Source organism: Brevibacillus sp. 7WMA2, assembly GCF_010748895.1.
GTDB classification, from domain to species: domain Bacteria; phylum Bacillota; class Bacilli; order Brevibacillales; family Brevibacillaceae; genus Brevibacillus_B; species Brevibacillus_B halotolerans.
Window position 1 is genome coordinate 4,840,858 of sequence record NZ_CP048799.1, and the last position, 57,671, is coordinate 4,898,528.

The window sequence follows — 57,671 nt, forward strand, 5'->3', positions numbered from 1 at the left end:
CCTGCCTATTTGTTCGATTAATTTACAGTGTGTGTTTCCAGAACGATCGGGATTTGGAAAAAGCGGTGCTGAAATGAAAGGCTGTCGGCGGGGGACTATCGGCAGCCTTTTCGTGCTTCAGGACATTCCGTTAGCGCGCATGTATTACCCCAAAAATCCTGCTGAATTATAACTAGTGAATCGTGATCAATTCTAAACTTCAATTCATAGGAATGGAATCTATCAGGTAAAAATCTTTTGAGCATAATAAAATACTATTAATCAATCCATTATTTTTTATTGTTATTTACAGAAATATACAGAAGGGTTAAAATTAATAAAAAATGCTACGTTCTATTAATATAGGAAGGGGATTCATATGGTCGACAGTAAAACTACCCAAACAATCGGGGAGCTGATAAGAGCAAAAAGAACAGAGCTAGGCATCAGTTTATCAGAGGTATCCAGAGTGACTGGGGTTAGTAAGGGGGTTATTTCCAAAATAGAAAGTGGTGAGACGAAGCGTCCAGAGTTACGAACCTTAAAACCAATCGCAGATGTTTTAGAAATCCCTTGCGAGGAGATCATTGAATGTTGTATTGAAATGGAACAACGAGTGAGTGTGCTGGATGTATTTTTATCAGAATCCATTGAAATTTCCAACCTTTCCTTACTCACAAAAGTGGCGAATAAATTTCTTGAGTCTCCTCAGGAGGATACATATACACTATTAGAACATTTATACCAGCTTGCGAATAAGAACATGAATACAGACATTCGGTTAACCCTCTATAATATCATTATTACCTATGCCAGAGGCCATGGAGTACCCATGTATATTGCAAAAGGATTATATCAAAAATACTTAATTGAGAGAGAAGATTTGAAACGTTTGGAAGAATCGTTTAGAGTAGGAGAAGAATCATTATATTATGTGGATTTTTTATCTGATGAAGAGAAAATAACTTTTTATTTTAGAATGACATTGCATGCTCATAACACGAAGAAATTTGCCGAGTGCATCGAGTTATGTAAGTTGGGCCTGAAAGAAGGAACCCCGGGAACAGAATTAAAGGCGAGAGCCCACTTAGCTATGATTAACTCTCTGTTATTTTTAGAAAATTATGATGAAGTAGAGCATCATTTGGATGTTTTCGAGCAATACCCGTATCATTTTGTCCCGGATGCTACGAAAATTACTCGTGCTATTGTGAAAGCAAAAACGAAGCAATTTGATATAGCGATTCCCATGTTAAAGGATTGTCTAGCTGAGGTTAGCAAGGACCTTAAAATACATGTGGCGAATGAATTATTTGATGTATATTTTCAAACGAGCGACATGAATTCTATTGCAGAATTGCTGACCAAAGAAGAGGAATGTATGCTTCATCATCCTCAAACTCCCTATCAGCATATTTCGATCGGAACATTCTACCAATTCAAAGGGAATTTTATGATGGAAAGCGGATTTCCTGAGCAAGGAAAAGAAAGCTATTTGTTGAGTTTAGGTACATTTAAAAAAGTGAATGCCTATCAGGAATTAACAGAGTGTATGAAACATATTTTTGAATATTTTGCAAAAAATTTAATGTCAGTAGATATTGAATATGTAAAAAGATTAAATGAAGTGTATAATGGGGCTGTAAGAAAAAAATGGTAACTAGAGGAGGAAAATGGAGTGAAAAAGACGGTTGCTGCAACGGTATTATCCTTAACTTTATTAGTCGCGATGAATGTGGTTCCTTTACACAAAACAACGGGTTCAAACATAACTGCTTTTAAAGTTATTCCAACTGTAGTTGATCCTGGCCATTAATATTATGAATTTTCGATAAGAGCGCTATCGTAATGAGGCGCTCTTTTTTATTGGCCAAAAAATCATGTCATCACGCAGTATTTCTCGTCCTCTCGAAAGTAAGGTCTTTGCTTGCGGAGATGGTATAATGCGAAGAAGAGATAAGAAACGGGTGAAAATATGGAAGAGATTCGGGTGCTTATTGTCGATGATGAAAAAGAAATTAGAGATTTACTACGCAAATATTTGGAAAGAGAGTTATATCAGGTTGATGTGGCAGTAAATGGAGAAGAAGCTCTTCAGATGTTTGAAAAAAAGAAATATAACCTCCTGATCTTAGATGTAATGATGCCCAAGATTGATGGGATCGAGGTATGCAGAAGGCTTCGAAATAAAACGAACATTCCGATTCTAATGCTCACTGCTAAGGATCATGAGATTGATAAAATTTTGGGTCTGAGTATGGGGGCAGATGATTATATTACCAAGCCCTTTAGTATAAATGAAGTGGTGGCTAGAGTTAAGGCTATTATGAGAAGATTTCTAATACTAGGGAGCGATGATCGTTCTCATGAAAACACATTACTAATGTTTAAAGGCATTACAATTGATCTTATAAAATATACCGTACATTTAGCTGGAGAAATGATAAGCTTAACAGCCAAGGAATTTGAACTACTGAAATTTTTTGCTTCCCATCCTGAACAGGTTTTTACGAAGACACAGCTCTTTCGTCAGGTTTGGAATAGTGAATACGTAGAAGATGACAATACGGTTATGGTACATATTCGAAAACTGAGAATGAAAATAGAAGCGAATCCATCCGAACCAAAGTATATTCAGACCGTTTGGGGAATTGGCTATAAGTTTGTAGGTGAAAAAAATGAGATATGACAAAATAACCTTCCTTCTTCTCCTTCAGCTCATCATCATGACATGCTTCCTATTTATAGATGTAAAGGGACTGACTGAAGGCTTCCTGAGAGGAGGGTTATTTACTGTTTTATTTGTGATAACAGGACTTCTTATTGTCATAAGGCTCGAATTCCTGGCGAAAGTAAAGAGGATGATTGAGGAGCTAAGACGTGCGACTCATGGAAATTTCCAGACAAGATTATTGGCTAATGAGGATTACTTATTTAATGAAATGATCTTTTGCATGAACGAATTAATTGACCAGCTAGAAAAAGTTCAAGTTCAGGCGATAAAATCAAAAGCAGCCAGAAGAAGTCTTTTATCTAGTATTTCGCATGATATTCGTACTCCTCTTACTTCTATGATTGGATATGTTGATGCTCTAAAGGATAATGTGGCAACTTCAGACAAGGAGAGACGAGAATATCTGGAGATCATTTCAAAAAAATCGAGCGGTTTGAAACATGTAATTGATGAAATGTTCCATATGGCGAAATTAGATGCGGATGAAATCCCTTTACAGCTAGAATTGCTCGACTTTGCTGAAATGGTTAGGGAATCATTAATTGAATTTTTGTCTGAGCTAAAAACATATCAGATGGAGCTGAAGGTCTGCATTCCTGAAGAGAAATGCCTGATCGTAGCTGATCGTCTGAGTCTGTTCCGAATTATGAATAATATGATCAAAAATGCTGTGCAGTATGGGAAAAAGGGGAAAGTGCTAGGCATTGAATTGACTGAGACCGACAAAGAGTACCAATTGTCTATATGGGACAAGGGTCCGGGGATTTCTAGGGAAGACGTACCTCATGTATTTGAGAGGATGTATCGTACAGATCGCGCGAGAAACTCATTACATGGGGGTAGTGGACTAGGTTTGGCTATAGCTAAGAGCCTTGTAGAAAAGCATTCAGGAAAGATATGGGTCGAGAGTGAGCCGGAAATAAAAACGACCTTTGGCTTTTCTATTCCCAAGCAAAAGCAGCATGGAATGGAATTTAAGAATTAATTAAGAACGAATTAAGAGGCAATTAAATTCGTCTGCTTATCATGAAACTATGAACGCTAGTGATAATCGTTTAATAGCAGGGGGACAACATGAGTGTAATCATTAAAACCACAGATGTAACAAAGGCATATGGTACGCAGATCGTTGTAAATAACCTTGAGATGAATGTAGGGCAGGGACAGATTTATGGTTTTCTCGGTCAGAATGGTGCAGGAAAGACGACTACCATTCGTATGCTGTTAGGATTAATAAAACCCACACGGGGGACGATTGAAATATTCGGAGAGAATTTACTGAAAAAAAAGAAAGAGATTTTAAGAAGAATAGGTTCTATTGTGGAGTCATCAGGATTCTATGAAAACTTAACAGCTAGAGAAAATCTGTTTATTAATGCAAAGCTCATGGGTGTTCATAAGAAAGATGCAATAGAGGAAGCCTTAGAGATCGTTGGACTTCAACATGAGACGAAAAAGCTGGTCGGTAAATATTCATTGGGAATGAAGCAACGTTTAGGGATTGCTAGAGCCATTCTGCATCATCCTGAGCTGTTACTATTAGACGAACCAACCAATGGTTTAGACCCGATTGGCATTAAAGAGATACGAAGACTGATTAAATCTCTAGCCCAAGAAAGAAATATAACGATTTTGATTTCTAGTCATATTTTATCAGAAGTAGAACAACTGGCAGATCAGATTGGAATTATTCATGAGGGGAGGCTGCTTGAGGAAATCTCCTTTGAAGAGCTTAGAGTTAGAAATCGAAAATACCTTGAGTTCCAGGTATCTAACGATAATAAAGCAGCTATGCTGATGGAGGATCAGCTTCAAATATCTGATTACCGGGTGCACGAAGACGGAATTATCAGGGTGTATTCACACTTTGGCCAACAGGGGAAGATGAACAGATTGTTTGTAGAGAATGGTATTGAAGTAAGTAAGATAACGATGAGCGAAGATAAGCTAGAGGATTACTTCACGAAGTTAATTGGAGGTGGGACTATTGGGTAATTTGCTTTATGTTGAACTTCTAAAGCTTAAGAGAGCGAAAATGTTTTTTGTCAGCATGATAGGAGCGGCTTCAGCTCCGATTATGGTATTTATCGGATTTTTAAATATGAAAATGAAAAATCCTCATGCATCTGTTGAGTTTCAAGAATCCTTTTACAATACGAATTTGTATACACTTCTACTCATAGGAACACTTCTGTATGGAGTGATTACTGCTTACCTTATTAATCGGGAGTATGTGGAAGATACATTAAAAAACCTGCTAACCATCCCCGTATCGAGAACTAGCTTTATTCTAAGCAAATTAGTTTTACTGTTGATTTGGATTTTACTATTAACAATAATGACTTGGGGACTGACTTTGATTTTAGGATGTATTGGACAGTTTGAAGGTTTAAGTACCGCTTTATTAATACAATCCTTTTCCCAATATATCATGGGTGGATTTCTACTGTTTCTGTTGTCAACGCCAACTATGCTTGTAACCTTTCTGTTTAAAAATTATGTTCCTACCATTATATTTACTGCCGTTATCACGATGGCAAACGTCGCACTTGCAAATTCAGAATATCGGGTATTGTTTCCTTATTCAGCGGTACATGCAGTGGCTATTAATCGGTTTGTTGCTGAATATGCTCCCGTATACTCCTATTTATCTATTTTGCTTACATCGATTCTTGGATTCATTATAACCACGGTGTATGTTAACAAGGTGGATGTTCATTGATTATCGTCTCTCTTGTTGTGCTATTATTGCTATTTTAAATAGGGGGAATGCGAAAAATGAGCGTTTCTGAGTTAAACATTGATGTTTTTCGAGCCATTAATGATGTAGGGAAACAGTATGCTGTTTTAAATCCAGGTGTGGTTTTTATTGCAGAATATATGGTGTATTTTTTAGGATTGGGTTTACTCGTCTATTGGTTTACTCGTAACCACAGAAATCGAATGATGGTCATTCAAGCGATGATTACCTTCGTCTTTGCCGAAATACTTGGAAAATTAGCGGGACTGTTCTATTCGCATTATCAGCCATTTGCGGTACTTCAGGATGTCAATCAGCTCGTTGAACATGCGATCGATAATTCGTTTCCAAGTGATCATTCGATTTTGTTCTTTTCCATCTGTGCTTCTTTTTGGCTTATGCGTAAAAAAGAAGGCTGGCTATGGCTTGTCCTCGCTGTAATTGTAGGACTCTCTCGTGTTTGGGTAGGTGTTCATTATCCAGTTGATGTCATAACAGGGGCATTATTAGGCATCGTCTCGGCCTTGTTTGTGTATTGGGCTGTACCAAGGCTTGCTTTTATACAACGGCTACTTGCACTTTATGAAAAGATAGAACAACAATTCTTGTCGGCCAAAAACAAATCCAAGAATTTTTAAGCAAAAAACCGCGGAGCTAATCCTGCGGTTTTTTTATGGGAATGGAGACAGTTTACTGAAAATTATGTCGCTTTGTCGAATAATGGCACAATTTGTCATACGTTTCAACATTTTCAATTGATATATTCTTGGCGGAACATTCTTTAGAATAAAAAGATAAAATAGAAAATATCTTATTTATCACAGGAAGTATTGTGTAGCATGTATGTAAAAATTAACGGAATGCGAAACTCACAAGACAGAATGGAGGATTTCAAGATGGCACTCGTATGGGCAGATGAACCTACAGATGGGAATAAAACTTCCCAGAAATCAAAAGAGCATGAAAAAAGAGAGGTCCCTTCCGCCGACCAAAGCCAAGGAACATCTCTTCGTTTTAAACAAAAAACGCTCTCTTATCTTAGTGTAAGGGACAGACAAGCTCCAAAGCAACAGAGTAGCACGGAATTTCCTAAAAAAGGTAAAGATGTTGTGGGAAGTATGTGGGCATATTTTTAAACAAATAAAGAGCATGAGGTAAGTCTACATCTAAATGCTACATGGTGATCCTAGTTGCTACAAGGCAAGACAAGCCTGAAAAGATAAAACACGAAAATTCATACAATGATGTATGTGATAAAACAGGTACAGGTCAGGTTGTTGTCCGAAAGCAACGGTAACAATTTAATAGGGAGTAGTGGCCGCCTAGCATTGTCTGGACAAAACGGACATCTACTAAAAACCATTGTGCCAGTTCCCGCAAATTTGTTCATTGTTTCCTAATCAATCTTTATTTACAAAACCATCACGAATGATCCCCTCTTCATTGGGGTCATTTTTTTTATGGAAGGATGATTCGATTGTCTTCGAATCATCCTGTTGCTGTCATTAGAGAATATATCTTTCAGATTCAAAGGGGGTTTTTGGAGGTAAATCAAATAAATGGAATCGGAAACCCAGAAAACTAGAAAATGCTTTATTACATAATCAGGAAGGCAGTTTTTGGATGGTTACACATTACAGGCTAATAATGTTAAAATAGAAGGCATGTTTCATTCAGCAGCTTTCTTTATAGAAGTTGCAGTCCAAAGAAAGGTGATGAGGAAGATGAAAAAAATGAAGGGGACCCTGCTTGTCCTACTAGCATGTGCTATGCTTACAGCTTGCTCCAATAACTCAGGAGAAAAAGCTCAACCTACTAAAGTAAACCCAGAAGGGGCACCAGCACCGGCACCAGCGGAAACAAAAGCTAATAATGATTTTAAAGGGGAGCCAATAAAGGACAGTAAAGGCTTACCTGAACCTAGTCAAATTAACGTATATAAATACGGTAACAAAAAGACTTTAAAATCTACAGATGCGGATTTCAAAAAAATTGTTGAATTGACAAACAAACGTGTAGGTATCGTGGGAGAAATCGTTCCTACCCAGGAAACAGAGCTAAGCATTGAGAAAGCAACCAAATTAGGTCTAGCGATTGAATATGTATATGATAAGCCAGTAGAGCATGAAATTGTGGCCAAAGAAAAACAAGGCGACAAGAAAGTAAATACTACGGTTAAGGTTACTTCTAAGAGCGATATCTTTGTCTTCTCTGGAAACGATAGTGACAGAATGTACTATAGCGAAGATGGTAAAACCTATACCGACAAACCTATTCGTCTAACGGAGACAACAGAATTAACCAAACTAATTTCTAAATAATAGATACGTTTTGACGAATAAAACAACTTGCAAGAACCCGTTTACATGATAAATGGGTTCTTTTTTTGCTATGCAATTATGCTAAACACGTTTCGATGTATGAAAATATAGAAGGTAACACACACAATAGGTGATAAATGGATTCTCTACATGCTACAATGAAACTGTTGCTGTTACATACAGCACTTTTAAAAAGCTGAGGAGGGGAACAGCAGTGATAAAACATCTCGCAGATTGTACAGTACTCCAAAATGGAGTGAAAATGCCTTGGATTGGTCTTGGTGTATGGAGAGTAGATGATGGAGCTCAGGTTGTTCACGCAGTGAAAACAGCAATTCAGCACGGATATAGAAGTATTGATACTGCTATGATCTACAAGAATGAAGAAGGGGTTGGCCAAGCAATTGCTGAAGCTGGAGTTCCCCGTGAAGAATTATTTATAACTACTAAGGTATGGAATAGCGATCAGGGCTACGATACGACGCTAGCTGCTTTTGATGAAAGCTTGAAAAAGCTTGGCCTGGACTATCTTGACTTGTATTTAATCCATTGGCCGGGTACAGACAAATATGCAGATACATGGAAGGCATTGGAGAAGCTATACAAGGATGGAAAGGTACGGGCAATAGGTGTCTGCAATTTCCACAAGCATCATTTGGAAGAATTGATGAAAACGGCAGAAGTGAAGCCGATGGTCAACCAAATCGAATTGCATCCGCTCCTGAGCCAGAAGGAACTGCTTACATATTGCAAACAGAACAACATTCAGGTCGAAGCTTGGAGCCCATTGATGCAAGGAAATTTAGATCATCCTGTTTTGGCTAAATTGACACAAAAATACGAAAAAACACCAGCTCAGATCGTGCTTCGCTGGCATTTGCAAAATGGTGTTGTTATTATTCCAAAGTCGGTTAAAGAGCATCGTATTATGGAGAATGCAGCTTTGTTTGACTTTGCATTGTCAGATGAAGATATGGGCAGAATCAATGATCTGAATCAAAATCAACGTTTTGGTCCCAACCCAGATGAATTCTTTTTAGTCTGATGGAATTAATATCAAGTAAGTAAAAAACGCCTCTTATGATGAGCATGTCTCATCAAAAAGAGGCGTTTTTTTTGTATGCGTCTAATGAAAACTAGATTGTAAAAACGCAGCGGATATTATTGTAAGTTCAAGACCGTAACTTTATCACGTGTCATGGATTGCAGGCTTTTTGGGACACCCTGTACACCTACACCGGAACCTTTTACTCCAATGAATGGGAAGTGGTCTGGACCGCGTTCTGTACGTCCATTAATTTGCACGGAGCCTGTTTCTAGCTTTTTCGCCAGATGGAATGCTTTGTTAATATCATTCGTAAAGACACTTGCTTGAAGTCCAAACTCGGATTTGTTTGCAATCTCAATCGCTTCTTCTGCGTCTTTAATTCGGATGATTGGCAGAACAGGACCGAATGGCTCTTCCCAGGCTACACGCATATCAAGCGTTACGTCTGCTAGCAGGGTTGGATGAATCAAATTGCCCTCACGCTTGTTGCCAGTCAAAACTTTAGCACCTTTTTCGATCGCGTCATCAATGAGACCTTGAATGTAATCAGCAGATTTCGTGTCGATTACAGGCACGACAGTTGCTTTGTCTTCCGGAGAACCGATCGATAGCTTTGCTACTTCTGCTGCTAGCATATCCGTTAGCTGATCAGCTACTTCATCCTGAACTAGCACGCGTTTGATGGCGGTGCAGCGTTGACCGGAATAAGAGTAGGCGCCCGAGATGATTTGACCCGTTGCTAATTTTAAATCAGCGTCTGGAAGCACGATAGCAGGATCTTTACCGCCAAGCTCCATCACAAGTGGTACCATTTTTGCTTTGCTTGCGATGTGATAACCAGTAGCTGTTCCGCCTGTAAAGGTAATCATGTTGATTCCTTTATGCTCAACCAAATAATCACCAATCACAGAGCCGCGTCCGGTTACTACGTTTACAATGTTTTTCGGAATTCCTGCTTTGTGTAGGGCTTCAATCATTTTGATACCACTCAAAGCTCCTTGTGTTGCAGGCTTGAAGATTACTGCGTTACCCATCATCAATGCTGGTGCAATTTTAGCTGAAGACAGGTTAACCGGGTAGTTGAATGGCGAAATAGCCAAAACGACACCAAGTGGAACACGTTCAACAATAGCGATTTTTTGTTTTGAACCACCAGGAAAGTTTTCACCACTCATGCTTTCGTTGTACATATGAATAGCTTCTTCAATGTTGTAGCGAATGAGATCCGCAGAGCGTTCCACTTCCTTCTGGGCATCAGCAAAAGTTTTACCCACCTCTTGCATCATGATATCAGCAATTTCGTCCTTCATAGCCAAAAGCTCGTCAATCCATCTATAGAGATAGGTAGCACGTTCACGAATGCTTAATTCAGCCCAAGCTTTTTGTGCTTCAGCCGCTAACTTGATGGCTTCGTCTACTTCTTCGCGAGTGATAGCTTGTACCTCGCCAACGACTCCGTCTTTATACGGGGAATATATTTTAACAGTTTCGTTAGAGGAGCTTTTTCTCCACTCACCGTTGATATAGTAAGGTAATTGCATATGTGCAGGTGCTGCTTTTGTAGTCATAGTCTGTACCCTCCATGATGTATTGAATATTTTGGTACGTTGATACCAAAAATGTGTTAATGTACAAATTGAACCACTTTAGTAACGCGGTCAATTGTCTGTTAATGAATTGACACGTTCATTATATTTGACATAAGATTAATTTGTCAAAAACTAAATTGTGTACAATTGAATTGGAAGTGTAAAAAGAGGGGAGACAAATCATGAATAACAAGAAAATGCTAGCGCTAGATCAACAGCTATGTTTTTCGATTTATGCCTGTTCTCGTGAGATTTGTCGGTTGTATCGCCCGCATTTAGAAGAAATGGGACTTACCTATCCACAATATTTAGTGCTTTTAATTTTATGGGACGAGCATTCCTGTACGGTGAAGCAGCTAGGGCAGCTCCTTTATTTGGATTCAGGTACGTTGACACCGATGCTAAAAAGACTGGAAGCTATGGAGCTAGTGAAAAGGGAGCGCTCTACCACTGATGAGCGAACCGTCAATATTACAATTACAGAGAAGGGGAAACAGCTTCAAAGCAGAGCGAATGGGATAAAAAATGCCTTAGTGGAAAGTACGGCGATCTCTATGGAGGAATTTGGACCGTTACTAGAGCAGATGCAAGCGATGCTAGAACGTATCCATGAATTAAATAAAAACAAAACCTACTGCTGTATTGAGGCTGACAAAGAGTAAGCGGCAGGAAAACAAGATTGCCAAAAAAGCTAGATGACCTTTAAAAAGATGTAAGCGGTCTAAAAGTAACCCGTGAATAAATAAAAGAATCCCGATTTACATGTATATTTGTTTTTTTGTTACCTATGGACATACACAAAAACCGCTCAAACGACTGCTGAGCGGTTTTTCTTTGTAGCTTTTCCTATATATTCCATTGATGCAATTCCAGACGGCGTACACCTTCTACTACATAAGGATCAGATTCAGCTATTTGTGTAGCCTCCTCTAACGTATCAGCAATATAGATTACCATCCCGCCTGAACCATCGGCAAAAGGCCCTTTCGCGAAGATTTTGCCTTCTGCTTTTAGCTTTTCGAGATATTCAAGATGATGAGGGCGAAATTCTTGATTTTTCTCTGGATTTTTCATATGTAAAATTGCAGCGAAGTGAGCCATTTTGAAATCTCCTTTAGCTAACAGGTTTTCTTTTTATTGTATCAAAATTCAGCAAGGTTTGCGATGTTAATGGCTTCATTTTTATATTTACAAAGAAAGCTTTGAAACAGGTTTGATGTATCAAAAAAGGTAGCAAAACCATGTAAAATATTGTAAAATTAAGGCTAGGTTAGTAGATTTATGTTGGAGGAAAAGAGAGCTGGGGGGGATGAACAGTGTTTCGTTCCGAACTGGAATGGACGCGTGAGGAATTACGCGATACGATCCGCAAGCATATGAAACAAAAAAGATTGACGCAAGCGGAAACAGCCCAGCTGATTTCCATTGAAAGAAGCGGATTTACCAAGGCCATTAATGGTAACCATTCGTTTACGCTGGAGAGCTTAGATAAATTGACCGTAGTGTTTGAATTGGAAGAAGGGGCTTTTTATCATCTGTTTTTTGGAGAGTGCATCGAACAGCGGCTCAAAAGTGTCCATCTGGTATTTATTAAGGACAAATACGAAAAGTTTCTAAGGCGTTGCCTAGAGGTTGGGAAGTATGATATAGCGTTTCAGCTATTGGAAATGCTGTTGGAGCAGGATAATAAAAAGCTCGATGTGATTTATACGATTGCGGATTCTATTTTTGAACAAGCAGAGTTAAAATATCCTGGAGTTCCCACTTATAAGGAATCAGAGTATCAGCAAGCTCTTTTTCTCTATAATTATTATGTAAACAATGAGGCTGACTATCATTCGGAGCAATTAGCCATTTGCTATTTTCGAATCTTTTATATTATGCGCTTTGATGTAAAAGAATCTTATGAAAAATTAGTAATGCTACTATCTGTCATTAATCGATTGCCGCTACAGGAAAAAATCAAAGCCTATGATCGAGTAATGATGTATTTTTATATTGCTAGCGATTGGGAAAAGGTATTGCATTATGCCGATATCTTAGAGAAGCTGGCAAAGGGTCAGAATATTGACATTTATAATCACTGTCTGATGATTAAAAGCTTTGCGCTAAAGGAAACAGAGGACTATCAGGAGGCTATGCGTCTAACCGATCTGTATTCTAAGTATAAACCGTTTCAGAATGTCGGATACGGGAATCGCATGATGATCGAAATTACCTCAGGTGATTTGGACAACCTTCTGACCTATGTAAGCTGGCTATCTCAGCAGGATCAGCGAGAATCAGGTCTGTCGATTGTCATCAGGAAGCTATTAGATGCTAATCGAGCACTGTTAGCCCGTCATATTTTTGAGATGTTTGCCAAGCGTTTAGCCCCTGAGGAAAATATATTAATTAATAAATATCGTTTTAATCTTTTTCAGGTTGCCTCTCAAATGTATTTCGAACTAGCTTTGTATAAAGAGGGTATCGATCAATTGTTAAAAGCAATAAATAAAGCACTCTCTCTTCAGAAGCAACAAGAACTAGGGGAGTTGCTTTATATGTTTGAAACACATAGAATTCATGCAACTCAAGAACAACAGCGTCTCTATTGGAATTTGTTAAAAGAGTGGAAGGAGGGTGAATTCGCATGAAAAAAGTGTTAATCGTTATTGGATTAGTAATGGCGTTTACAGCCCCAACAGCGGCACTAGCAGACAATGGCGCTAAACCGATTGATTACAGCAGCGGTACAGGACTTGGAAGCAACGATAAAGAGAAAGATAACAACTGTACTGAGAATAGCACTGAAAAAGATAATCATGGCACAGATCAGGGTAGAATTTGTGATAACGGAGCTAGACCAAAATAGAAAAATGGAAAGTAGGTGTTGCTGTCGCTCATGACATTGGGTGGCAGCTCTTTTTCTTCTATTTTAAGAAAAAGTGATAAAAAAATGGAAAACACCTGTAACTTATCACGTTACTTTATCATTATATAAAATTTTAAATTGCTGGAGAAAGGTTTGTGAGATAAGGTGAGCGGAATATTGAAGCATGCCCCTCCCATCAAAGACATGGTCATCACATTGCAACAACAACTGGTTGTTCTAGTTCAAGAGAAAGGTAGTTTTTCTCATCCAACGGTTGTGGCTTTAAGCAAGGAACTGGATGAATACGTGCTCCAACTACAAAGTCAACGCTTTCAGCAGTATAAGAAGAGTAGACAAATGGAAGAGAGAGAGCACTGTTGATCCTGTCCATGAAAAAATCAAAGCTGACATATCGTATATTTTTGCTGATAATTCCACATTCCTAACTAAGAACCCAGATGATGGGATTGTTTTAAAGACCATTACTGATTCTTAGAGAGGATGTTTTTGTTTATGCTATATAAAGCTTCCTGGGGTTTGATATTTACTGCTACTGCGTTCCTTTTTAGCACAAGCTCTGCTGATGCAACGCAAGAAATGCTACCATCTAGTACGATTTATTCTATAGCTGCCCCTGTCCCCCTTCCTACTGAGATCATGCATCGAAATCACTTCATAGATAACTCTGCACTGCAATCCCTATTACACCTATCTAGAGAGCAATTGCTTACTGAATTAAACAAAGGAAAAAGTTTGGCTGACATAGCTAATAGTCGCGGTGTCGATAAAGCAAAGGTGATCCAACTACTTAAAATGCAACACATGGCCAAGCTCGATGAAGCAGTAAAGAATGGCCGCATGACGAAGGAACGTGCTGAGAAAGTAAAAGAACATGCTACGAAAAGAGCGACTCGCCTTGTAGAAGGTACCTTTCGTGATGAGAAGAGAAAGCATATCAGGAGAGGAAAGCTAGCACCGTGGGAGAATCAGGAGCTTCTTACGTTGCTAAAAATGGATAGGGAGCAATTGAAATTAACTTGGATAAGCGGAAAATCTCTAAATGAGATTGCCCAAAGCCAAGGAGTTTCTACGCAGGCAGTGGCAGCTCTTTTACAAAAAGCATATATGGAGCGTATTGAGAAAGCTGTAGAGGATGGGCATCTTTCTCAGGAAAAGGCAGATGAAATAAAGCTCAAGGTTAGCGGCAAGATCGAAAAGATACTAAATAAAAAATGGAAAGATAAGAATGGACTTCAGCATGAGGGAACAAAGTAACATCAAAAAGAGAGGACAATTGTCTCTCTCTTTTTCTGCTTTATAGACAAGGCTAATGATAAGTAGAGTAGGATTTGGTTATAAGAGATGCACAGCGACAGTTGCGACATAGCGGGGGATAAGGATGCATTTTTCTTGCTGCTAGGGAGTCTAATAAGTGGTATCTACGACAATGAAGGCAGGGCTTTACACCTTTGGTAACCGTTTGTTCCCCCCAGGCTAACACTTGTGATGAAAAGGGGAGAAAATGTAATGATTGATAATGAAAAGCAGGCCCTGACGGATCGATCCAACGAACGATTTGTCCGTTTTCCCACAATGATAAATAGGAGTGATCCTCGTAAGGCTCGATAGTAATTTGGTAGCGATTTCCCTGCCAGATTTGTGGATGGGTCTTCACAAGCGGATCATCCCAGACAAATTGAAAATGTGCCATGGCGGAGTGCTCCTTTTTCATCGTTTTGCTTTTCAGTATGGTCAAAATATTAGCCGATCATAACAGCTTATTGCCTTCACCTTATTTAATTTCGCTTACCTTAAAAACCTGATACACTAATTGGAGTGAGGCAGATACAGGAAGGAAGATCAGTTATGAGATCAAGGACCTTTACCTTTACGGATAAACAGGGCTTTACTCTTTTCGTTTATCATTGGTCTCCTGACAATCAGGAAGAAGTGAAGGGAGTCGTGCAAATTGCTCATGGCATGACAGAAACAGCCAAACGATATGAACGTTTTGCTAGATTTTTAACAGATGCAGGCTATGTGGTGTATGCAAATGATCATCGCGGACATGGTAAAACAGCAGGTAGTATCGAGAAATTGGGCTATGTGGGACACGATGGATTTGTATGGATGGTCAATAATATGGCTCAGCTTAGTCAGATCATTCGTGATGAACAACCGAATCAGCCCTTATTTTTGTTTGCTCACAGTATGGGTTCATTCTTAGGCCAAAAATATATGTATGAATTTTCACAGTTGATAGACGGAATTATTTTATCAGGCAGTAATGGCAGTCGCGGAGTAGAATTACTTGCGGGATTAGGGGTTACCCATCTCATTACAGCTATGCGTGGGGATCAATACCGCAGTAGATGGATCGATTCCTTAGCCTTTGGTAGCTTTAATCGTCATATTCAGTCACCGCGTACACAGTTTGATTGGCTGAGCAGAGATCCGATTGAAGTGGATAAATTTATTGACGATCCATACTGTGGCGGGGTATCGACTACCAGCTTTTATCGCGACTTTTTTAAAATGCTACGCGAGATTCAACAAAAGCCATACCTGCAACGAATACCGAAAGACCTGCCTGTCTTCATTATTGCAGGTGATCAGGACCCAGTAGGAATGCGAGGCAAAGGAGTTCGCAAGCTTGTAGAAAGGTATGAGGAGCTACAATTGCAGCAAATGTCTTATAAATTATACCAAGAAGGTAGACATGAGCTGTTAAATGACATAAATCGAAAGGAAGTCATGCAGGATTGCTTAGAATGGCTCAATAAACAGGTGGAGCGTACTCGTGGTTAAACAGTTACTAGGTTATTCCTTTTTGGTTATACACAAATCCCCTCGATTGTCTTTTGCCGTCTTAGCAAAGCATTCGAGGGGAATTTTTTAGATTTATTTTACTACTGATGCGCGTGTAGGCACTAGCTCTTTTGCTTGCTTACGTTGATACATGTTGTTACATACTAAGGCTATAATGATTAGCATTGTGCCACCTACATCATAAATAGTCATGTTATAGCCTTGCATAACGGAAATGATAAATGTGGTAACAGGTACAAAGTTGATAAATAAGGTTCCGTTAATTGGTGATAACAGCTTAATTCCAGCGTTCCAACTAATCAAAGCAACCACACCAGCAAAAATAATCATAAAAGCAAATTCATTGCTAGCAGCTAGGATTGAACTCATAGTAGGCACATGTATAAAATGTAATCCAGTTAGAGATAGAACCACTACTACCGAAGTGAAGGTGCCCAGAACGCAGCTTAATGTGGAATAGCGTAAAACGGACCAGGTAGTAAAGTGATTGCCTCCAATTGTGTAGATTACCCATCCTAGCACTCCGATGAAGATAAGGAGGACAGCGAAAATACTGCTTCCACCAACTAAAAAGGCTTTTACATCTCCTTTTGTAATTACCATAAATACCCCTACTAAAGCTACTGCGATGCAACCAATCGTAAACGGTTTTGGTTTATTTGATTTATAAATCCATAGAACCAATACAGACAGCATTGGCATCAATGCTTCCATGACGGAGGCCAGAATGACTCCTGAGGTCCCTAATTGATTTTGTCCCCAAAATACTAATAGATTGTAGCCGGTGAAAGCCATTGTCCCAAAAAACCACAAGGACCATCCACGACCTTCCAAACGTAAGGCTTTTAAACCCTCTTTCCAGACTAATAAACCAAGTAAAATGAGGGAAACAACAGAATAGCGAATAACAGAGAAATAAAATGGATCAATAAATTCAAATGCACTTTCTGCAACTGGAAACATAGCCCCCCAAGCTACACTTGCTACTAAGCAAAGGAAGGCTCCCCTCATGATGTTGTCTGTCTTCATTTTCTCTCTACCTTTCTCTCTCTAAAAAATCTTACGTTGAACATCATATGTCGAAAACACTATCATGTAAAATGATTGAAATTGATATTAGCTATCACTATAATTGATATCAAATGTAAGGTGTAGAAAGAGGAAGAGAGAATGGAAATAAGCGATCTACGTATTTTTCAAATAGTAGCCGAGGAAGGTAGTGTGAGCCAGGCCGCTAAACGCTTAAATTATGTTCAATCAAACGTAACGGCTCGGATTCAGCAGCTAGAAAAGGAACTAGGAACATCGCTGTTTCATCGACACCGTCGAGGCGTGACGATAAATGAAGACGGGCGTAAGCTGCTAGGCTATACCCAAAAAATGCTGGCGTTAATGGAAGAAATGCAGCAGTCCTTTCAAACCAGCGAGGACCCATCTGGGCCATTGCTGATTGGCTCGGTTGAAACCGTTTCGGCGCTGCCTATCATCTTGTCGTCTTATCACAAAAAGTTCCCGCGGGTCGATTTATCTTTAGTGTCAGGAGTTACACAGCATCTAGTAAGTGATGTACTGCAATATCAGTTAGATGGGGCTTTTGTAAGTGGACCTATACAGCATCCAGATATTGTACAGGAGCATGTCATGGAGGAAGAGCTTGTGTTAGTGGCTGGAAAAGGCATTCTTACATTAGAGGAATGTAAAAGCAGGCCGCTCCTCGTATTCCGATCAGGCTGCGGGTATCGGGCGAGATTGACTCAGTGGTTATCAACACAGGGGATCACGCCTACCAAAATAATGGAGTTTGGCACGTTGGAAACGATCTTAGCAGTAGTAGAGTCAGGGCTTGGCGTTTCACTTGTACCAAAATCAACGGTGTTGCGATTACATTCGGAAGGAAACATCCGTCATTTTACATTACCTGAGGGATATAATCAGGTAACAACAGTATTCATCCGCAGAAAAGACTCCTTTCTGACAAATACCATGCGCTGTTTTTTACAGCAAATTGATCAGTTTCATGAACAACATCGGGAATAAATCTCCCTAATCTCCCTGCATAAAAAAAAATAACGTATGGCGAACGTTATTTGTGAGAAGAAATGCAAAATTTTATTTTGACAGAATTGCAACCTATGGCAAATTATATAAGGAAATCAGATAAAAACAATAAAAAAACGTAATAATTAAGAATAGCTTTATGTTATTAAGGTTATTTTAAGGTTTAAACCACAATTTGATATTTCTAGTAGAAATTTGATTTTTTCCATATATAAACGGATGCATGTTCATTCATCTAGCTAATAAATCTATGCTTTCGACTAGGCCTAATTTCGTTGTTAAGAAGCACAGTTGAAAGATAACTGGGTAGAAATAAATTTAGGCCTTTGACTCAGCATATCTGTCTGTATCGAAGCTCATACCTTTTGCATTGTATGTTAGTGGGGATATTGTTTAAGTTTTGGAAGTGTCTAGGAGATTATCATCTTCTCCACCGTTCCCCAAAACTACAAGTAGAGGTGATCAAGTTATGTCATCATGTCACAGACGAAGAAGACGCAGACGCAGATGTGTCAGTAACAGAGATGTTCGGAGAGCGAGAAGAAATATCCGTCGCGCAAAACGATTCCTAAGACGCGCTCTTCGCGACTTGAGAAGAAGACGTAGAAAACACAGAAGACATCATAGACATCATCGTAAACACCATAGACACCACCGTAGACACCACAGACACCACAGAAGAAGACGTCGTTGTAAAATTGTCTGCTAGAAGGTTGTGAGAGGCGCTCATGAATGGGCGCTTCTTTTTTCCATACATGCTGGAAAAGGAAGGACATGATAAAATAGAATCATACATAAACCCTTATATGAGGTAGAACATAAAGGAATGTAAGAGTCAGCGGGGTGTTAACTATACATGGGGCCCATCAGCCAAATTTATCTCGGTTTATCTGTCATTAACATTTTCCTAGCGATGGCACTCATCTTTTTGGAGCGACGCAATGCTACGGCTACCTGGGCTTGGATTTTGGTTCTATTTTTTATTCCTGGTTTAGGCTTTTTCATATACGTGATTTTGGGCCGCAATTTAAGTGGGCGTAAATTGTATCGGATCAACCAGCGAGAAAATAAAACCCTTAATGATATGGTCAGATGGCAAAAACAGAAGCTTCAGCAGGATAAGCTTGTTTATCAGGATGCCTCGGTGGAGACTTATCGTGATTTCGTTTATATGAATGTGACTACCAATAAGACGTTACTTACCCAAGACAATGAAGTAGAGATATACACAAGCGGTAAGGAAAAGTTTGAAGCTTTATTTGCCAGCTTGGAGCAGGCGACAAATCACATTCATTTGCAGTACTATATCTTTCGTCAGGATGCGCTAGGAGCTCGATTAGTTGATCTCCTAGTAAAAAAAGCAAAACAAGGAGTAAAAGTCCGAGTATTATATGATGATATTGGCTCGCTTGGCATCAAAAAGAATTTTTTTGATGAATTAAAGCAGGCAGGGGGCGAAGTGGCGGTCTTTTTCTCTTCCCCTATCCCTTATCTTAATTTCCGTTTGAATTATCGTAATCACCGAAAAATCGCCGTTGTTGATGGTAAAATTGGCTTTGTTGGTGGTTTTAATGTAGGGAATGAGTATCTTGGCCTAGATCAAGTGCTAGGCGATTGGCGCGACACGCACCTTCGAATAGAGGGATTGGCAGTCTCGTCGTTACAAATCACTTTTTTGCTTGACTGGAATCTGGCATCAGGTCAAAACATTCTTTACACAGAGGAGCATTTTCCGAGATGGAGGGGGTCTGGACAGGTTGCACTACAAGTAGTCACAAGTGGCCCTACTTCCAGATATCAGCGTATTCAATACAATTATTTAAAAATGATTCATTCTGCGAAAAAGAGTCTATACCTGCAAACACCGTATTTTGTACCAGATGAAAGCTTATTAAACGATTTGAAGATCGCTGTACTTTCGGGTATTGATGTAAGGATTATGATTCCGAAACGCTCAGATAATCGATTGGTTCAGTGGGCATCTTCTTCATACATAGGTGAGTTATTAGGGGCAGGAGCGCGTTGTTATCTTTATGAAAAGGGATTTTTGCATGCAAAAACAATGATGGTGGACGGCAGTTTAGCAACTGTCGGTACAGCTAACTTGGATATTCGCAGTCTCAAGCTAAACTTTGAAGTGAACGCAATTATTTACGACAGTCAAACCTCAAGAAAACTGGAGGAAATCTTTTTACAGGATATTTCTCATTGCACGGAGCTGACGCTAGAAGAATACAACAACCGTCCACGTCTACTCCGTTTTCAGGAGTCGATTGCACGGTTATTATCTCCTATTTTATAGGCTAATGTATGGGCGTGTCACCTGATTAAAGGGGACACGCCCTGTGTATAAAATTGGAAAAAATAATCTGGAATTGATAAAATATAGGCATAGGAGGTGATGTTAATGGGGCGTTTCAGAATTACAGGTATGCTTGTAATGATGATGTTTTTGCTCGTTCAAGGCTGTTCAACCCCTAGTTCGACTTCCACAATGGAGCAGCAGGCCTTGGAAATCGCTATGAATTTTAAGAAAGGACAGTATGAGGTTGGAGATTTCAAGACTGAAAAAGATGTACAAAAGATGAATGTGACTGAGCTTGCAGCAATGAACGACGCGGTCAAACCCTATCTAACTGAAAAAGCCTTTGAATCGCATGTAAAGAACCGTGAACAGTTGCTTAGCTATGATGTTGCCAGAGGGAGGCAAGCTAACATCAAGCTCAAGAAGCTGACTATGGAGAAAGCCGCCGAGGAAATGGACAAAATAACCTACCATTATAACATGGAGCTGGAATTAGCTTATGCTGACGGTAAGCAGAATAAAGTCATAACAACGAATGGACAGATGGATTTGGTAAAAGAGGGCGAGCAATGGAAAATAGCTCGGGATTATGATGCAAATCCGCTGATTGAGGAATACAATGCAATTCATAATCCATGATGGTAAGAGGAAAATACAAAGATGCTTGGAAATGACTCAAGGAAGTTATTTCAAGCATCTTTTTTTGTATCGAAAGCGATGTGTACATTTAGGTTGTTTGGTTGGGTGTATGAGTTACATTTGCCGCTATGCCTTTCGCTCGCCTTTTGGGAGGAACTCCGCCCAAAAGATGTATCCAAGAAAAGCGGGACAAGAGATAGGTAATTAGCAAAGTGACTATGACCGTAATCAAATACTGATTTACAATCCCAAGGTTCCCTTTCCACATAAACTCAAGCTTATTTGTCACAGCTAATGAGGATAAATAGGAGAGCAACAAGGGATGCAACAGAAAGATCAAAAAGGATTGCTCTGAAATCCAATTAAAGATAGAGTGAAGCGGATTTTTTTTCTGATAAAACAAACGTCCCATATGATAAAAAAGGAAAAAGCAAATGAAGCAGTACAAAATGATGCTAGGCTTATTAGATAGGGTATAGGTACGCGACCATATTGTATCCATCACAACCAGGCCAAATGTAAGGGCCCAAGCCAGAAGCAGCCATAAGGTTTTCCCTTTGAGCCAGTTTTCCCAGTGTTCTCTGCATTGGGCTAAAAACATGCCGGCCGTGAAAAAGAAAATCCAGACTGGGATAGGAATGCTATAGGACCACCATAATTTTGGCAGGAGAAACCCAACCTTATCATGCTGCGAGAGGTAAATCAGCGATTGTATGCCTACTGTCAGGATAAAGCTAACGATTAGCATGCTGTTAGGTGAGCGATAATACCAGGAGCGCAGCCATGGATACAACAAATAAAATTGAAAGACAATTAACATGAAGTACAGATGGACATAGCCTTTTCCTTGCCATAATGATTTGAATAAATAATCGATCCACATGAAATAATTCTGATTATGAAGCAACCCACTTTGGGTATACAGCGCATAGATGATTGTCCATAAGAGGTAAGGAATAATCAGTCTTTTCATACGCTTTTTCATGGATGGTCGTTGGTGAAGCTGAAGCTTGCGATCCTGATAAAAAAGAAAGAATCCCGATAAAAGCATGAACATGGGGACAGCAAAGCGTGATAATTGATTCCAAATAAAAGCGAAATCAGTTCGAGTAACAAAATGCGATGTCACATGGATGGCAATGACGCCCAGCACGCACAAGACTCGAATAAAATCGTATTCTCTTAAACGATTCTCCACAATAGTTTTCCTCTTTCATAAATGTCATACTTTTCTATTTTACATAACTTCCCTATTACAATTCAATATCTACCTTATGGAAATAGAAGCTGGAAAAGACGGATTAATTCCTAGATGTAAAAGGAAAGGGAGCATAACTTTTTTCTGTGTGATGTTTTTCACAATATTTCTTAGCAATACAACTTAAAATGACGAAAGATAGAAAGATAAAAAACAGTATTGACTAACACAATTTCTAAACCGGCATTAGATCAGGTAAGACAAGGTAATGATATAGGGATGTTACATAGGGATAATGGGAGGGTGTAAAAATTGAATGCACAAACAAGGCTGACAAAGATGAATGAGTTAGGCTTATACGAAATTCGTTTAGAATCAATCGGGGGACTGGGGGCAAATTTAGCTGGTAAAATGCTCGCAGAAGCTGGCGTTATTCATCTGGGGCTGAATGGCTCCAACTTTTCTTCCTACGGGTCAGAGAAAAAAGGGTCCCCCGTAAAAGCTTTCGTCCGTTTTGCCAATCCTGAAACAAAATTACGTGCCACTTCCCCTATCGATGAGCCGCATGTAGTGGGTGTATTTCATGAAGCAATGCTATCAACACAGAATTGTACGGCTGGCCTAGGATCAGACGGTATTCTGATCGTGAATACGACGAAAACGCCTGAAGAAATCAAAGAACGAACAGGGCTACTCGCGGGAACCATTCTATGTGTAGACGCTTTAGGGATTTCTTTGCGTGAAAAAACACGTATTAATACAGCGATGATGGGCGCCTTATGCCGAGTTGTAGATTTTCTACGTCCAGAGTCTGTCAGACAGATTATTCGTGAAACATTCGAAACCAAGTATCCTAAGCTAGTTGAGTCTAATCTACGCACATTTGATGCAGGGTATGCGGAAGGGACTCTCACAACATTTGCGGCAACAAATATGGAAGAAGGAAAATCCTCTATTCAAAGAAGCACGGGGACGGTGCTTGGCTATCTAACACAGCCGATCGGGGGCGTGATTACAAATCCAGGTAACTCGGTGTTAAAGGATCTGAGTACCTCTCGTCAAGGCTATCTACCGCATTTTAACGAAGAGACATGTATTCACTGTGCAGCCTGTGAAATGCACTGTCCCGATTTCTGTTTTGTATGGGAAGAGGGCGAAGATAAACGCGGTCGTACTCAGCAGTTTTTACGTGGTATCGATTATCAATATTGTAAGGGCTGTATGAAGTGCGTGGAGGTTTGTCCAACTGGATCGCTTACTCGTGAACGAGAAGAAGAACAATATGCACGTGAGCATGCCGTTAAACATTCATTTGCAATGGTAAGAGCGTAAAGGGAGGAGCTAGGGACATGAGTGTAAATACAACAACGTCACCAGAACAAAAACCCACAGCCTGTGTAGCGGAGACTGTTGATTTCAGGTCGGGTAATGAAATGGCAGCAAAAGCAGCAGCTCAGATCAATTATCATGTAATGGGGTATTTTCCGATTACTCCGTCAACAGAAATTGCTGAATATCTAGATGAGATGAAAGCAAATGGAGAGCATGATATCGTCATGATACCAGCAGATGGTGAGCATGGATCGGCTGGGATTTGCTATGGAGCTTCTACGGCAGGCGGACGCGTATTCAATGCCACTTCAGCAAATGGATTATTGTATATGCTGGAGCAGTTGCCCGTTCAATCCGGTACCCGTTTCCCGATGGTCTTAAATCTAGTAACACGAGCAGTGTCAGGACCATTGGATATACGGGGAGATCACTCTGATTTATACTATGCACTTAATACAGGCTGGCCGATTCTCTTAGCCAAGGACCCGCAAGCCGTTTATGATATGAATCTATTTGCTCTACGTGTAGCCGAGCATCAAGATGTTCGTTTACCCGTAATTGTAGCCTCGGACGGCTTTTTTACCTCACACCAGAAGCGGCGCGTGCAGTATTTTACAAATCGAGACGATGTTTCCCAGTTTGTCGGGGAAAATACGGTCTATGTTGACTCCACTGATGTGAAAAACCCGACTACCATCGGTCCATATATGAACGATCCTGATTATATCAATAACAAATACCAGCAGTCACAAGCCATGTACGAGGCGGAGCAGGTGTTCCTTGATGTGGCTAAGGAGTTTGAGGAGCTAACGGGCAGACGCTATGGCTTGCTGGATGAATATAGAATGGAAGATGCAGAGGTAGCTTTGTTTTTGCTAAACTCCGCGTCTGATACCGCCCGCGATGTAGTAGATAGCTTACGGGAAAAAGGAATCAAAGCAGGTGTGGTATCTCCAAATATCATCCGTCCTTTTCCGAAAAAAGCTGTGCAGGAAGCATTGCGTCATGTAAAAGTGGTGCTAGTAGGGGAGCGGGCGGATTCCTATGGAGCACATGGCGGGAATATAAGTCATGAAATTAAAGCCGCTATGCTGGATGCTAAGGCTGATACGACTATCCTAACGCGGATTTATGGTTTGGGAGGTAAAGACTTTTATGCTTCAGATGCAGAAGCCTTCTTTACACTATGCTTACAAAAATTACAGGGAGAAAAAGTAGCTTCTTTTGACTACCATGGCATTACTCCTGGAGATGAACAAGCTCGTCCAACACGCGTGCTTGAACCATTGACGAAAGAGCAAACCAGTGGCTTTATTACAGTTACTCAAGATGAAGAGAGCGGTGACTTGAAAGTAAAAGTACCACCAATGCGCATGCTGACCAAAAAAGCGAAGCGTATCGCCCCAGGACACGGTGCCTGCCCAGGCTGTGGAATTTTTTCTGGATTAGAAATGTTCTTTAAAGGAATTGAGGGTGACATTGTCGTTCTCTTCCATACAGGCTGTGCGATGGTTGTAACGACAGGTTATCCATATTCTGCTCATAAGGTTAATTATATTCATAACCTATTCCAAAATGGTTCTGCCACACTCTCAGGTGTCGTGGAGATGTTCTGGGAACGCATACGCCGAGGGGAAATTGAGGTAGATCAGAGCAACGTAACCTTCATCATGATTTCTGGTGACGGTGGTATGGACATTGGAATGGGACCTGCAATTGGAACAGCATTACGCAATCATAAGCTAATCATCTTGGAATATGATAACGAAGGCTACATGAATACAGGATCGCAAATGTCGTACTCCACGCCAATGGGGCATATGACATCTACCTCCAATCTTGGAGAAGGGCGACAAGGGAAGGCGTTCCACCATAAAGATACGGTACAAATCATGGCGGCAACCAACATTCCTTATGTTTTTACAGGAACAGAGGCTTTTCCACAGGATTTAATTAAAAAGGCGGCAAAAGCACAATGGTATGCACAGCATGTCGGTACGGTTTACGGCAAAATCTTAATTAGCTGTCCTCTCAACTGGAAAGCTCCAGAGGATAAGGGGAAATCTATCGTGGAAACGGCCGTTACTACCTGCTTCTTCCCGTTATATGAAGTAGAGAAGGGTATAACTAAGATCACGTTTAATCCCGAAGAGAAAAACAAACGTGTACCAGTGACAGAATGGCTTCAATTGTTAGGGAAAACGAGACATCTGCTGCGCCCTGAGAATGAATCCTTACTCAAGGAATTTGAAACGGAGATCGAACGTCGCTGGAATATGCTGAAAGCGAAGCACGAGAGTCCTTTTTTATAAAAACCAAATTGAATTGTTTTGGAAAAAACCCATCTCTGGTTGAAGCTTGAGATGGGTTTTTATACGATTTTTTTGAGAATAGAAAGATAATATAGTAGCTATTTCTTGTTCTAAATTTACATGTGTTCATTCATTTCTAATATGTACTTCGTAAGGTTTTTACAGATATTTTTTATAACCAGCAACCACTACTTCTGTAAGGTTTATACCTTTGATGTTCTCATTAATAAATTCATCATAATCAGTTAGATCTGTAATGGGTTCCACAATATCCCATTGGCTTTATCAGAGTTGATTAAAAGAGACACGGAAGTAATCCAAAAGCACGAGGAGAATTATTTGTTTGAAAAAAATATCCAAGTCATTAAAGAAAAAACAAGGCAACCTCTAAAAATATCAGGTAGCCTTGTTCGTATTCTTGCCGTTTGCTATTGCTGCTGTAATCTTTTTTCAGTAATTAATTGCTAGACACATGATCTATGGAATGATTTCCTTTTAACATCCCAATCGAAATTAAACGTTTCCGCAGAATAATACCTACGTAAGCAGCCAACACTGCTTTAATAATCCCACCAGCGATGAAGGGAGTAACCCCTGCGGCCATTGCACCAGCCCAGCTTAGATTCAGGACTAGCTTCAGTTGGACTACACCGAAGAGGAAGGTGACTACCATCCCAAGTAGGTTCGCAATCAATGCCATAGGGAAGGTATATTTTGTTTTTTCCAAAAGGTAGCCCATTATAAAGGCAGTAGCAATAAAGCCAAAGATAAAGCCTCCGGTAGGGCCGATCAATACTTGTGGACCACCAGAGAAGCCTGCAAACACTGGTACGCCAATTGCTCCTAGCAAGGCATAGAGTACCATAGATACAGTACCATAGCGACTTCCAAGTACTGTTGCCACTAAGCCTACAGCTAGAGTTTGGCCAGTAATGGGTACGGTTGGCAATGGAATTGTAATCTGTGCAAATACTGCAGTAATCGCAGTAAAAATAGCAATGACCATATAAGTTCGTAAGTTTTCGTTGCGATGTTGCATGAAGCACCTCGATTCTTAATGTAAACAAATAGTATATCTGAGTTTACTAAAATTGTATCAAAAGAATATTTCGCTGTAAATAATGGGATGCGATAAAAGGAAGAGTTTGAAAATTTGAGGAAGCCAGAATGTAAGATGTCTAGCTTGGCATGGTAGGGTAGAAAATATGGTACACTTGAAAGATAATGAGGGTTTATGATCATGAAAAACTAGCTTTTTTCTAACGACAGGAGTGGGACGATGGCAGACCAAAAACGGTTGTTACTAGATGTAGATACCGGCATTGATGACGCACTTGCTATTTTATATGCGTTGCAATCGAAAGAGGCTCGTGTGGAAGGCATTATTACTGGGGCAGGACAGGTTAGCTTGGACCAAGCTACTTATAATACTTTACAGATAATCGAAGCCGGACAAGCAGGATACGAGGTGCCTGTGATAAAAGGAGCCGGTAAGCCATTAATTCGTAAAGAGATTGTCTATGAGCAAAATGACAGTACGAATGGGCTGGGGCATGCTAATTTACCTGAGCCCAAGCAAACGGCCTTGGAAATGTCAGCTAGTGATTTTATCCTTTCGAAAGCGAAAGAATGCGAAAATGAGCTAATTATTGTCACGATGGGGCGCCTCACAAATCTAGCAAATGCGGTTGCCAAGGACCCTTCTCTTGGAAAAAGAATAAAGCAGGTGATCATTGCAGGTGGTGCAATTCGTGTAGCTGGGAATGTAACAGCGGCCGCAGAATTCAATTTCTGGGGAGATCCCGAAGCTGCCTTATTTGTGTTAGAAGCCGATTTGCCTAATACGATCATTGGCTTAGATATAACTCAGCCAACACTGATTACAGCTAGACACCTAGATCAATTACTCCACAAAAAAACAGAACACACAGAACGCGTACTTTCCTTGATAGAAGAGATGGTACGTTTTCAATTTGAGAAATGTGAGGCTGCCGAGCAGTGCCAGCCCTCAATTGCGATGCAAGGCCCGTTAGCGGTTGGTGTGGCACTAGATAGTACCTTAATTCGTACCGAAGAGACTTTTGTTCAAGTGGAATGTAAGGGGGAGGTTTCACGCGGAGCCCTTATCGCCGATTTGCGACAAACAGCGAGCGTTGGACGAAAAGTGCTTACGGGTGTAGAGGCAGACAGTGAGCGTTTCATACAGCATTGGATTACTACCTTAACGATGGATGCGAGCGGGAGGAATTAATCGATGAAATACGTTATTTTAGACGTTGATACAGGAATTGATGACGCGCTTGCGCTTGCGTATGCGATACAATCGCCTGCTTTACACGTTCTAGGCCTAACCACTAGCTTTGGAAATCACGTTGTGGATATCACGACAGAAAATACGCTAAAAGTGCTTGAGATTCTAGGAGCGACAGATATCCCTGTGGCAAAAGGAGCAGGGAAACCATTGCTACGTTCTCCTTTAAAGGCGAATGCTACGCATATACATGGAGAGGACGGTATAGGGAATACCTATTTACCCCAGCCAAAAGCTACGGCAATCGACCAGCATGCTGCTGACTTTATCATTGAGCAAGTTCGTAAATACCCGAAGCAAGTAACGCTTATTACTGTTGCTAGCCAAACCAATTTGGCCTTGGCAATTATGAAGGACCCTGAGATTGTTTCACTCGTAAAGAGAGTTGTCATTATGGGGGGAGCAGTTACAGTTCCCGGAAATGTAACCCCGGTAGCGGAAGCAAATATTTATACGGACCCAGAGGCGGCAGAGCTTGTGTTTCAATCAGGTATACCGATTACCTTAGTCGGGCTGGATGTTACTATGCAAACCCTGCTGACGAAGGAACATACACAAATGTGGAGAGAGTCGGGCACGCCAGTAGGCAAATTCTTAGCATCTTGTAGCGAATTCTATATGGATGCCTATGCTAAAATTAACCCCTACCTCGGAGGATGCGCTTTACACGATCCACTAGCAGTAGGGGTGGTTATTGATCCGTCCTTTGTTCAAGCATCGCCAATGTACGTACAGGTGGACACGGAAGGCTCGGCCTCTATCGGCAGAACCATCGGTGACAGACGAAATCCTCCAAAGCAATCGCCAAATATGGAAGTATGCTTACAAGTAGATGTTAATCGCTTTGTTTCCCATTTCCTCCAGCAGGTGATAACGAAAAACAACATCTAGGAAGATAGGTCTGAAGGAAGGATGCGAATCAAATCTTATTTAATCAGCAGTAGAGCAGGCAGTAGGATCTGCTCCTACTGCTGTTCCTCTGCTGGCGGTTGCGGTGTAAATGGAATGAGCCAGTACGAGCTGCCATCTGCCTTGCGATCCATATAGCCATATTCAATTAGATAGCGGCGTAAGATGGCGTAATCTTCGTAGACGGTTGTAAGTATGGCGTTTACCTCTTTTTCAGTATAGAGTGTATTGCGCTTAAAACGACCTACGATATGATGCAAAATTGCTGCTTTGCGCTTTTCTTTAAGTGGAAATTCCTTTATCCTTCCATCCAATCCATTAGGAAAGTACGTCCGTAAGATTTCTTGATATTCTTCTTCCGTCATAGCAAAACGCTCGTCTTGAAATCGAACAGTAGGTGGAACAGCTAGAAAAGGGCTTTTCGGTTCACGGATTTTTTTCTTGGGTGATGCGGTTTCGACTGAAGAAGCAGAGCCAGTGTTTGATTTTGGGAGAGACTGGTTCGCTTCTCCTAGCAATTCCATGATGGCGAGAAAAATCTTGGCCTGCTTTTCCTTCTCTCTTAACATAAAACGATGATTACGGATAGTGGAATTGCTTCGGCCTGTGCTATTTTGGACAATTTGGGCATCGGTTTGTCCTTCATAAAACTGGGCAAGGAGCTGACGCTGTACGTCGGTTAAACCAGTCACCTTTTTATCCAGTGATAGAAGAAAGTGAAACATTGAGGTATGAGCGTCATGAATATGGTGCTTCATGGCTTTTTTTGCTTCATACCAATTGTCATCAATTGGATAAATAATGCCTTCTTCATAGGTCTGACCACAAACTAGACATGTAAAGCTCTCTTGTTTTTCATTGTAAACATAGCCATTTTTTATTTCTTCCATAGATGATTTCCAAAACAAGTCAGCTAAAATATCCATAGATGAAAACTCCAATCGTTTGTTTATTTATAGACATATTAATATCTCGTTTGATTTTAGTCAAGATTAACGTATAAAAACCCACAAAGGTCGTTGAAGTGCACCCCTTAAAGTAGACATTGGAAAAAGCCCCAAGGTTATCCTATGGGACTGACCCTTGATCACTATGCAACATGCATTGCTCCAGTGGTGGAAGTTGTTGCAAAGTATCTAAAACCAAGGTAGTATCTTGCTTGTCAGTGTTAGGAGGATTTAAAAATGTTTAAACGTAATTCCATCTTCCTTTCAGTCATCTTGTCACTATCGATTTTATCTTCTTCCCTAGTATTAAGTCCTGCAACCATTTCAGCAGCAGATCATGGAGCTATACCGATCAATATTACGAAAGATCAAAAAGGTATTCTTCCTGTAATCTGGGCTATTGCAGCGATAGTAACAGCAGGAGCTACCATTTATACAGTCTATACCGTTCATGAAAGAAATTCTGAAATGGCCGAACGACGTGCTGAAGATTGTAAAGATGCAGGGGGAGTTCCCGAAGTAAAAAATACTTTTCCTGGTATTGGATTTGAAGTCAAATGCAAAATTCCACAATAATCAATAAGAAGAAAAAAATGTTCTACCCTCTGTTGATTATAATCTCAGTTATTGGTTGCTTTGTTTTTTTGTGCTTTCTACATGCTAGAAACTACAAGTTTGCGGAAGTGCAAACACAAGATTGTAAAGAAGCTGGAGGCATTCTAGAGGTAAGAAATACCTGGGGTGGATTAGGATTTGTAATTACATGTAAAACAAAAGATTTAAAATAAATAATACCATTTACCATAGTAGCGGATGCTACATCTTTTTTTATTATCTAAAATCCAAATCAGAAATGATAATCTTACTTATGAAATTGGCCAATGGGGACATGAACAAAAATAACTCTGCTAGTAACATGATAGCGGGGCTCTTTCTCGTCAAGGCTTCCAATTACTCGTCAAAGGATTCGACAAGGATACATGACGAATTATTCTTGGAGGGGATAGCACTGAATTAAGGTGCAAATGTTAATAGAGGGATAGCAAAATTGAAAATATGTCAGATTTTTATCGTGTGAAAAAGGGGATTGCATGGCAGCAAGTTTTCTCGTATGATCTTAGTGATAATAATTATCAATATCATAATGCAACCGAAGCGGTTTTGCAAGCTTCCGAGGAGAGGACATGCTAACATGCGGCAAACACAGAAACGGTGGAACGCCATGCTCCTGATTATGCTAGTGGTCGTCGTTTTGAGCGCCTGCGGCAAGCCCGCAGCAGAGGGCGGAACACAACAAGAAGGAGCAGACAAGCAGGCAACGGAACAAGCCCGCACGATCACGCATATGAAGGGGGAGCGTGTATTTGAGAAAGCGCCGGAGCGCATCGTTGTACTGGATACCCAATATCTCGACCAGTTGACAGCACTTGGTCAACGTGTGGCAGGTAGCGCGGTTGCGACGAATGAAGCAACGCCGTTCCCCGCTTATTTGGTAGACAAAATTGGCGATGTCACGCAGATCGGCTCGAGCAGCGGGGTCAACCTGGAGGCGGTATTGGCGCTCAATCCGGACGTCATCATTTGCACCGAGTTCCAGAACGAGATTTACGACGCTTTGGACAAAATCGCGCCAACGTTGATGTTTGAGCGCAACGAGGACTGGCAAAAAACAATCGTGACGTTGGGGCAATTGCTCCACAAAGAAAATGAAGCCGAACAGGTGATCAACGACTACAACAAGAAGGTCGCTTCCTTGAAGGTCGATCTGGCCAAAAAAATGGGAGACGAGACGGTAGCAATGATTCGTCCGCGTGACAAACAGATCCGGATTCATACGACAGCGCACCGGACGTCGCAGATTTTGTATCAGGATTTGGGGCTGAAGGCGCCGGCGATGGTTCTCGATGATAAAAATACGAGTGCGATGATCAATCTGGAAGTGATGCCGGAATTGAACGCAGACCATCTGTTTGTGTTGACGGACAACCAGTATCAGCAGTTGACCGAGGAGTTTGCGCAGACAGCGGTTTGGAACAGCTTGAAGCCTGTGCAGAACAAACAAGTGTATACGGTCAATACGACGACGTGGATCGTCTATTACGGTCCGCTGGCGATCAACCGGATTGTCGACGAGATTGCAGCATCGCTACTGCCATAAGAGAAGCAAGACGCCGCTCAAACCACGGGAGTGTGGATTGAAACACCATAATTGGGACTGGTGGCCCAAATAACTGTTTATCGCTCCTTACACAGGAGCGCGAATTTTTTGTAAGTCATCACAAATAAGCCTTCCTGTAAATATAGGGAAAGGCTTATTTTGTGTCTATGTAAACCTATGTGATTAACAAAGAAGTAGTTAAACAGGCTAGTACAGTGATTGTATACAATCTTACAGTGGGAAATTGATATAGAACTAGCACTTTCTAAATAAAGAGAGTGCTAGTCTTTGATGTTTTATTTATCAAAAAGTGTTTTTGGTAATATTTTTTTGGTTGGTTTCATTTTGATGAAAAAATATAAAACAATGATACGTTTAGTAAATTTATAAATGAGTAGAAAGAAGGGGGACTTTTGATTATGATATTTTTCCTTATAAGTATGTAGTAGAAACCTGATAGCGCGATAATCGCACTTTCGCGCTTTTTCTTTTACTGGTTATTATACCTTTAGTGTCGCACTCACTTGATTTTCGTCCTAGTATATCTTTACCTTTACTGTAATCGTTTTCGAAATTTCTCTTAATCCAAGTCAAACATTTTAATTCTAATTCCTTTATACGTGTCTCGTAAAACAAGTGCCAAGTATTATCTGATAATTTTGACTTTAATCTATCTAAATTTTTACATAAATATAAAATATTCGGTTGCTTTTTGCTGATGTTTTTCTCCTTGTAAATAGGAACCTAAATCAACTTTTAAAATAGTATTTTGGTCATAATTCCGGTAAGAAATTTGCCCATTCTACTTGAAAAAATGTAAAAAACCTTAGGTTCCTACTTTTGCTTGAAAAACTTTTATTGGTAGGTGGTACTTTTGTCCGACGAACTCATGAAGGAACATTGTAAAAAGATACTTAGACGAATTGCTTGGCGCTTACAATACAACTCTAGAAAGCGCCATATTCGTGAAACCACAATGATTGAACCACAATTTGGCGAAGATACGATGGGAACCGTAGCCTCTCAACTTTATGTACAGCAGTTACTTAGTCAGCTCCCTGAAAAGGCACGCTTTATCATCAAGAGTACCGTAATTGACGGAATGACTGAAGAGGAAGTAGCTAAAAAATTAAATATCACAAGACAAGGAGTAAATAAATGGAAGATAAAATATTTACGGCTACTGGCACAGAAAATGACTCATTCTGCATAATGCTAAAACGTGCCCAATCTGGTGATAACCAGGCTTTAATAGAAATCATTGAATTTCTTGAACCGGACATGGAATATCTCGCGTGCTTTATTAAAATGTCAAGGGAGGATAGTATTCAGGAAATGAAAGTAGCCATGATAGAAGCTATTCGCCAAGGCGATATTTGGCCTGGGAGTACATAGAATGGATTTGATATCTGTTTTATCATCAGTTGTTTGCTTTCTAGCTCTTGTAGTCACATTTAATCATTTGGATCTACAAATACGTATCAAAAACATATTAGACTTAAAGATAAAGGCTGATAAAGAAAATAATGTAGAAGAAAAAAATTCTACAGATCGAATTCCCAAATAAACACACGATAAAAAGGAAGTTATTAGAAATGATGACTGGAAGGAGGCTTTCCAAAGGTATGATAGAAGTTATATTGATCGGGAGTTCTATACTATTAATTGGTGTATTAAAAGGGCAACACGCACTATCAAGACGTATAAAATAATAATGCTGAAGGAAGCGATAGACCTATTTAATCGTAGGTTTGAGAGCTTCCTTTACTCGTTTTTGTACTCTATAAAAAAATATGAGCACTTTGGTTGCTATTTTGCTTCTATTTTTTCCTAGATAAGTGAAAGCGATGAATTGCCGGTCAAAATAAGTCGCTATCAAATACACTTCAAGGTTGGAGGAAAATAAAATGGCAAGAAAAACATTTAATAGGGATCTTGGAATAACGGATTGGAAACAAGCTGAAAAACCATGGGGAAAAGAGTATACTTCATGCGGTCAGACAATGGCAGATGAAGGGTGCATTATTACTTCAGTAGCCATGATTTTTGATAGTTTTGGTGATGATGTAGATCCTTATTCTCTATTAGAGAAATTAAAAAAATCAAGAAACGATTGTGATTTTAATTGGAGCGCTGCTGCAACAAGTTATAAGCATAAATATAAGGGTAAAAAATCTGGAAGTTTTAACAGTATAAAGGCTGATATTTTTGATCTTGTTGTAACTGATAGAGTACCTGTTATGGTGCGTGTTCCTGGTCATACAGTTGTTGTTACTGGATTCAGAGGAACCTTATCAGTTGATACAGATGGGGAGCCTTATTATACTGAGATTGATGCTGATATGTTTTTAGTTAATGATCCTGGTTATAAAAAACATACTACCCTTCAGGATGTCATTGATAAGCGTGGTAAAGTTGAATATTTTAACTATTATTTGGATTAATCTGAAGGCCCCGGTTTAATGGGGCCTTTTCTTTTATACTCCATCGTTAATGTAATTTGCATCTTCTGCTACCTTTACTTTTTTATTCAGAACATTTATATCTTTTAATTTTCTAGGATTTGCTAGCAGAATCGTCAGTTCTGTAAGTCCAGATAATGATTTGACAGATTCTACATTGGTATCTCGAATATCTAAGAATCTAAGCTTTGATAGAGAACTTAATATAGTAATATCCGTTACGGTTGTATTCATAAGTTGTAATCGTTCCAAATGGGAAAACTCTTTTACTGGATCAATTGTATGAAGTGGGTTATTGGAAACATCTAAGAAAATGAGGTTACGTAGTGATTGTATAGGAGAAATATCCTTGATCTTGTTATGTCGGACAGTTAGATACTGTAGTAATTCAAGATGTTTAATGATGCTCAAATCAGATAAGTCCCCTTCTTCTAAGGTAAGGTTATTTAGCTTTGGAGATAAAACAGGTAGCTGGTTTACTTTAAAACCGGTGATGGAAAGAGATTCGAGCTCTTTTAAATCACTCAAAAATAGATAGTCTTTCGCATTTATTTTATTTATGGATAACGATTTAAGTTTTGGAATGTTAGAGAGAAAAGATAAATCAATCTGCTTATCTTGTAGTTCTGGGGGGAGGTCTGATACCCTTAAGTAAAGTTCTTCAACCTTTGAATAGTCCTCTTTTTTTACCTCCTCTATTGGTTTATTAAGCGAATGACTTATAGCCTTTATAACAAAAGAGGGTAGATTCTCCGCTTGATATTGCCCTGTCGTTGACTGATCTATCCCCTTTATATTAGACTGGCAGCCTGTTAAGACACTAAAGGCTAGCAATAAACCGAAATATTTTATCATCATATCCCTCTCTCCTTTTAGTTCCTCTGCATGAACAAATCATTAAAATAAATTAAATTAAAATTACCAAAGATTACCTGTTACCACCCAATATAATACCAAATTTGATTTTTTTTGTAAATCCAATTTAAGTACTTCTCTACAATAGGATCAGCACTCATCATAACGATAGACTCTGCCATAAAAATGGATTACGTAATCCACTTTTTTTATCCATTTCCATTTTTATCTGCCAAGCACTCTTGTGCTTGTCCTTGTCCTTCTGTCTTTTGGCAAGTTGGCCAACAACCTGGACAAAAATCATTCGGTTTTTCGTTCGAAATTCTTCAGGTATTCGCTTTCAGCTCGCTTACTAAACTGATATTTGTGATGTTTATTAGAAAAAAGAGGAATTGATTTCCTTTTATTTCAAAAACATGAAACTTTTATTGGTGTTTACTCGTCAAAGAAATGGGATGAATCGAACTTTGATTGGGAAGGTGTTACGTAAATGAAAAAAATTTTTCTCTCGTTTGTATTGATTGGAATGTTAAGTGGATGTACAGTTCCTACTCAAGGTGAGATACATCAGGGAGGGGCACGGTCTGAGGAAAAACAAACAGATAAATCTACCATTGAAAAACTTGTTATACAAAGAGGACATGACATTTTTGAGTTCACAAAACCCTCGAAAAATATGGGGATTTTAGTAAATGCTATGGATTTATTTCGCCTAACCTATCGAAAAAGTGATGAGAATATAGTAGTGAAAAAAGAACAAGAATTAGGATTCCTTCAAGAAAGACAAGAAGAAGGAACCAGTCAGAACGACTATACGTATATTAGACTTATACAGACTCCCTTTATTCCAGAAGAGGGGGTAAATGCATTTCCTAGAAAAGATATTGTACTTTATATTGATCAACAGTATCCAAACGATGTTTTTATTGGTGTACAAAACCCAAATAAACTGGATGAATGGGAGGTTTATATAGTAAAGAACTATGGTAACTGGCTAAAAAAAGAAATTGATTTATATGTATCCCTACACAAGGGACTTTAAAAAGGAAGCACCTCTTGGTGCTTCCTTTCTTTTTTTATATATCACTTCGTCTACGTAGTGTATCAAGATAGTCTATTACTTCATCATAGTATTGATCGCCACCCCCATATCCAGCATCTGTAATGAATCGAATACATTTTTTTGAATTAGGTTGGTTTGTATTTTTCAGATAATCGATCAACTTAGAATAACGTGCATTGTTTTGAAAGAACTTCCCAAAGGATTTTGCATGAGTACTACGACCAATATAATAAGCCCATCCTTTATCTCCTTTTCCATAATTTCCAGGAGGATTAGAACTACTTACATACTTCATATTTGACCAATTTTGGTTATCTCGTTGCAACTTTTTAGAAGCCCATTCTGACTCTCCTCCCCACATAGCAAGAATCACTTCAACTGGTAAACCATAACAATCATCGCTAGCGTCTTGAGCTACTCGTCTGAAAGCATCAACGAAAGCTTGCACTTTATCATTTGCATTTGTATTTGGATTCAAGTCAACATAAGTATCGCGCACACCGTCGACTTTAACTGATTTAGTTGGAATTGATTTCAATGCCATAAATAATCTCTCCTTTTAGCCCATTAGATAAGACGACTTTTTGACCGGTCATTGTCGCTTTCATCTACTAGGTAAAAAAAAGAGAGGTTTAGCACCCTCGTTACGAAAATTTTTTTAAAAAACTATGTTTGAAAATAAGTATTATGTATAAACGCCCTCTATTTTCCAAGTTTTCTAGGGAGCCATATACCTAGATAATTGGGTTAAGCCTTCACATTACACATTATTATAATCATCACAAAGTATAATTGATCCTGGTCTTAACGTGGCTTTCATGATATTACAATCACTAAAGATGTACCCATCACTATAAAACGTTTTATTCCAAGATCCTTTCTGATCAATTTTGTTTCAAAACAAGCTTTTTTATATTGTTCATTAATCAACATTTGTGATTTTAAGCCTACAAGAGTATGATCTCCCCAAGTTCCATTTTTTCTACTCAGTTCGCTTTTGGGTAAGTTGGCCAATAAACTAGATAGAAAAAGTTCACCTTTTTAAACAATAATATCTAGGAATTAATCAGCTGCACAGTAACAGTTACTCGTCAAAGGATTCGACAAGGATAAATGACGAATTATCCTTTGAGAGGTGATAGCACTGAAATTAAGGTGCAAATGTAAATAGAGGGAGGATAGCAAAACTAAAACTATATTAGTTTCTGATCGTGGTTCGCAATTAATGGATTATGAGACTTTCTACTATGCTATTTTTTCCTGGTACTATCCCTTCCTTACACGGGAGTGTGGATTGAAACTATATGTTTTCCTGCGTGATCGACATTGAGATTGCTCGTTCAAAACAAATAAGCCTTCCAAATAATAGGTAAAGGCTTATTTGTTTTGGCCAACTAAAAATCCCTTGGAATTTTCTAATCAGAATGATGATGAAACATTATTAATTCGCCCCAGAGTAGGGATATCGCTAAAGCGAAAATTGATTGAGAATCATTTTGTGCGTCCGAAACTCTAAATTTTTCAATACTAATGATATGATATCGCTCATTTTTCATCCAAGTTCGCCTTTTGGGGTACCGCCAACCAAATGACATAAAACCCACGCTACGAGATTTTGCAGGTGAAAAAGCCGGTTTTTCCTACGCTAAGGAATTACCGGCTTCTGTGTCTTGGATACGGAGTGGTCGTAACGCATTCTCCCTACGGCTATTCTGCAACCTATTTGGGTATAGTAATGGCATAACCTGAACCACGGCCCGAAGGACGTCGGGTCCCGTTTGAGGGATCTGGAACGGAGTATTATGCTGATCCGCATAATACTCAGAGTCGATAGGGTGTGGAGACGCGAATCACTGGAAATTACCTTGCTCCGGGAAACACGTGTATGGGCGTGTTATGCCGACAACATAAGGGCGGCAGGGGTGATATGATGACAAGTATAAGTAGAATCAATACTGAAGGAGTAAAGACAATGACCATCATCGACTTCGACGACCTCCCTTCTAAAACGTATGTCCAGACACAATACGCGGATCGTGGTGTTGTGTTCCCAGCACAGTTCGGTCCCCTGATTATGGAGTTTACCTGTCCACAGAGACACGTACGCTTCTATGCGACTACCTTATCGAACATCGCACTCAATGGAACCCTACGTGCGCTAAATGCCAGCGGTGTGATCATCGCTCAGGACGGCCCAAAGTTAGTCGCTCCGAAAGAATTTACAAGGGCATTCGAGGTCAATACTCTCTATTTTTATCTGATTTACAAATAAGTTTAGAATACATTTCCAAAAATTTTTACAAAATAGAAGGTAATGAATAAAACTTCAAGTAATTACTTTCCATTTAAATTGCATTCCGTAAGTTGTAGGGCCGATCAGCGAAGTTATTCTGATCAGGGTCATCCCTATTCGGGGTAGTACCAGCGTTGCTGACACCACCCGCGAAGTAGAGTTCTATTGGGGTGATATAGATGCGTGTGGGCTAGCTACGCGGGGTATAAGATTTTGTGTAGCAAACAGGTGCGTGTTCGGGAGCAAACAAAAACTTAAGTAGGTGAATAAAAATGAAACGGCCAACTCTTATTACTAGAAAAGGTTATTTTTAGGAGGTGTACGATAATAGAATAAATTTAAATTTTAAATCCCCTGCAAATATTATCTTATGCTATAGAATTGGGACGGCCACTATTTCTGATTGTTGGAGCAATAATAGTATATAAAAAATTTCAAGGCGCTTAACTAAGCGTCTTTTTATTTTGCCCATCGTTGGGCTTCTGTAGGAAACTACCACAGCGCGACGGACTTCGGAACCCGAATGATGGGCAAAACCAACTATACGTTAAAGGGATAGCGTCAGGAAAATGCGGATTTACAACGATAAGCCTATCCCTCGATATAAATATACTGTTTTAACAACGTTAAGATATTTGAGACAAGTTATATGAGACATTATGAAGTCTTTGTTCTCAAGATTTCACTCTTGTATCAATAGGGTTTACTCTATGGGGACAAACTGGGGAAACTTGATACACAAGACTTCTTATCCTTAACGATGTAAAAGCGCAAAATACTGATGCTACCCCTACTTGATTATATATTTTAAAGGTGTAACATATAATTAATGGATTATTTACCTATAAATGGAAAGGTGGTATACAATGTTAACCGAATTACAAAAAAATTTTTTCTCCCGGTTACAGATATCTCCAAAAGAAGATGTAACCTTTGAAGATTTACATGGAATTCTTTTGCAAATGGGATATGTACTACCCTATGAAAATTTAGACGTTATGGACAAGAATATCCGAAAAATTTCTAGAGAAAATGTCCAAGAAAAATTACTATTAACCCATTGCGGAGGACTATGTTACGAGCTTAATTCCTTATTATATTATTTTTTAATTGATTGTGGATTTGATGTCTATCGAGTATCTGGTACGGTCTACGATTTAGGGAGTGGTAAGTGGAAACCTGATGATGGGCATGTGATTATTATTTTAAACTATAATAATCAGAAATACATTATAGACGGGGGGTTTGCCTCACATCTTCCTTTATATCCAGTCCCATTTAGCGGGGAAGTCATCTCATCTCAAACAGGAAAATACCGTATTCGTAAACAAAATACTGAAAAAGGAACCTACCTACTAGAAATGAAAAAAGGAGAAAATGGGGAGAGCGCCCAATTCCTTGATTCTGAACCTACAAATACATGGCGCACTGGATATGCATTTACATTAGATGAAATAGATACAAATAAAGTAAATGTCATACAAAATATTATTGTAGAGCACCCAGAATCTCCATTTAACAAAGGGTGTATTATCAGTAAATTAATTGAAGGTGGGCATATTTCACTTACTAAACGAAGTTTTACAGAAACCAAAAAAGGCCAAAAAAGAAAACGAACCATAAATGAAGAAGAGTATCATCAGATTCTTACAGAAGTATTCCGAATAAATACCTCGATAAAACTTTAGAAAGTGGCTAGCTTAAATCAACTCATATAAAATTTCTCTACCACTTTAAAGCCAAATTTGTTGAAATAAAATTGCATTTTATTCATATTGTTAAATAATTCCAATTGAAGCTGTTGGTATACTTTATTTGCAATATGTTTTGAGAGTGGAAAACAGAACTTCTTATGCAGTATCACAAAAAACCACTCGAAAGAGTGCTTTTTCCAGGCTGTGGAGAAAACTTTCTCCACAGCCTCTTATTTAACAGAAGCAACTACAGTAGTAAAGGGAAAAGGACTATTTAAGGAAGAGTTAATGTAGCATATATCACCATTGGGCTGGGAACATATCAATTTTCTTGGAGAATACTCTTTCGATATAAGCAAGACGATAAATATAAAAGCATTGAGACCCCTAACCATTTAATGACAAAACCGAACTTCCTTAGAGTAGGAAAATTGGATTTTTTCATGTCGAATTTTGCTTAGCGTATGTTTTCCGTGTTTTGCTATCGGGACCCCACTAAGGAGAAAATGGGCCTGTGATTGAAAAGAAGGAGTGAGGCAAAATGACATGAACGAGAGATATGTAGATCATGAAACAGGCGAGATCCTCGAAGAACGCTGTTTGCTACTCCGATGAGATTGTTAAGGTTATCAATCCGTATACAACGGGTGGCCGAAATTTGTTAAGTCAAAGACGAGTCAGAAGGCAAAGCGAAGGTTCTATCAGCTCAACGTGGAAGAAGAGGGAAGAAATATCGAATTGTGGAGAGTTTGTCTACAATATATCCAATTACTCAGGTTTGTAAGGTGTTAGGAGTTTCGAGAAGTGGCTATTACAAGTACCTCTCTACTAGAAACTTGTATAGGGATAAATCGATGAAAAAACGGATCAGAACGATCTATGAACAAAGAAAAGGAATATATGGATATCATTGAATTCAGGCTGAACTGTTACGCCAATTTGGTTGTAGGGTTAATCATAAGAAAGTATTACGCATCATGCAAAATCTGGGACTCAAAGCCATCATTCGCCGTAAACGTGTCTATATGACTACCTATCAGCAAAGGTATCGGATGGACGTGTTGCAGATAATTTACTCAAGCGTGATTTTACCGCTCAAGAGCCTAATCAAAAATAGGTAACTGACGTTACCCATTATCGCATCGGTGAAGAACGTATCTACCTTTCCGCAATCAAGGATTTATGTACTCATGAGATCATCGCTCATCATATCAGTACTCGAAATGACAATGCGCTTGTACTAGAGACTTTTAGGAAAGCATTTGAAATGTAAAAAGACGTGACTGGTTTGATCGTTCACAGCGACCAAGGTTCCCAGTACACGTCCCATGCATACCACAACATGCTGCCTACGGTTGGCGCCCAAATCAGCATGTCCCGACGGGGCAATTGCCTAGACAATGCCTCGTTTGAAAGCTTCTTTTCTCATTTGAAAACCGAAGCCCTATATCCCTATGATATACGAGATCTTCAAGATGCTCAAAGGAGAATTGAAAATTACATTTATTTTTACAACGAAGAACGTCTTCAACTGAAGTTAAATAAACTGACGCCTAGTGAATTTAGGCGTCAGTTAGCGGCCTAACGGCCGGGGCTTTTCTTACTGTCTACAAAACGGGGGCTTGACCACGTGACCCTGTGGGTTTTGTTTTTTTATCATGTAGTCTAGGGTATTAATGTTTTGAGCCTTTTAACCCGAATTCTCTAACATGCACTTTTACTTGAACATCAATAGGAATTTTGCTGAATTCATCATCCCAATTCTGTTTCATTTTTTCCCACACATCTGGATAGTGAACAGATAGGGCCTTGTGAAATCCCAAAACATCTATTTTCCATTTTTTTTGGAGCTTGTTAAGCGTGTTTCTCGTTAATTCCTTGACTTTTTTCTCAAAAGCTTCTCCAGCCTTCTGAAGATAGCTGTCCTTAAAGCTATTTTCCGTTTGAGACCAATCCTCGCCAATCCGTCCATTCAGATTTATCTGTACAGAAAATGAGACTTTTCCATTTTGGACGTTGGGCGTTATCTTACTTGACACGGTACGAATTTCATAGATAATCATGTTGTTATTTGGAGGCATACTCGTTTTAATCAGACCTGCGTGCTTTTCCCATTTCGATTTTCCACTTCCAATGAGCAGATTGGCACCGCGTACCTCTTTATCGCCTAACCATCCGATCATTTTTCCTGTGTCACCTTTAATAAGAGCAGCCCCTGATATCTTTATGGTCTTGTTTAATGGCTCTATGCGAGGAATCATAAAGCTATTTTTCATTGTCATATTCTCTGAAATATGCCCAAGTGAAGCAGGGGTGGCGATATCTAAGCTCTTTCTAACATTATCTATAATACTAAGGATTTCGATTGCAGGAAGCGCTTCATTAAGTGGTTTTTTATTCAGTATGTCAATAGCTCGGCCTTTGGCTACCACAACTAGTACAGTTCTGCGTAATTCTGTGTCGCGCAAAAAGTACTCTAGCATTTTGTTCAGGCTTAATTTTTTAGCGATAGCTTCCCCAATCACCATCGTTTTGACATGCAGAAAAAACGGGGGGCGGGAGCTTTTGGTAGCAAAATTACGGATTATTTCAAAGAACGAGTTCCCTTCACCTGAAATATTATAATAGGCTTGCTTCTGGGTACCGGTTACTTTAGCAGTGCCAACCAGAACCTTAGGCAACACATTTTGATGAGTTAAGAGAACGGAGACTTTTTGTTTGACTTTTGTTTCTGGGCTAGAATCATCTTTCTGCTGTGAGGATTCAGAGCCATCGTCAGATGAACCAGCTTCGTCCTCCTCTTGATTTTGCTGTGATTCAGAATGGTTTTCCTTCTGGGGAGAATCAATTCCAATTCCAATGACCATACCCAAATCTTCAATTTCCTGGCGATCCCAACACCCCGATATCAATAGGGTTAGAGAGAGTGTGAGCACACATGCCACCCAATTATGTTTGTTTTTCTTGTTGGGCATTGGCAGGTTTCCTCCATTTTGACAGGGTTAATAATAAAATCGGAATGACACCGGATGTTATTACTGAAGCGTAGCCAAGCTGGGTGCCTATAGAAAATGCTTGGTCTAAATTTTGTGGTACCATGGCGAATGCATACATAAGCGGGGTCAACAATACTTGTAGCAAAGGTAGCCGTATCGGTACAAGCAGACTTAAACCTAGACTTACCAAATAAAAGCAAAAGACAAAAGTAGTAAAAATACTAAATACCCAGATGACCATAAAAAACAATTCATAGTGTTCAAAGAAGGCCCCGGGAAATTCGATCTGCTTGACGAACTCCATCGTGGGCCAAGTCAGCGTTTTCACCTCATGTGCAGTCAGGGTTCCTACTACCATCAGGGTAATTGTAGTATAGATCAGGGTGGCAAAGCCAAGACCAATCACTACACTTTTCGAGGAATCCCCTGGAGATTTCATCATATAGGTCAAAAACATAATGGCCTCGAAACCCATGTAGGAGGGGGAAGTGGCTGGCAAGCCTTGGAGCAAAGGCATCCAGCCGTGATGCAGAACTGGCAATAAATTATCAATATGGAAGCTTTGATAATTAAGGAAGGTTATAGAAAATAAAATAAGGATCGTGACAGGAAAAAAGAGAAGGAACAGACGCACAATAGGGTGTGCACCTCCGAGTACTAAATATAACCCTGCCAGTAAAAAACAGATGATCGTCACATGAATAGGCGTTTGGTCTAATAAAAAATGACGAATAACCTCAGCTTGTACCCGCGCTTCATAGACGCATAAGAAAAAATAAAAGACGGAGTAGATTAGGATTATCAGTGAGCTTACCCATTTTCCTGCGATAATTTGCGTTATTCTATAAAAGTGATACGAGGGGTACTGTTGGCTTAATTTGGCGCAAAAATAGCCAGCTATCATTGCTAAAATTCCCCCAGCCAGTGCATCAATCCAGACATCCGCTGTTCCTACCGCTTCAACAGCAACACGTGGTAGAGTCAGAATAGATACTCCAATGACCATAGATGCAATAAAAGAGGACACATCAAGACCAGAGAATTTAGGCTGGAAATTAAGTGACATTCTTTCTCGTACCTCCTTTGTTTAGTTCCTTGTAGAATTGTCCCGAGGTTTTTTCTTTATTCTTTTCGTATCAAGCGGTTGAAAAATTTGAGGGCGCCTCACTAACAATTTGTGAGGTAGGCGCAAAATAAAATCTTTCCAATCCTTGGTCATGATCGGTGTTAAAGGTGCTAGATAATCGACACCGAAGCACTTGAGCTTTACCAAATGAGAGGTAATAATAATAAAGAACAAAATGACCCCATACAAACCTAGAAAGGCAGCAGATAGCATCATTCCAAAACGTAAAAAACGAATGACAACCCCTGCTTCATATTGAGGAATAGTAAATGATGAGATAGCAGTAAGAGCCACCACCACGACCATAATCGGACTTACAATCCCTGCTTCTACAGCCGATTGTCCGATAACTAAACCACCAACAATTCCAATCGTTTGCCCTAAAGGTTTAGGGAGGCGTAAGCCCGCTTCACGCAGAATTTCGATAGTAATTTCCATGATTAATGCTTCAATGATAGTTGGAAAAGGTACACCTTCTCGTGTTCCAGCAATCGTAAAAGCGAGCCGCATGGGAATCAGCCCTTGATGATAAGAGACCAGTGATACATAGAGAGAGGGAAGAAACAACGAGATTAGCACACAAATAAATCGTAAAAATCGTAGGATCGACCCGATATACCAAAGCTGATAGTAGTCATCAGGAGATTGCAGTAGCATGGGATAGGTAACGGGAACAATTAAGGTAAAAGGTGTTCCATCGATTAAAATGGATACTCTTCCTTCTAATAAAGCAGCCTCCACACGATCGGGTCGTTCCGTGCTTTGAATCAATGGAAACGGCGACCAAGGATCATCTTCAATCAAATGCTCGATATAGCTGGATTCTTGTAGATCATCAATCATAGTGTTGCTCACACGACGTATTACCTCATCTACTAAAGCAGGGTTTGCAATTCCTTCTATATAGGAGATAACTACCTTTTTAGGAGCAACCTCCCCAATTTCTTGGGAAAGGAAGGTTAATTTAGGATTTCGTATACGATGGCGCAATAGGGCAACGTTATCAGCGATGGTTTCTACAAAGCCAATCCTGGGTCCCCGAATAACTGATTCTGTGACCGGTTCTTCCATGGAACGTGAGGGAAAATAGGCTGTATCCAGTAGAAAAGCACAATCATATGAGTCGATTAATAGTGCCGTATATCCACGAAGAATATCCTCTACACAATCAGAGGGCCGTGCATACGTTTTTACTTTCCGACAAACGGCAAGTGTAGTAACGAGTTGCTCGATGGAAGGAGCCGTCGTCGCTTCTGCATTTGTCTGAGCAGATTGGTCCTTTACCTTTTTTAGATTGGAGGTAAAAGGGGATAAAAACTCCTTCCATTGTTGTTTATCAATAATTCCCTCTACATAGAGAATCGCCGCTTTTTTTTGTATTTGATTCAGGTAGATTTCGCGTATGGAGACATCGAAGCTTTTTCCAAAAACATCTTTTAATTGACAAAGAGATCGCGATAAATCCGATGAAAAGGGAGCACTTTCTTTTGAATTGTTTTTGGCAGACAAATGCTTCTGTCGTATCTGTTTTGCGCGCTGAAAAAAAGTGGACATAATTAACCCCTTGTATCGCAGTAATAAACCAAAGAGTAGTCAGATACCTAGCTTTCTGGTAGTCAATAGGAAGTATTTGTATTTTATAGGTAAAACATGCAGGCTCGCGTGGAAGTCCCTTTTTTTAATGTGAATCGACAAGGTGCCCAGACCGCTATACACTCCTAGATAGGCTCCACTTATCAGAAAACCGGGATGCAGTAAAACCCCATGTAAGGTTGTCATATATACGGTTATACGGTTTGATGACGGATAGCTTCATAAATAAAAAAAGGTGTCTCCACTGTCCTCCTAGTTAGGAGCTACAGGGATTCACCCAGTTTTGATATGTTCCTTGCTTTTTAAATGTTTACTTACGCATGGAACCTACAATTTTTCAACGAAGCCTAAAAACTCATCTAGCATTTTATTAGCAGCTTTGATACCACCAGACGTGTTCCAAATAATTTCGTTTACTTGGAAAGCTGTATTTTTCTTCGCTACATTAAGGCTTTGGAAGAGTGGATCGTTCATCCATTCTTGTTGGTTCTTGGTTCCGCCTTTTTTCTCATCATAATCTGCGTTAAAGAAGAACATGACATCGCCGTCTAAATCATTAATACGTTCTTTCGTAACGACTTCCATAAAGTTATCTTTATCTTGCGATGCCGGACGGGCAACACCTAAATCCTTGAGCATTACGCCAGCGAACGTGTCTTTTTGATAAATACGTACTGCATTTGGCAAGAAACGTACAATGGATACTTTTATATTAGCTTTGTCGCCCAGTTTTGCTTTAATCTCTTCCACGTGCTTATCATAAGCAGCCATGGATTTTTTACCCTCTTCTTCTTTATGTAAAGCTTTTGCGTATAACTTGAAGTTTTCTTTCCATTGACCTGCTAAATCGTCAGAGAATACAGTAGGTGCAATGCTTTTCAATTGATCGTAGATTTTCTCCTGACGGCCCTTGTTTCCAATGATTAAATCAGGCTTTAAGGATGCAATTAGCTCAATGTTTGGCTGAGATTCATAGCCTAGCTCGGTTACTCCATCCATTTCGCTTTTAATATGTGGATACCAGCCATCGCCAACACCTGAATTAACAGCACCTACTGGTTTTACTCCAAGTTCTAAAAGTGCTTCTGTGCCTTCATTGGTTAAAATAACGACTCGTTGCGGGGTCCCTTTTATCTCTGTTTTGCCCATCGCGTGTTCTATGGTGTAAGAATCACCTGATGCTGTTGCTGATTCTGCTTTTGCAGGAGCTGATGTTGCAGTGTTGGTTGTGCCGCCACAACCGGCTACAAGAAGAGAAAACACCATGCAAAGTAGCATCAATGCGGGAATCTGAAACCATTTTTTTTGGACCATGAATTGATTCTCCCCTTCATTGTTTTAAATTTGGAAATAATTAAATGATAACAATAATCATTATCAAGTATATTTTATATACAATAAATGGTACATGTCAACATAATTTCCAGAATAAATTGTATATACTTACTTTTTTCCTTGTCCACGATAGAGTAGATAGAGAAAGAATGGTGCCCCAATGATTGCGGTAAAGACTCCAGCAGGTATATCGGCAGGAGAGAATAGTATTCTGCCTGCAAGATCAGCTAGCACCAAAATAATGGCACCTAATAGAGCAGAGGCTGGTATTAACACTCCATAAAGCGAACTGACTAAGCGCCGAGCAATATGAGGTGCAGTAAGTCCAATAAATGATATATTTCCGGCTAGACCTACAGCGGCCCCAGCGAGTGCTACACTGATAAGAATGAGCAAAAAACGGGTTATCTGCACAGGATTACCCAATCCGGTTGCGATTCCATCACCTAGCGTTAGCACGTTCAATCTGCGAGCTAGTAGCCAAGCGAGTGGTACAAAAAAGATGATCCAGGGCAAAATAGCTATGACATGTTTCATGGATGTGCCGTAAATGGTACCAGTCAACCAGCCAAGAATCTGAGAAGCTAAATGTGCTGGGCCACTTATTAATAAAAAAGTGGTTAAAGCGGACATGGCCGTAGAAATTCCAATACCGATCAATACAAGTCGATAAGGCGAAACGCCACCTCTCCAAGCAAACGAATAGTTGATGAAGGCTGTTGCAAAGGCGCCGCCAATAGCAAGAAGCGGTAGCCAATGGATGCTAGCTTGTCCATTGCTAAATGTCATAAAGGCTACGGCTGCCACTGAGCCTCCTCCTGTCACACCTAATAAATCGGGTGAGGCGAGAGGGTTGCGGAAGACTCCTTGCGTAATAGCACCGGCCACGCCTAGAGCGGCACCAATCAAAATAGCCATTAATGTTCTTGGCATTCGCAATTCCAAAATGACGATTCGATTGGTTACATCTCCACCTACAAATGTGGCTAGGATATCTGGTATAGGAATTCGAGTCGTGCCAAAGGCAATGCTTAGTAGTGTGCAAACAATCAATACCAAAAATAGGATAACTAATACAAGTAAATCACGAATAGAAAGCTGAGCGGAGAGGGCTGGTTTGTTACTCCGAATGGTTATAAATTTAGGCACAAGAGATGGTTTACTCATAGCTACTCCTTCTAGCGATATAAATAAGGAATGGGACGCCTAATAATGCTGTGGCTACGCCAACGGGAACCTCTTTTGGCATCAATAAGAATCGAGAGGCAGTATCTGCTGAAACCAATAGAATAGCCCCGATTAGCCCGCTAAATGGAATCAGCCATTTATGATCAACTCCAACAATATAGCGGCAGATATGAGGGACAATCAGTCCCACAAAAGCAATTGGACCAGCTAAGGAAACAGAGCCACCTGCTAATAAAATGACAACCAGAATGATGAGAAGCTTAGCAAAAGCAGTATGTAAGCCCAAGCCTTTTGCCATATCATCACCCATTGCCATTAAATTGAGCGCGTGAGACAGACACAGAGCAATAATCCAACCGATCACCATATAAGGTAAGACCGTGGTAAGATGCTCCATTTTTCGTCCAGTGACAGAGCCTACTAGCCAAAATAGGGCTTGATTTAACGATTCATTATTTATGAGCATAATTCCTGAGGTAAATGAGGAAGCAAATACTGAAGCAGCCGCTCCTGCTAATGTTACTTTGATAGGTAAAAAACCATCCTTGCCCATCGTACCTAGAATCAGAACCAGCACGGCAGTCACACCGGCTCCAACAAAAGCGATCCAGACCATCTGTGTAAGGGTTAAATCCGAGTCAAAGAAAAATAGAGTGAGCACGATAAACAGTACTGCACCAGCATTAATACCGAATAAAGAAGGTGAGGCTAACGGATTTTTGGTTAGATTTTGCATTAAAACGCCAGCAATGGCTAGACTAGCTCCTACACTGGCTGCAATAAAAGCTGCGGGTAATCGAACATCTCTAAGAAGGAGATGTTCCTTTGAACCATCAAATTGGTATAGCATATCGAGCAACATGTGTAAGGTAAACATATGATAGCCGAACAAGATACTCGTCAGCATAGAGACTAACAGCAACAAGATACCGGTCAATAATGCCCAGACTTTGGCTCGGCGGCTCTGCAATAAACAAGACATGACAGAGACCCCTCTCTAGAAAAATATTACATATTGGCATTTTGATTGTAAAAAAATCAGAATATAATGTCAATGAAAATCGTTATCAATTATATGCGGATAAACTTTTTTCTATGAGATAGCCGTCGAAGAATTGCTCATGAAGGCATTATTGTGTACGGGAGGTGAGTGCCATGATTTTTACTCGCAAGGTAGCAAGTGAGGCAGATGATGGATTTTTATTTCAGATATATGCTAGTACACGTGAGCAAGAGATAGCTGAATGGGGCTGGACAAAGCAACAGCAGGAAGAGTTTTTACAGATGCAATACTCCTGTCAAAAGCGGTCTTATGAAAGTAATTATCCACACATGGAATGGAAAACCTCACAGAAATCAAGCATACAAGCAAAAAGCTAATCCTGTAGAAAGGGTTCTCCTAGAGGCTCATAAGGTATAAAAAAGCTACCGAAAATTCTCCGGTAGCTCGTAGTTTCTCATGTTATTCGCGAATCAATCTGCATTATTTTTGTGCAGCCGCGTTCTGTCCGGCAATGCGGCCAAACACGAAAATGTCTGCGATTGCGTTACCACCTAGACGATTTTTCCCGTGAATCACGCCGGTTACTTCTCCTGCTGCGTAAAGACCAGCAATTGCTTTTCCGTTGGTATCCAGTACGTGAGTCTCAGGGTCAATGACTAATCCCCCCATGGTATGATGCACGGAAGGAACCGCTTTTTCAATATACCAAGGGCCTTGTGTCATTTCGATTAATTTTCCACGATGATGAAAATCTAGGTCTTTACCATTCTTAGCAAATCCATTGACACGGTCAATTGTTTTTTGAAGCTCTGTTATTGGGATGTTAAAATGCTTTGCTGCCTCTTCCAACGTATCAGCTTTCACTAATAAGCCTTCTTTTACAAGCATGTCATATTCATCTTTATGCACGTCTATTGTTTTACCAATATCACCTACAGCTTGATTCCAGACCTGATAGGCATATTTACCCTCCTGAGCAAGAATCGCTTTCGAAATCACATCGCGGCGCTCTAATTCCTCTACAAAGCGTTTACCACTTTGGTTCACTAAAAGAGCTCCATCAAAACGCGTATCCGCTACCAGAGAAATAACACCGGTCTTAGGATTACAGATTGGGTATGTTTGAATACTCTCCATATTTGTGATAGCTGCCCCGATTTTTTCGCTCATCACGATACCGTCACCAGTTGTACCAGGAGTATCGGTAGACATGTAGCTTTCATCTAAAACTGGGTTGTATTTCTTACGCATTTCTACGTTGGAACCGAATCCACCAGTTGCAACAATAACACCCTTATTTGCGTTAAAGGTAATTTCTTGACCAGCAGCCGTTTTTGCTTTAACGCCAACGACACGGCCTTCGCTATTTGTCAATAACTCTTCCGCTTTTGTTTCCGTTTTTACAGGAATTTGCAGCTGATCCGCTTTTGCTTTTAGTTTTGTGACTACTTCTGCACCAGTGTGACCTTTAGGGATGAGGGCACGAGGCACAGAGTGACCGCCGAATTGGAATAGGTGATCTGGTAAAAACTCCACCTTTATTTCATCTCTCAGCCATTCTGCTGCGCTTGTTGCATTATCTGTCAACACACGCACCATAGCAGGATCCCCCACGTTATCTCCGCCTTTTAAGGTGTCTTGGTAGTGGGATTCCTTGCTATCTTTTATGCCTTTTTTTGCTTGTACCCAGTTGTTAGCAGCATTCATTTCTGCGCCGGAAATCAATGTGTTACCACCGATGGATGGCATTTTTTCCAGCAGGACTACAGAGGCCCCTGCTTTTTTCGCCTCCATAGCAGCCGCGAAGCCTGCACCACCTGCGCCAATGACGACTACATCGTAATTTTGAACAGCCTCCTCTTTGACTGTTGCCAATGTATCTGAACCTTTAGCAGTTAAGGTTAGTCCAGCTTTACCCACGGCGTCCTTTACAGCATTGATATAGCCTTGACTTGTAAGAGTAGAACCACTTATTGCATCTACCTCTGTGCTATTTTTTGCAATGATTTGGTCTCGCAATTTCTTGTATACGGGCTCGGATAATACTTCATTTTCTTTTTGTTCGAGGATTTTAATGTCTGAAAGCTCGTTGTTTGTTACTGTTACCTCAACCTTGATTGGGCCATGTTTACCATCAGCTTGACCGGTAGCTTTCACAGAATCACCTTTTGCAGGGGTGGTGCCTTGACCGCTACATCCAGCCATAGCTACTATGATTGCCATACTTAAGAAAAGCAGAAAAATCCTTGATAAACCCTTCAAGACGAAAACCTCCTTGGATATATGTATAGTAATGAGAAGGGAGAGTAGGAAAAAATCTAAAGCAGAAATGCATGATTGCAAGCATACTCGTGGTCGTTCACCATGATTGTAATAACCATTCATAAAAGCTTAAGTGAAAAAAATCACAAATTACGTATAGTGCCATCCCGTACATGTACGATGTACTTCTAAAGCGCTTTCATACCAAGTGTTTTAAGCATTGTGTTTAATCTGTGAAGTTATGTTGACGAAATTTTACGATGAATAATTGTACCATAAGTCTTAAAATTCCAACTAAACTTCCATCTGTTACAATGAGAAGAGACGATGATGCTACAGATGATAAAGGAGACGTATTCATGAAACGGAAATATGCAGATGTGACAGGGTGGACAACAGTGATAGACAAGCACTTTATACCATTGGCCCAACGTGGAGAGTACTTTGACGGCAGCATTACTGGTCTCGTCCTCACAAAAATGGAGGAACCATACTGGGTAACGTGTAACGGACAAGACATTTGTATCGCGGATGATGGATACGTTTGGATACAATGCTTTCCTGCGGGGCGGCATTATGTTATGACTGCGATGATAGATCAGACTGGTAAGGTAGTCTACTTCTATTTTGATATTGTTCTTAGGCATGCTATAGGGGAAAATGCTGTTCCTTGGTATGATGATCTGTATCTAGATTTAGCGATGATGCCTTCTGGGAGTACTGAAGTTTTGGATGAGGATGAACTGGAGGAAGCGTTCCAAAACAACACGATTAGTGAGTGGGAGCGCGATTTGGCCGTAGTGGAAATGGAACGGCTGGTCACAGAGGTAGCAAATGATACATGTATCTTACCAAAGCTGGTGCTAACGCATGCTACAAAATGGCGAGATATCGTCCTGCAAGTAAAAGAATCCTCCCAATAAAGGAGGATTCCTTCTGTATTATTTAGCTGGTGGCTCGACCTGCATTCTAGGAACCTCTGGCTTGCCTAGCGGATTGTTGTACAGATAGTCTGGCACTTCTCCCACGACAAGAGAGTTGGTAATGGGAATGGAGGTTGTGACAATGGTTTGATCAGTTGCAAAAGGTATGATCACTTGTAAGCGAACTTCTACTTGCAGATAGATCGTTACCATAACCATGTTAATCCCAGCTTCGGATAGCTTAGGGTCAAGCCATGTTTTTGCAGAACCAACAGGGCTGAAGGTGATCGGTAATTTAGGCCCCGTATCGGACAAGAAGGAGCTTCCTGAGGCTAATCCAAGAGGTACGCGAGCTTCAATTTTTTCACTTTCAAACTCTTTTAATCTGTTTTTAATGCGTTGATTGGCTTCCCCCATGATTTTTGAATATCCTTGAAAATTAAAATTAATAGCGCGTATTTTATTATCGCTATCCTTCTCAATGTCTAGAACTTCGGCTGTATTCATATCAATTTGAGCGATCTTTTTGGTCACCGCGTCTGCGATGGCCTCTTTGGCAATTTGTTCAGATTTCTGCTTGGCGATCACTAATAAAGTAGGTTTAATTTTTTGCTCTAGAAAGACGATACTCTGGATGATGATTGCAAGAAAGACAATGAAGGCAATAAAAAAAATTTTCTTTTTTGACGTCCGAATGCGCCGGCGTCTCATGCGAATAGCCATCTAGATCACCCCATCTGTAGACTATATGTTACAAATAGGGAGAAACATGACAGCTTGCCAAGGGTTCATGCAAAGAACCTCACTTATGTAGTAGGAATATTTCGTTTATAATGAACAATAAGTCAGAAAAAAGGAGAGAAGCGCATGCCCTATAAGGTTATCTTTTTTGATATGGATGGCACGTTGTTAAATGAGCAGAAGCAGATTCCAGAGGATACTCGAAAAGCACTCCGTCAGCTTCGGGATAGCGGGATTCATACGGTTATTGCTACGGGGCGTTCACCGTTTCATGTTCGAAAGCTCGCAGAGGATTTAGGAATTGAGACACTGGTGTGCTTTAATGGCGCTTATGTAGAGCACAAAGGGGAAGTGGTCTATTCTACTCCTATTGATGTTCATAGTATTGAGAAACTGTACCAGCTTGTGATGGCACGTAATCATGCACTTGTGTACTTGAGTGACGACTCCTTTTATGCGACACATGAGGGAAATGAGATGGTGAATCGTGCTGTTTCTTCTATTCTATTTGACCCACCCGGCATGGATGCAGAGGTATTCCGCAACAAGCCGATTTACCAATGCTGGCTTCATTGTGCTGAAGGGGAAGAAGGGGTCTACGAGCAAGACGATACGCTTCAAAACGTGCGCTTTTTCCGTTGGCATGATGTGTCCTTGGATGTGATGCCAAAGGATGGCTCTAAGGCAAAAGGCATTGAAGCTTTGCTACAGCACCTTACAGTAGATCGATCAGAAGCGATAGCCTTTGGTGATGGCAAGAATGACATAGAGATGATTCAATTTGTAGGAATGGGAGTAGCGATGGGGAATGCGCATCCTGACGTATTTCCACACGCAAACTACGTGACGAAGCACGTAGATGAGGGCGGTATTAGCCATGCTTTAAAGGAATTGAACATCTTGTTATAGAGGAAAGCCGACCGTCTTTATCTGGGACGATCGGCTTTATATAATTCGCTAGACAAATTGTCATTTTACCTGTGATTTTCCACACATCTGCTGGTCTTTTTCTATACTATACTCGGTCTGTACACAGATAAAAGAAGCAGTAAAATCCTTGGTATATCAGTGCTTTACATGAAGTAAAAATAGATTATGCAACGAATGTAGAATCACGTAGAGTTCCTTTTGTGCATTATTTCACAAACAATTATAGAAGATTTTGGGAGGATTGTCTATGAAGCAGCAACGTCTCGTATTAATTGGAAATGGTATGGCTGGCGTCAATGTTATTGAACAAATCTTAAAGCACAACAAAGAGATGTATCATATCACAATCATAGGAAACGAACCGCATCCCAACTACAATCGCATTATGCTTTCGTATGTGCTGGAAGGCAGTAAAACGATTGATGACATCGTGTTAAATGACCATAGCTGGTATAAAGATAATCAGATTGATCTACAAACAGGTACAGCAGTGACTCATATTGATATCGAAGCGAAAAAAGTGTACACGGATAATGGATCGGTATTTTCTTACGATAAAGCTATTATCGCTACTGGCTCTCAACCATTTGTTTTACCTATACCTGGTGCGGACAAACAAGGAGTAATTGGCTTTAGAGACATTCAGGATTGCAATCAGATGATGGAAGCTGCTAAGACCTGTAAAAAAGCTGCCGTGATTGGTGGCGGTCTGTTGGGCTTGGAAGCAGCTAAGGGCTTGGTTCATTTGGGGATGGAAGCAACGGTCGTGCATTTAGGCAATGTTTTGATGGAACGGCAACTGGATGACATAGCAGCAAACATGCTCAAAGAAGAACTAGAGCGTCAGGGAATCCGATTTGCAATGGAAAAACAAACGGTAGAGCTACTTGGGGATGAGCGTGTCACGGGACTGCGTTTTGCAGATGGAAGCGTATTGGAGGTCGATTTTGTTGTAATGGCAGTGGGAATCGTACCGAATACCAGCGTGGCCAAAGCAAGTAATATGGAGGCAGCACGAGGGATTGTTGTAAATGACCTGCTACAAACATCTGCACCAGATGTGTATGCGGTTGGGGAATGTACCCAGCATCGCGGACTTTGCTACGGTTTGGTAGCTCCTTTATTTGAACAGGGTGCTATATTAGCCAAGCATTTATGTGATATAGAGACGAAGGGCTATGAAGGCTCTGTTGTATCTACTAAATTAAAAATTTCTGGAGTTGACGTATTTTCAGCAGGCGAATTTCAGGATCAAGCGGATATGACCATCGTACGTATGCAGGATGATTGGAAGAAAATCTATAAGAAGATTCTGATTCGAGACAACAAAATTGTCGGAGGAATCCTATTCGGCGATGTTAGTGAGTCTGCTCGCTTACAAAAGCTGGTCAACACCCAGACAGAAATGACGGACGAGGTGTACGCTTCCATAATGGGCGGAGGAGCTTGTTGTGGTGGAGGAAATCAAGCAGCTTTAGTAGCTGAGATGTCTGATGAAGAGATCATCTGCGGCTGTAACGGTGTCACAAAAGGCAGTATTGTGACAGCGATAAAGGAACAAGGCTGCTCAACGGTAGATGAAATAAAAGCCTGCACAGGTGCAGCACGGTCCTGCGGGGGATGTAAGCCAATGGTGGAACAAGTGTTGCAGTATGTGCTAGGAGATCATTTTGATATCAATGCGAATAAACAGGGGATTTGTGGATGTACTACGTTAAGCCGTGATGAAATCGTAGCTCAGATACAAGAGATGGGTCTTACTACGATTAAAGAAGTAATGTATGTATTAGCATGGAAAAACCCAGAAGGCTGCTCCAAATGCCGTCCTGCATTGAACTATTACTTAGGGATGATTCATCCGACAAGGTATCAGGACGAAAAAGCTTCTCGCTTTGTAAATGAACGTTTGAACGCTAACATTAATAAAGACGGTACCTATACGGTAGTACCACGTATGTACGGCGGAGTAACGACAGCGGAGGATTTGAAAAAGATTGCTGATGTTGCTGTGAAATATGATGTGAAAATGGTCAAAATGACAGGTGGACAGCGAATCGACCTAGTGGGTGTACAGAAGGAGGACCTACCAAAAGTCTGGGCAGAGCTTGATATGCCGTCTGGTTATGCCTATGCCAAAGCCTTGCGCACAGTGAAAACCTGCGTTGGTTCTCGTTTCTGTCGATTTGGGACTGTTGATTCGATTGGGATGGGTATTGCGTTGGAGAAAAAATTCGAGCGTCTCGATATGCCAGCTAAATTTAAAATGGCGGTAAACGGTTGTCCGCGTAACTGTGCCGAGTCCTGCACAAAGGATATCGGGATTGTCGGTAACGATGGCGGATGGGAAATCTATGTTGGCGGTAATGGCGGTATTAAAGCACGTGTCGCTGATTTATTGTGCAAAGTAAAAAACGATGAAGAATTAATTGAGATTTGCGGAGCAGTCATCCAATACTATCGTGAAACAGGCAAGTATTTAGAACGTACTTCTGAATGGGTCGAGCGAATGGGATTAGAAATGATCCATCAAAATGTGGTCGAGGATGTAGAGAACCGTCAGCAGCTATTTGCTCGTATCGAATTAGCTCTTGCCCAAGTCCAAGACCCGTGGCAAAAAGTATTACAGGATCAAGAAACCAGAACAAAGTTGTTTGAACCAATTAAGGTGGAAAGCCTGTCATAGTACAGAAATGATAATGGACCAATGTCATGAAAAAAGGGGGAAAACAGCATGGGAGATTTCACTAAAACAATAACGATTGGACGAGTGGAAGAGTTCCCTGTTCAACTGGGGAGAGTGGTACAGATCGGAGAGGAGCAAGTCTGCGTCTTTCGATTATCGGAGGGGAGTATGTATGCGCTTGAAGATAAAAGTCCGTATCGAGGAGGACCTTTATCAGAAGGGATCGTTTCTGGCAAATATGTCTACGATCCTCTCTATGAT

General features: G+C 40.2%; 56 protein-coding genes and 3 pseudogenes (2 of these 59 only partly in view). 42 read left to right on the forward strand and 17 right to left on the reverse strand.

Features of this window, described 5'->3' with window-relative positions:
• The 11 genes and pseudogenes from GOP56_RS24455 to GOP56_RS20905 all read left to right on the forward strand — a co-directional run.
• Positions 1-43 (forward strand): annotated as a pseudogene (locus tag GOP56_RS24455) (siderophore biosynthesis protein) (its annotated part extends 86 nt beyond the left edge of the window); the annotation flags it as partial.
• Between the two features lie 315 nt (positions 44-358).
• The gene (locus GOP56_RS20865) at positions 359-1,639 is read left to right on the forward strand and encodes a helix-turn-helix domain-containing protein (RefSeq protein WP_163246525.1); all 1,281 of its coding nucleotides are present in this window, start codon (positions 359-361) and stop codon (positions 1,637-1,639) included.
• Positions 1,640-1,657: 18 nt separating this feature from the next.
• Positions 1,658-1,795 (forward strand): hypothetical protein, encoded by a 138-nt coding sequence (locus tag GOP56_RS23505; RefSeq protein WP_003339069.1) that lies wholly within the window; start codon positions 1,658-1,660, stop codon positions 1,793-1,795.
• Positions 1,796-1,954: 159 nt separating this feature from the next.
• Complete coding sequence (locus GOP56_RS20870) at positions 1,955-2,668, forward strand: response regulator transcription factor (RefSeq protein WP_163246526.1); 714 nt, start codon at positions 1,955-1,957, stop codon at positions 2,666-2,668.
• Positions 2,658-3,698 carry a sensor histidine kinase gene (locus GOP56_RS20875; RefSeq protein ID WP_163246527.1) on the forward strand — a complete coding sequence of 347 codons (1,041 nt, stop codon included), beginning with the start codon at positions 2,658-2,660 and terminating at the stop codon, positions 3,696-3,698. The genes GOP56_RS20870 and GOP56_RS20875 overlap by 11 nt, the downstream gene beginning before the upstream one ends.
• 89 nt (positions 3,699-3,787) lie before the next feature.
• On the forward strand, positions 3,788-4,708 hold the full coding sequence (locus tag GOP56_RS20880) for an ABC transporter ATP-binding protein (protein WP_163246528.1): 921 nt from the start codon (positions 3,788-3,790) through the stop codon (positions 4,706-4,708).
• Complete coding sequence (locus GOP56_RS20885) at positions 4,701-5,435, forward strand: ABC transporter permease (protein WP_163246529.1); 735 nt, start codon at positions 4,701-4,703, stop codon at positions 5,433-5,435. Before GOP56_RS20880 ends, GOP56_RS20885 begins: the two co-directional genes overlap by 8 nt.
• Before the next feature lie 56 nt (positions 5,436-5,491).
• Entirely contained in the window at positions 5,492-6,091 is a 600-nt protein-coding gene (locus GOP56_RS20890) for an undecaprenyl-diphosphatase (protein WP_163246530.1), read from the forward strand.
• Positions 6,092-6,349: 258 nt separating this feature from the next.
• Positions 6,350-6,589: a hypothetical protein gene (locus GOP56_RS20895; RefSeq protein ID WP_003339062.1), complete on the forward strand. Its 240-nt coding sequence runs from the start codon at positions 6,350-6,352 to the stop codon at positions 6,587-6,589.
• A gap of 588 nt (positions 6,590-7,177) precedes the next feature.
• A complete protein-coding gene (locus GOP56_RS20900; RefSeq protein ID WP_003335158.1) occupies positions 7,178-7,774 on the forward strand; it encodes a hypothetical protein in 597 nt (198 codons plus the stop codon).
• A gap of 214 nt (positions 7,775-7,988) precedes the next feature.
• On the forward strand, positions 7,989-8,819 hold the full coding sequence (locus GOP56_RS20905) for an aldo/keto reductase (protein WP_163246531.1): 831 nt from the start codon (positions 7,989-7,991) through the stop codon (positions 8,817-8,819).
• 116 nt (positions 8,820-8,935) lie between these two features.
• Here the strand turns inward: GOP56_RS20905 and GOP56_RS20910 are convergent, their stop codons facing one another.
• A complete protein-coding gene (locus GOP56_RS20910; protein WP_101667555.1) occupies positions 8,936-10,390 on the reverse strand; it encodes an NADP-dependent glyceraldehyde-3-phosphate dehydrogenase in 1,455 nt (484 codons plus the stop codon).
• 203 nt (positions 10,391-10,593) lie between these two features.
• Between GOP56_RS20910 and GOP56_RS20915 the strand changes: the two genes are divergently transcribed.
• Positions 10,594-11,073, forward strand: coding sequence for a MarR family winged helix-turn-helix transcriptional regulator (locus GOP56_RS20915; RefSeq protein WP_003335155.1), 480 nt, complete (start codon positions 10,594-10,596; stop codon positions 11,071-11,073).
• Between the two features lie 184 nt (positions 11,074-11,257).
• On the opposite strand, the gene GOP56_RS20920 is transcribed toward GOP56_RS20915, so the two are convergent.
• Positions 11,258-11,512 carry a YciI family protein gene (locus tag GOP56_RS20920; RefSeq protein ID WP_003335153.1) on the reverse strand — a complete coding sequence of 85 codons (255 nt, stop codon included), beginning with the start codon at positions 11,510-11,512 and terminating at the stop codon, positions 11,258-11,260.
• 215 nt (positions 11,513-11,727) lie between these two features.
• Between GOP56_RS20920 and GOP56_RS20925 the strand changes: the two genes are divergently transcribed.
• From GOP56_RS20925 to GOP56_RS20940, 4 genes are all read left to right on the forward strand, one after another.
• The gene (locus tag GOP56_RS20925) at positions 11,728-13,047 is read left to right on the forward strand and encodes a helix-turn-helix domain-containing protein (protein ID WP_003335152.1); all 1,320 of its coding nucleotides are present in this window, start codon (positions 11,728-11,730) and stop codon (positions 13,045-13,047) included.
• A complete protein-coding gene (locus GOP56_RS20930) occupies positions 13,044-13,265 on the forward strand; it encodes a hypothetical protein (protein WP_163246532.1) in 222 nt (73 codons plus the stop codon). Before GOP56_RS20925 ends, GOP56_RS20930 begins: the two co-directional genes overlap by 4 nt.
• A 177-nt stretch (positions 13,266-13,442) precedes the next feature.
• A complete protein-coding gene (locus GOP56_RS20935) occupies positions 13,443-13,646 on the forward strand; it encodes an aspartyl-phosphate phosphatase Spo0E family protein (RefSeq protein WP_003339057.1) in 204 nt (67 codons plus the stop codon).
• 132 nt (positions 13,647-13,778) lie between these two features.
• On the forward strand, positions 13,779-14,540 hold the full coding sequence (locus GOP56_RS20940) for a hypothetical protein (RefSeq protein WP_163246533.1): 762 nt from the start codon (positions 13,779-13,781) through the stop codon (positions 14,538-14,540).
• 52 nt (positions 14,541-14,592) lie between these two features.
• Here GOP56_RS20940 and GOP56_RS20945 read toward each other — a convergent pair whose 3' ends face one another.
• A complete protein-coding gene (locus tag GOP56_RS20945; RefSeq protein WP_003339056.1) occupies positions 14,593-14,976 on the reverse strand; it encodes a hypothetical protein in 384 nt (127 codons plus the stop codon).
• Between the two features lie 155 nt (positions 14,977-15,131).
• On the opposite strand from GOP56_RS20945, the gene GOP56_RS20950 reads away from it, so the two are divergent.
• On the forward strand, positions 15,132-16,073 hold the full coding sequence (locus tag GOP56_RS20950) for an alpha/beta fold hydrolase (RefSeq protein ID WP_163246534.1): 942 nt from the start codon (positions 15,132-15,134) through the stop codon (positions 16,071-16,073).
• Positions 16,074-16,166: 93 nt separating this feature from the next.
• On the opposite strand, the gene GOP56_RS20955 is transcribed toward GOP56_RS20950, so the two are convergent.
• Entirely contained in the window at positions 16,167-17,123 is a 957-nt protein-coding gene (locus GOP56_RS20955) for a DMT family transporter (RefSeq protein WP_163246535.1), read from the reverse strand.
• 141 nt (positions 17,124-17,264) lie between these two features.
• Between GOP56_RS20955 and GOP56_RS20960 the strand changes: the two genes are divergently transcribed.
• From GOP56_RS20960 to GOP56_RS20970, 3 genes are all read left to right on the forward strand, one after another.
• Positions 17,265-18,131 carry a LysR family transcriptional regulator gene (locus GOP56_RS20960; RefSeq protein ID WP_003339052.1) on the forward strand — a complete coding sequence of 289 codons (867 nt, stop codon included), beginning with the start codon at positions 17,265-17,267 and terminating at the stop codon, positions 18,129-18,131.
• Between the two features lie 877 nt (positions 18,132-19,008).
• Positions 19,009-20,454: a cardiolipin synthase gene (gene cls / locus GOP56_RS20965; protein ID WP_163246536.1), complete on the forward strand. Its 1,446-nt coding sequence runs from the start codon at positions 19,009-19,011 to the stop codon at positions 20,452-20,454.
• Between the two features lie 105 nt (positions 20,455-20,559).
• Entirely contained in the window at positions 20,560-21,096 is a 537-nt protein-coding gene (locus GOP56_RS20970; RefSeq protein ID WP_163246537.1) for a hypothetical protein, read from the forward strand.
• 88 nt (positions 21,097-21,184) lie between these two features.
• On the opposite strand, the gene GOP56_RS20975 is transcribed toward GOP56_RS20970, so the two are convergent.
• A complete protein-coding gene (locus GOP56_RS20975) occupies positions 21,185-22,294 on the reverse strand; it encodes an acyltransferase (protein WP_163246538.1) in 1,110 nt (369 codons plus the stop codon).
• A 312-nt stretch (positions 22,295-22,606) separates the two neighbouring features.
• Here GOP56_RS20975 and GOP56_RS20980 point away from each other — a divergent pair, with 312 nt between their 5' ends.
• Together GOP56_RS20980 and GOP56_RS20985 are read left to right on the forward strand one after the other, a co-directional pair.
• Positions 22,607-23,626: a 2-oxoacid:acceptor oxidoreductase family protein gene (locus GOP56_RS20980; protein ID WP_121473547.1), complete on the forward strand. Its 1,020-nt coding sequence runs from the start codon at positions 22,607-22,609 to the stop codon at positions 23,624-23,626.
• Positions 23,627-23,643: 17 nt separating this feature from the next.
• Positions 23,644-25,938, forward strand: a complete 2,295-nt coding sequence (locus GOP56_RS20985) for a thiamine pyrophosphate-dependent enzyme (RefSeq protein ID WP_022584512.1) — start codon at positions 23,644-23,646, stop codon at positions 25,936-25,938.
• A 457-nt stretch (positions 25,939-26,395) separates the two neighbouring features.
• On the opposite strand, the gene GOP56_RS20990 is transcribed toward GOP56_RS20985, so the two are convergent.
• Positions 26,396-26,977, reverse strand: a complete 582-nt coding sequence (locus GOP56_RS20990) for a biotin transporter BioY (protein WP_003335137.1) — start codon at positions 26,975-26,977, stop codon at positions 26,396-26,398.
• A gap of 240 nt (positions 26,978-27,217) precedes the next feature.
• On the opposite strand from GOP56_RS20990, the gene GOP56_RS20995 reads away from it, so the two are divergent.
• Both GOP56_RS20995 and GOP56_RS21000 read left to right on the forward strand, forming a co-directional pair.
• Positions 27,218-28,189 (forward strand): nucleoside hydrolase, encoded by a 972-nt coding sequence (locus GOP56_RS20995; protein ID WP_163246539.1) that lies wholly within the window; start codon positions 27,218-27,220, stop codon positions 28,187-28,189.
• A gap of 3 nt (positions 28,190-28,192) precedes the next feature.
• Positions 28,193-29,140, forward strand: a complete 948-nt coding sequence (locus GOP56_RS21000) for a nucleoside hydrolase (protein WP_022584508.1) — start codon at positions 28,193-28,195, stop codon at positions 29,138-29,140.
• Positions 29,141-29,214: 74 nt separating this feature from the next.
• On the opposite strand, the gene GOP56_RS21005 is transcribed toward GOP56_RS21000, so the two are convergent.
• A complete protein-coding gene (locus GOP56_RS21005; RefSeq protein WP_163246540.1) occupies positions 29,215-30,084 on the reverse strand; it encodes a DUF2087 domain-containing protein in 870 nt (289 codons plus the stop codon).
• A gap of 258 nt (positions 30,085-30,342) precedes the next feature.
• Here GOP56_RS21005 and GOP56_RS21010 point away from each other — a divergent pair, with 258 nt between their 5' ends.
• The 6 genes from GOP56_RS21010 (at position 30,343) to GOP56_RS21030 (ending at position 34,707) form a co-directional block, all read left to right on the forward strand.
• Entirely contained in the window at positions 30,343-30,681 is a 339-nt protein-coding gene (locus GOP56_RS21010) for a hypothetical protein (protein ID WP_003339041.1), read from the forward strand.
• Between the two features lie 616 nt (positions 30,682-31,297).
• The gene (locus tag GOP56_RS21015; protein WP_254068495.1) at positions 31,298-32,263 is read left to right on the forward strand and encodes an ABC transporter substrate-binding protein; all 966 of its coding nucleotides are present in this window, start codon (positions 31,298-31,300) and stop codon (positions 32,261-32,263) included.
• Between the two features lie 865 nt (positions 32,264-33,128).
• Positions 33,129-33,476 carry an RNA polymerase sigma factor gene (locus tag GOP56_RS21020; protein WP_254068497.1) on the forward strand — a complete coding sequence of 116 codons (348 nt, stop codon included), beginning with the start codon at positions 33,129-33,131 and terminating at the stop codon, positions 33,474-33,476.
• Complete coding sequence (locus GOP56_RS21025; protein ID WP_050816460.1) at positions 33,422-33,658, forward strand: helix-turn-helix domain-containing protein; 237 nt, start codon at positions 33,422-33,424, stop codon at positions 33,656-33,658. Before GOP56_RS21020 ends, GOP56_RS21025 begins: the two co-directional genes overlap by 55 nt.
• A gap of 1 nt (position 33,659) precedes the next feature.
• Positions 33,660-33,830 carry a hypothetical protein gene (locus GOP56_RS23510; RefSeq protein WP_003339036.1) on the forward strand — a complete coding sequence of 57 codons (171 nt, stop codon included), beginning with the start codon at positions 33,660-33,662 and terminating at the stop codon, positions 33,828-33,830.
• Between the two features lie 340 nt (positions 33,831-34,170).
• On the forward strand, positions 34,171-34,707 hold the full coding sequence (locus GOP56_RS21030) for a C39 family peptidase (RefSeq protein WP_163246541.1): 537 nt from the start codon (positions 34,171-34,173) through the stop codon (positions 34,705-34,707).
• A gap of 33 nt (positions 34,708-34,740) precedes the next feature.
• On the opposite strand, the gene GOP56_RS21035 is transcribed toward GOP56_RS21030, so the two are convergent.
• The gene (locus tag GOP56_RS21035; protein ID WP_163246542.1) at positions 34,741-35,583 is read right to left on the reverse strand and encodes a leucine-rich repeat domain-containing protein; all 843 of its coding nucleotides are present in this window, start codon (positions 35,581-35,583) and stop codon (positions 34,741-34,743) included.
• A gap of 487 nt (positions 35,584-36,070) precedes the next feature.
• Here GOP56_RS21035 and GOP56_RS21040 point away from each other — a divergent pair, with 487 nt between their 5' ends.
• A complete protein-coding gene (locus GOP56_RS21040; RefSeq protein WP_163246543.1) occupies positions 36,071-36,622 on the forward strand; it encodes a hypothetical protein in 552 nt (183 codons plus the stop codon).
• Between the two features lie 34 nt (positions 36,623-36,656).
• On the opposite strand, the gene GOP56_RS21045 is transcribed toward GOP56_RS21040, so the two are convergent.
• Positions 36,657-37,187, reverse strand: coding sequence for a glucosaminidase domain-containing protein (locus GOP56_RS21045; RefSeq protein WP_163246544.1), 531 nt, complete (start codon positions 37,185-37,187; stop codon positions 36,657-36,659).
• Positions 37,188-38,615: 1,428 nt separating this feature from the next.
• Between GOP56_RS21045 and GOP56_RS21050 the strand changes: the two genes are divergently transcribed.
• The 6 genes and pseudogenes from GOP56_RS21050 to GOP56_RS24475 all read left to right on the forward strand — a co-directional run bounded on the left by GOP56_RS21050 (position 38,616) and on the right by GOP56_RS24475 (position 42,215).
• Positions 38,616-38,915 carry a hypothetical protein gene (locus GOP56_RS21050; RefSeq protein ID WP_163246545.1) on the forward strand — a complete coding sequence of 100 codons (300 nt, stop codon included), beginning with the start codon at positions 38,616-38,618 and terminating at the stop codon, positions 38,913-38,915.
• Positions 38,916-39,802: 887 nt separating this feature from the next.
• A complete protein-coding gene (locus GOP56_RS21055; RefSeq protein WP_003339015.1) occupies positions 39,803-40,624 on the forward strand; it encodes an arylamine N-acetyltransferase family protein in 822 nt (273 codons plus the stop codon).
• Between the two features lie 237 nt (positions 40,625-40,861).
• Positions 40,862-41,029: pseudogene (locus tag GOP56_RS24460) on the forward strand (Tn3 family transposase); the annotation flags it as partial.
• Between the two features lie 527 nt (positions 41,030-41,556).
• Positions 41,557-41,751 carry an IS3 family transposase gene (locus GOP56_RS24465; RefSeq protein ID WP_371808003.1) on the forward strand — a complete coding sequence of 65 codons (195 nt, stop codon included), beginning with the start codon at positions 41,557-41,559 and terminating at the stop codon, positions 41,749-41,751.
• Between the two features lie 50 nt (positions 41,752-41,801).
• A pseudogene (locus GOP56_RS24470) lies at positions 41,802-41,963 on the forward strand (DDE-type integrase/transposase/recombinase); the annotation flags it as partial.
• Between the two features lie 39 nt (positions 41,964-42,002).
• Positions 42,003-42,215: an IS3 family transposase gene (locus GOP56_RS24475; protein ID WP_371808004.1), complete on the forward strand. Its 213-nt coding sequence runs from the start codon at positions 42,003-42,005 to the stop codon at positions 42,213-42,215.
• 88 nt (positions 42,216-42,303) lie between these two features.
• On the opposite strand, the gene GOP56_RS21070 is transcribed toward GOP56_RS24475, so the two are convergent.
• The 6 genes from GOP56_RS21070 to GOP56_RS21095 all read right to left on the reverse strand — a co-directional run bounded on the left by GOP56_RS21070 (position 42,304) and on the right by GOP56_RS21095 (position 49,850).
• On the reverse strand, positions 42,304-43,605 hold the full coding sequence (locus tag GOP56_RS21070; RefSeq protein WP_163246547.1) for a Ger(x)C family spore germination protein: 1,302 nt from the start codon (positions 43,603-43,605) through the stop codon (positions 42,304-42,306).
• Entirely contained in the window at positions 43,580-44,692 is a 1,113-nt protein-coding gene (locus GOP56_RS21075; RefSeq protein WP_003335114.1) for a GerAB/ArcD/ProY family transporter, read from the reverse strand. Before GOP56_RS21075 ends, GOP56_RS21070 begins: the two co-directional genes overlap by 26 nt.
• A gap of 21 nt (positions 44,693-44,713) precedes the next feature.
• A complete protein-coding gene (locus GOP56_RS21080; RefSeq protein WP_163246548.1) occupies positions 44,714-46,306 on the reverse strand; it encodes a spore germination protein in 1,593 nt (530 codons plus the stop codon).
• A 366-nt stretch (positions 46,307-46,672) separates the two neighbouring features.
• Entirely contained in the window at positions 46,673-47,659 is a 987-nt protein-coding gene (locus GOP56_RS21085; RefSeq protein WP_003339009.1) for an ABC transporter substrate-binding protein, read from the reverse strand.
• Positions 47,660-47,788: 129 nt separating this feature from the next.
• Entirely contained in the window at positions 47,789-48,847 is a 1,059-nt protein-coding gene (locus GOP56_RS21090) for a FecCD family ABC transporter permease (protein ID WP_163246549.1), read from the reverse strand.
• Positions 48,840-49,850: a FecCD family ABC transporter permease gene (locus GOP56_RS21095; protein ID WP_163246550.1), complete on the reverse strand. Its 1,011-nt coding sequence runs from the start codon at positions 49,848-49,850 to the stop codon at positions 48,840-48,842. The genes GOP56_RS21090 and GOP56_RS21095 overlap by 8 nt, the downstream gene beginning before the upstream one ends.
• A gap of 173 nt (positions 49,851-50,023) precedes the next feature.
• On the opposite strand from GOP56_RS21095, the gene GOP56_RS21100 reads away from it, so the two are divergent.
• Positions 50,024-50,248, forward strand: a complete 225-nt coding sequence (locus GOP56_RS21100; RefSeq protein WP_163246551.1) for a hypothetical protein — start codon at positions 50,024-50,026, stop codon at positions 50,246-50,248.
• 103 nt (positions 50,249-50,351) lie between these two features.
• Here GOP56_RS21100 and GOP56_RS21105 read toward each other — a convergent pair whose 3' ends face one another.
• Positions 50,352-52,133: a flavocytochrome c gene (locus GOP56_RS21105; RefSeq protein ID WP_163246552.1), complete on the reverse strand. Its 1,782-nt coding sequence runs from the start codon at positions 52,131-52,133 to the stop codon at positions 50,352-50,354.
• Positions 52,134-52,492: 359 nt separating this feature from the next.
• Between GOP56_RS21105 and GOP56_RS21110 the strand changes: the two genes are divergently transcribed.
• The gene (locus tag GOP56_RS21110) at positions 52,493-53,056 is read left to right on the forward strand and encodes a DUF402 domain-containing protein (protein WP_163246553.1); all 564 of its coding nucleotides are present in this window, start codon (positions 52,493-52,495) and stop codon (positions 53,054-53,056) included.
• A gap of 18 nt (positions 53,057-53,074) precedes the next feature.
• Here GOP56_RS21110 and yunB read toward each other — a convergent pair whose 3' ends face one another.
• Positions 53,075-53,779, reverse strand: coding sequence for a sporulation protein YunB (gene yunB, locus GOP56_RS21115; RefSeq protein ID WP_003335106.1), 705 nt, complete (start codon positions 53,777-53,779; stop codon positions 53,075-53,077).
• A 144-nt stretch (positions 53,780-53,923) separates the two neighbouring features.
• Here yunB and GOP56_RS21120 point away from each other — a divergent pair, with 144 nt between their 5' ends.
• The 3 genes from GOP56_RS21120 to nirD all read left to right on the forward strand — a co-directional run.
• A complete protein-coding gene (locus GOP56_RS21120) occupies positions 53,924-54,706 on the forward strand; it encodes a Cof-type HAD-IIB family hydrolase (RefSeq protein ID WP_163246554.1) in 783 nt (260 codons plus the stop codon).
• A 268-nt stretch (positions 54,707-54,974) separates the two neighbouring features.
• Complete coding sequence (gene nirB, locus GOP56_RS21125; RefSeq protein WP_163246555.1) at positions 54,975-57,410, forward strand: nitrite reductase large subunit NirB; 2,436 nt, start codon at positions 54,975-54,977, stop codon at positions 57,408-57,410.
• Positions 57,411-57,458: 48 nt separating this feature from the next.
• Positions 57,459-57,671: the 5' portion of a nitrite reductase small subunit NirD gene (nirD, locus tag GOP56_RS21130; RefSeq protein WP_163246556.1), read on the forward strand. Its footprint extends 114 nt past the window's final position; only the first 213 of its 327 coding nucleotides appear in the window; its start codon is at positions 57,459-57,461; its stop codon lies beyond the right edge, outside the window.

Coding starts and splice junctions, on each gene's coding strand:
- GOP56_RS20865 (WP_163246525.1), top strand. CDS start 359: ATGGTCGACAGTAAAACTACCCAAACAATCGGGGAGCTGATAAGAGCA.
- GOP56_RS20870 (WP_163246526.1), top strand. CDS start 1,955: ATGGAAGAGATTCGGGTGCTTATTGTCGATGATGAAAAAGAAATTAGA.
- GOP56_RS20875 (WP_163246527.1), top strand. CDS start 2,658: ATGAGATATGACAAAATAACCTTCCTTCTTCTCCTTCAGCTCATCATC.
- GOP56_RS20880 (WP_163246528.1), top strand. CDS start 3,788: ATGAGTGTAATCATTAAAACCACAGATGTAACAAAGGCATATGGTACG.
- GOP56_RS20890 (WP_163246530.1), top strand. CDS start 5,492: ATGAGCGTTTCTGAGTTAAACATTGATGTTTTTCGAGCCATTAATGAT.
- GOP56_RS20895 (WP_003339062.1), top strand. CDS start 6,350: ATGGCACTCGTATGGGCAGATGAACCTACAGATGGGAATAAAACTTCC.
- GOP56_RS20900 (WP_003335158.1), top strand. CDS start 7,178: ATGAAAAAAATGAAGGGGACCCTGCTTGTCCTACTAGCATGTGCTATG.
- GOP56_RS20910 (WP_101667555.1), bottom strand. CDS start 10,390: ATGACTACAAAAGCAGCACCTGCACATATGCAATTACCTTACTATATC.
- GOP56_RS20915 (WP_003335155.1), top strand. CDS start 10,594: ATGAATAACAAGAAAATGCTAGCGCTAGATCAACAGCTATGTTTTTCG.
- GOP56_RS20920 (WP_003335153.1), bottom strand. CDS start 11,512: ATGGCTCACTTCGCTGCAATTTTACATATGAAAAATCCAGAGAAAAAT.
- GOP56_RS20930 (WP_163246532.1), top strand. CDS start 13,044: ATGAAAAAAGTGTTAATCGTTATTGGATTAGTAATGGCGTTTACAGCC.
- GOP56_RS20940 (WP_163246533.1), top strand. CDS start 13,779: ATGCTATATAAAGCTTCCTGGGGTTTGATATTTACTGCTACTGCGTTC.
- GOP56_RS20945 (WP_003339056.1), bottom strand. CDS start 14,976: ATGGCACATTTTCAATTTGTCTGGGATGATCCGCTTGTGAAGACCCAT.
- GOP56_RS20950 (WP_163246534.1), top strand. CDS start 15,132: ATGAGATCAAGGACCTTTACCTTTACGGATAAACAGGGCTTTACTCTT.
- GOP56_RS20955 (WP_163246535.1), bottom strand. CDS start 17,123: ATGAAGACAGACAACATCATGAGGGGAGCCTTCCTTTGCTTAGTAGCA.
- GOP56_RS20960 (WP_003339052.1), top strand. CDS start 17,265: ATGGAAATAAGCGATCTACGTATTTTTCAAATAGTAGCCGAGGAAGGT.
- cls (WP_163246536.1), top strand. CDS start 19,009: ATGGGGCCCATCAGCCAAATTTATCTCGGTTTATCTGTCATTAACATT.
- GOP56_RS20970 (WP_163246537.1), top strand. CDS start 20,560: ATGGGGCGTTTCAGAATTACAGGTATGCTTGTAATGATGATGTTTTTG.
- GOP56_RS20985 (WP_022584512.1), top strand. CDS start 23,644: ATGAGTGTAAATACAACAACGTCACCAGAACAAAAACCCACAGCCTGT.
- GOP56_RS20990 (WP_003335137.1), bottom strand. CDS start 26,977: ATGCAACATCGCAACGAAAACTTACGAACTTATATGGTCATTGCTATT.
- GOP56_RS20995 (WP_163246539.1), top strand. CDS start 27,218: ATGGCAGACCAAAAACGGTTGTTACTAGATGTAGATACCGGCATTGAT.
- GOP56_RS21000 (WP_022584508.1), top strand. CDS start 28,193: ATGAAATACGTTATTTTAGACGTTGATACAGGAATTGATGACGCGCTT.
- GOP56_RS21005 (WP_163246540.1), bottom strand. CDS start 30,084: ATGGATATTTTAGCTGACTTGTTTTGGAAATCATCTATGGAAGAAATA.
- GOP56_RS21010 (WP_003339041.1), top strand. CDS start 30,343: ATGTTTAAACGTAATTCCATCTTCCTTTCAGTCATCTTGTCACTATCG.
- GOP56_RS21015 (WP_254068495.1), top strand. CDS start 31,298: ATGCGGCAAACACAGAAACGGTGGAACGCCATGCTCCTGATTATGCTA.
- GOP56_RS21025 (WP_050816460.1), top strand. CDS start 33,422: ATGGAAGATAAAATATTTACGGCTACTGGCACAGAAAATGACTCATTC.
- GOP56_RS23510 (WP_003339036.1), top strand. CDS start 33,660: ATGGATTTGATATCTGTTTTATCATCAGTTGTTTGCTTTCTAGCTCTT.
- GOP56_RS21030 (WP_163246541.1), top strand. CDS start 34,171: ATGGCAAGAAAAACATTTAATAGGGATCTTGGAATAACGGATTGGAAA.
- GOP56_RS21035 (WP_163246542.1), bottom strand. CDS start 35,583: ATGATGATAAAATATTTCGGTTTATTGCTAGCCTTTAGTGTCTTAACA.
- GOP56_RS21040 (WP_163246543.1), top strand. CDS start 36,071: ATGAAAAAAATTTTTCTCTCGTTTGTATTGATTGGAATGTTAAGTGGA.
- GOP56_RS21045 (WP_163246544.1), bottom strand. CDS start 37,187: ATGGCATTGAAATCAATTCCAACTAAATCAGTTAAAGTCGACGGTGTG.
- GOP56_RS21050 (WP_163246545.1), top strand. CDS start 38,616: ATGACCATCATCGACTTCGACGACCTCCCTTCTAAAACGTATGTCCAG.
- GOP56_RS21055 (WP_003339015.1), top strand. CDS start 39,803: ATGTTAACCGAATTACAAAAAAATTTTTTCTCCCGGTTACAGATATCT.
- GOP56_RS24475 (WP_371808004.1), top strand. CDS start 42,003: ATGTCCCGACGGGGCAATTGCCTAGACAATGCCTCGTTTGAAAGCTTC.
- GOP56_RS21070 (WP_163246547.1), bottom strand. CDS start 43,605: ATGCCCAACAAGAAAAACAAACATAATTGGGTGGCATGTGTGCTCACA.
- GOP56_RS21075 (WP_003335114.1), bottom strand. CDS start 44,692: ATGTCACTTAATTTCCAGCCTAAATTCTCTGGTCTTGATGTGTCCTCT.
- GOP56_RS21080 (WP_163246548.1), bottom strand. CDS start 46,306: ATGTCCACTTTTTTTCAGCGCGCAAAACAGATACGACAGAAGCATTTG.
- GOP56_RS21085 (WP_003339009.1), bottom strand. CDS start 47,659: ATGGTCCAAAAAAAATGGTTTCAGATTCCCGCATTGATGCTACTTTGC.
- GOP56_RS21090 (WP_163246549.1), bottom strand. CDS start 48,847: ATGAGTAAACCATCTCTTGTGCCTAAATTTATAACCATTCGGAGTAAC.
- GOP56_RS21095 (WP_163246550.1), bottom strand. CDS start 49,850: ATGTCTTGTTTATTGCAGAGCCGCCGAGCCAAAGTCTGGGCATTATTG.
- GOP56_RS21100 (WP_163246551.1), top strand. CDS start 50,024: ATGATTTTTACTCGCAAGGTAGCAAGTGAGGCAGATGATGGATTTTTA.
- GOP56_RS21110 (WP_163246553.1), top strand. CDS start 52,493: ATGAAACGGAAATATGCAGATGTGACAGGGTGGACAACAGTGATAGAC.
- yunB (WP_003335106.1), bottom strand. CDS start 53,779: ATGGCTATTCGCATGAGACGCCGGCGCATTCGGACGTCAAAAAAGAAA.
- GOP56_RS21120 (WP_163246554.1), top strand. CDS start 53,924: ATGCCCTATAAGGTTATCTTTTTTGATATGGATGGCACGTTGTTAAAT.
- nirB (WP_163246555.1), top strand. CDS start 54,975: ATGAAGCAGCAACGTCTCGTATTAATTGGAAATGGTATGGCTGGCGTC.